General features: G+C 63.6%; 57 protein-coding genes, 1 tRNA gene, 1 pseudogene and 1 other annotated feature (2 of these 60 running past the window's edge). Of the genes and pseudogenes, 36 read left to right on the top strand and 23 right to left on the bottom strand.

What is annotated here, in order from left to right; genetic code table 11:
* The 4 genes in view from cobG to cobJ are tightly spaced (at most 29 nt apart) and all read left to right on the top strand, a layout consistent with a single transcriptional unit that may run on beyond the window.
* Positions 1–563 carry the 3' end of a precorrin-3B synthase gene (gene cobG, locus F8A10_RS01375; RefSeq protein ID WP_152366531.1) on the top strand. The gene continues 595 nt to the left of window position 1, outside the view, so only the last 563 of its 1,158 coding nucleotides appear in the window; its start codon lies off the left edge, out of view; it ends in the stop codon at positions 561–563.
* A gap of 29 nt (positions 564–592) precedes the next feature.
* Positions 593–1,222, top strand: a complete 630-nt coding sequence (locus F8A10_RS01370) for a precorrin-8X methylmutase (protein ID WP_152367316.1) — start codon at positions 593–595, stop codon at positions 1,220–1,222.
* A gap of 2 nt (positions 1,223–1,224) precedes the next feature.
* Positions 1,225–1,962, top strand: a complete 738-nt coding sequence (gene cobI / locus F8A10_RS01365) for a precorrin-2 C(20)-methyltransferase (RefSeq protein ID WP_010393429.1) — start codon at positions 1,225–1,227, stop codon at positions 1,960–1,962.
* Positions 1,959–2,687 (top strand): precorrin-3B C(17)-methyltransferase, encoded by a 729-nt coding sequence (gene cobJ, locus F8A10_RS01360; protein ID WP_152366530.1) that lies wholly within the window; start codon positions 1,959–1,961, stop codon positions 2,685–2,687. Before cobI ends, cobJ begins: the two co-directional genes overlap by 4 nt.
* On the opposite strand, the gene F8A10_RS01355 is transcribed toward cobJ, so the two are convergent.
* Positions 2,663–3,400 carry a cobalt-precorrin-6A reductase gene (locus F8A10_RS01355; RefSeq protein WP_010393438.1) on the bottom strand — a complete coding sequence of 246 codons (738 nt, stop codon included), beginning with the start codon at positions 3,398–3,400 and terminating at the stop codon, positions 2,663–2,665. The genes cobJ and F8A10_RS01355 overlap by 25 nt on opposite strands.
* Here F8A10_RS01355 and cbiE point away from each other — a divergent pair.
* From cbiE to F8A10_RS21020, 9 genes are all read left to right on the top strand, one after another.
* Entirely contained in the window at positions 3,399–4,571 is a 1,173-nt protein-coding gene (cbiE, locus tag F8A10_RS01350; RefSeq protein WP_152366529.1) for a precorrin-6y C5,15-methyltransferase (decarboxylating) subunit CbiE, read from the top strand. The two genes, F8A10_RS01355 and cbiE, sit on opposite strands and share 2 nt — an antisense overlap.
* Positions 4,568–4,918: a cobalamin biosynthesis protein gene (locus F8A10_RS01345; protein ID WP_029371487.1), complete on the top strand. Its 351-nt coding sequence runs from the start codon at positions 4,568–4,570 to the stop codon at positions 4,916–4,918. Before cbiE ends, F8A10_RS01345 begins: the two co-directional genes overlap by 4 nt.
* The gene (cobM, locus tag F8A10_RS01340; RefSeq protein WP_010393441.1) at positions 4,915–5,688 is read left to right on the top strand and encodes a precorrin-4 C(11)-methyltransferase; all 774 of its coding nucleotides are present in this window, start codon (positions 4,915–4,917) and stop codon (positions 5,686–5,688) included. Before F8A10_RS01345 ends, cobM begins: the two co-directional genes overlap by 4 nt.
* Entirely contained in the window at positions 5,685–6,974 is a 1,290-nt protein-coding gene (locus F8A10_RS01335; protein WP_152366528.1) for a cobyrinate a,c-diamide synthase, read from the top strand. Before cobM ends, F8A10_RS01335 begins: the two co-directional genes overlap by 4 nt.
* Positions 6,971–7,720, top strand: a complete 750-nt coding sequence (gene cobF / locus F8A10_RS01330; RefSeq protein ID WP_010393443.1) for a precorrin-6A synthase (deacetylating) — start codon at positions 6,971–6,973, stop codon at positions 7,718–7,720. The genes F8A10_RS01335 and cobF overlap by 4 nt, the downstream gene beginning before the upstream one ends.
* Positions 7,705–8,013 carry a DUF1636 family protein gene (locus tag F8A10_RS01325; RefSeq protein WP_152366527.1) on the top strand — a complete coding sequence of 103 codons (309 nt, stop codon included), beginning with the start codon at positions 7,705–7,707 and terminating at the stop codon, positions 8,011–8,013. The genes cobF and F8A10_RS01325 overlap by 16 nt, the downstream gene beginning before the upstream one ends.
* A gap of 383 nt (positions 8,014–8,396) precedes the next feature.
* Positions 8,397–8,852 carry a c-type cytochrome gene (locus tag F8A10_RS01320; protein ID WP_152366526.1) on the top strand — a complete coding sequence of 152 codons (456 nt, stop codon included), beginning with the start codon at positions 8,397–8,399 and terminating at the stop codon, positions 8,850–8,852.
* A complete protein-coding gene (locus F8A10_RS01315; protein WP_152366525.1) occupies positions 8,852–9,439 on the top strand; it encodes a cytochrome b/b6 domain-containing protein in 588 nt (195 codons plus the stop codon). Before F8A10_RS01320 ends, F8A10_RS01315 begins: the two co-directional genes overlap by 1 nt.
* Before the next feature lie 98 nt (positions 9,440–9,537).
* Complete coding sequence (locus tag F8A10_RS21020) at positions 9,538–9,687, top strand: hypothetical protein (RefSeq protein WP_010393451.1); 150 nt, start codon at positions 9,538–9,540, stop codon at positions 9,685–9,687.
* A gap of 32 nt (positions 9,688–9,719) precedes the next feature.
* Here F8A10_RS21020 and parC read toward each other — a convergent pair whose 3' ends face one another.
* The gene (parC, locus tag F8A10_RS01310; protein WP_010393453.1) at positions 9,720–11,948 is read right to left on the bottom strand and encodes a DNA topoisomerase IV subunit A; all 2,229 of its coding nucleotides are present in this window, start codon (positions 11,946–11,948) and stop codon (positions 9,720–9,722) included.
* Positions 11,949–12,049: 101 nt separating this feature from the next.
* Between parC and F8A10_RS01305 the strand changes: the two genes are divergently transcribed.
* From F8A10_RS01305 to F8A10_RS01275, 7 genes are all read left to right on the top strand, one after another.
* On the top strand, positions 12,050–12,868 hold the full coding sequence (locus F8A10_RS01305) for an SDR family NAD(P)-dependent oxidoreductase (RefSeq protein WP_152366524.1): 819 nt from the start codon (positions 12,050–12,052) through the stop codon (positions 12,866–12,868).
* 23 nt (positions 12,869–12,891) lie between these two features.
* Positions 12,892–13,092: a twin transmembrane helix small protein gene (locus F8A10_RS01300; protein WP_029371488.1), complete on the top strand. Its 201-nt coding sequence runs from the start codon at positions 12,892–12,894 to the stop codon at positions 13,090–13,092.
* Positions 13,092–13,664, top strand: a complete 573-nt coding sequence (locus F8A10_RS01295) for a cob(I)yrinic acid a,c-diamide adenosyltransferase (protein WP_085501403.1) — start codon at positions 13,092–13,094, stop codon at positions 13,662–13,664. The genes F8A10_RS01300 and F8A10_RS01295 overlap by 1 nt, the downstream gene beginning before the upstream one ends.
* 120 nt (positions 13,665–13,784) lie before the next feature.
* Positions 13,785–14,543, top strand: a complete 759-nt coding sequence (locus F8A10_RS01290; RefSeq protein WP_152366523.1) for an electron transfer flavoprotein subunit beta/FixA family protein — start codon at positions 13,785–13,787, stop codon at positions 14,541–14,543.
* On the top strand, positions 14,543–15,469 hold the full coding sequence (locus tag F8A10_RS01285; RefSeq protein WP_152366466.1) for an electron transfer flavoprotein subunit alpha/FixB family protein: 927 nt from the start codon (positions 14,543–14,545) through the stop codon (positions 15,467–15,469). Before F8A10_RS01290 ends, F8A10_RS01285 begins: the two co-directional genes overlap by 1 nt.
* Positions 15,470–15,612: 143 nt before the next feature.
* Complete coding sequence (locus F8A10_RS01280) at positions 15,613–16,488, top strand: 3-hydroxybutyryl-CoA dehydrogenase (RefSeq protein ID WP_010398714.1); 876 nt, start codon at positions 15,613–15,615, stop codon at positions 16,486–16,488.
* 225 nt (positions 16,489–16,713) lie between these two features.
* A complete protein-coding gene (locus F8A10_RS01275; protein WP_010398717.1) occupies positions 16,714–18,186 on the top strand; it encodes an NAD-dependent succinate-semialdehyde dehydrogenase in 1,473 nt (490 codons plus the stop codon).
* Between the two features lie 57 nt (positions 18,187–18,243).
* Here the strand turns inward: F8A10_RS01275 and F8A10_RS01270 are convergent, their stop codons facing one another.
* Complete coding sequence (locus F8A10_RS01270) at positions 18,244–18,993, bottom strand: DUF1013 domain-containing protein (protein WP_010398719.1); 750 nt, start codon at positions 18,991–18,993, stop codon at positions 18,244–18,246.
* Between the two features lie 160 nt (positions 18,994–19,153).
* On the opposite strand from F8A10_RS01270, the gene F8A10_RS01265 reads away from it, so the two are divergent.
* Complete coding sequence (locus F8A10_RS01265) at positions 19,154–19,783, top strand: ribonuclease T2 family protein (protein WP_010398721.1); 630 nt, start codon at positions 19,154–19,156, stop codon at positions 19,781–19,783.
* 231 nt (positions 19,784–20,014) lie between these two features.
* Here F8A10_RS01265 and F8A10_RS01260 read toward each other — a convergent pair whose 3' ends face one another.
* Positions 20,015–20,992, bottom strand: a complete 978-nt coding sequence (locus tag F8A10_RS01260) for an NAD(P)H-quinone oxidoreductase (protein ID WP_085502724.1) — start codon at positions 20,990–20,992, stop codon at positions 20,015–20,017.
* A gap of 11 nt (positions 20,993–21,003) precedes the next feature.
* Positions 21,004–21,690 carry a COQ9 family protein gene (locus F8A10_RS01255; RefSeq protein ID WP_085502709.1) on the bottom strand — a complete coding sequence of 229 codons (687 nt, stop codon included), beginning with the start codon at positions 21,688–21,690 and terminating at the stop codon, positions 21,004–21,006.
* Positions 21,691–21,813: 123 nt separating this feature from the next.
* On the opposite strand from F8A10_RS01255, the gene rpsU reads away from it, so the two are divergent.
* On the top strand, positions 21,814–22,020 hold the full coding sequence (gene rpsU, locus F8A10_RS01250) for a 30S ribosomal protein S21 (RefSeq protein ID WP_010398727.1): 207 nt from the start codon (positions 21,814–21,816) through the stop codon (positions 22,018–22,020).
* Positions 22,021–22,083: 63 nt separating this feature from the next.
* Here rpsU and F8A10_RS01245 read toward each other — a convergent pair whose 3' ends face one another.
* A complete protein-coding gene (locus tag F8A10_RS01245; RefSeq protein WP_029372484.1) occupies positions 22,084–22,542 on the bottom strand; it encodes an Lrp/AsnC family transcriptional regulator in 459 nt (152 codons plus the stop codon).
* 120 nt (positions 22,543–22,662) lie between these two features.
* On the bottom strand, positions 22,663–23,097 hold the full coding sequence (gene mscL, locus F8A10_RS01240; protein ID WP_085502725.1) for a large conductance mechanosensitive channel protein MscL: 435 nt from the start codon (positions 23,095–23,097) through the stop codon (positions 22,663–22,665).
* Between the two features lie 87 nt (positions 23,098–23,184).
* Here mscL and F8A10_RS01235 point away from each other — a divergent pair, with 87 nt between their 5' ends.
* Positions 23,185–23,886, top strand: coding sequence for a glutathione S-transferase C-terminal domain-containing protein (locus F8A10_RS01235; protein ID WP_010398734.1), 702 nt, complete (start codon positions 23,185–23,187; stop codon positions 23,884–23,886).
* Positions 23,887–23,944: 58 nt separating this feature from the next.
* Here F8A10_RS01235 and F8A10_RS01230 read toward each other — a convergent pair whose 3' ends face one another.
* Positions 23,945–24,685 carry an N-formylglutamate amidohydrolase gene (locus tag F8A10_RS01230; RefSeq protein WP_152366522.1) on the bottom strand — a complete coding sequence of 247 codons (741 nt, stop codon included), beginning with the start codon at positions 24,683–24,685 and terminating at the stop codon, positions 23,945–23,947.
* A 120-nt stretch (positions 24,686–24,805) separates the two neighbouring features.
* Here F8A10_RS01230 and pyk point away from each other — a divergent pair, with 120 nt between their 5' ends.
* The 8 genes from pyk to F8A10_RS01190 all read left to right on the top strand — a co-directional run bounded on the left by pyk (position 24,806) and on the right by F8A10_RS01190 (position 31,099).
* Entirely contained in the window at positions 24,806–26,251 is a 1,446-nt protein-coding gene (pyk, locus tag F8A10_RS01225) for a pyruvate kinase (RefSeq protein WP_085502711.1), read from the top strand.
* A 40-nt stretch (positions 26,252–26,291) separates the two neighbouring features.
* A complete protein-coding gene (locus F8A10_RS01220) occupies positions 26,292–26,783 on the top strand; it encodes a hypothetical protein (protein ID WP_152366521.1) in 492 nt (163 codons plus the stop codon).
* A 106-nt stretch (positions 26,784–26,889) separates the two neighbouring features.
* Positions 26,890–27,090 (top strand): 50S ribosomal protein L35, encoded by a 201-nt coding sequence (gene rpmI, locus F8A10_RS01215; RefSeq protein ID WP_010398741.1) that lies wholly within the window; start codon positions 26,890–26,892, stop codon positions 27,088–27,090.
* A gap of 12 nt (positions 27,091–27,102) precedes the next feature.
* Positions 27,103–27,462, top strand: coding sequence for a 50S ribosomal protein L20 (gene rplT / locus F8A10_RS01210; RefSeq protein ID WP_010398742.1), 360 nt, complete (start codon positions 27,103–27,105; stop codon positions 27,460–27,462).
* A gap of 120 nt (positions 27,463–27,582) precedes the next feature.
* Positions 27,583–28,944, top strand: a complete 1,362-nt coding sequence (locus tag F8A10_RS01205) for a cytochrome P450 (RefSeq protein WP_152366520.1) — start codon at positions 27,583–27,585, stop codon at positions 28,942–28,944.
* A 31-nt stretch (positions 28,945–28,975) separates the two neighbouring features.
* Positions 28,976–29,320, top strand: coding sequence for an arsenate reductase family protein (locus F8A10_RS01200; protein ID WP_010398744.1), 345 nt, complete (start codon positions 28,976–28,978; stop codon positions 29,318–29,320).
* Positions 29,321–29,381: 61 nt separating this feature from the next.
* Positions 29,382–30,464 carry a phenylalanine--tRNA ligase subunit alpha gene (pheS, locus tag F8A10_RS01195; RefSeq protein ID WP_010398746.1) on the top strand — a complete coding sequence of 361 codons (1,083 nt, stop codon included), beginning with the start codon at positions 29,382–29,384 and terminating at the stop codon, positions 30,462–30,464.
* A gap of 152 nt (positions 30,465–30,616) precedes the next feature.
* Entirely contained in the window at positions 30,617–31,099 is a 483-nt protein-coding gene (locus F8A10_RS01190) for a hypothetical protein (protein WP_010398748.1), read from the top strand.
* A 3-nt stretch (positions 31,100–31,102) separates the two neighbouring features.
* Here F8A10_RS01190 and F8A10_RS01185 read toward each other — a convergent pair whose 3' ends face one another.
* Positions 31,103–31,414, bottom strand: coding sequence for a TM2 domain-containing protein (locus F8A10_RS01185; RefSeq protein WP_010398751.1), 312 nt, complete (start codon positions 31,412–31,414; stop codon positions 31,103–31,105).
* 128 nt (positions 31,415–31,542) lie between these two features.
* Between F8A10_RS01185 and pheT the strand changes: the two genes are divergently transcribed.
* The gene (pheT, locus tag F8A10_RS01180) at positions 31,543–33,930 is read left to right on the top strand and encodes a phenylalanine--tRNA ligase subunit beta (RefSeq protein ID WP_152366519.1); all 2,388 of its coding nucleotides are present in this window, start codon (positions 31,543–31,545) and stop codon (positions 33,928–33,930) included.
* Between the two features lie 127 nt (positions 33,931–34,057).
* Here pheT and F8A10_RS01175 read toward each other — a convergent pair whose 3' ends face one another.
* A complete protein-coding gene (locus F8A10_RS01175; RefSeq protein ID WP_227493396.1) occupies positions 34,058–34,753 on the bottom strand; it encodes a spermidine synthase in 696 nt (231 codons plus the stop codon).
* A gap of 268 nt (positions 34,754–35,021) precedes the next feature.
* Here F8A10_RS01175 and F8A10_RS01170 point away from each other — a divergent pair, with 268 nt between their 5' ends.
* The gene (locus F8A10_RS01170) at positions 35,022–35,282 is read left to right on the top strand and encodes a hypothetical protein (protein WP_152366517.1); all 261 of its coding nucleotides are present in this window, start codon (positions 35,022–35,024) and stop codon (positions 35,280–35,282) included.
* Positions 35,283–35,424: 142 nt separating this feature from the next.
* On the opposite strand, the gene F8A10_RS01165 is transcribed toward F8A10_RS01170, so the two are convergent.
* The 5 genes from F8A10_RS01165 to F8A10_RS01145 are packed head-to-tail and all read right to left on the bottom strand — an operon-like array spanning position 35,425 to position 40,165.
* Positions 35,425–36,606 carry a M20 aminoacylase family protein gene (locus F8A10_RS01165; RefSeq protein ID WP_010398759.1) on the bottom strand — a complete coding sequence of 394 codons (1,182 nt, stop codon included), beginning with the start codon at positions 36,604–36,606 and terminating at the stop codon, positions 35,425–35,427.
* A 47-nt stretch (positions 36,607–36,653) separates the two neighbouring features.
* Positions 36,654–37,418 carry an amino acid ABC transporter ATP-binding protein gene (locus F8A10_RS01160; RefSeq protein WP_010398760.1) on the bottom strand — a complete coding sequence of 255 codons (765 nt, stop codon included), beginning with the start codon at positions 37,416–37,418 and terminating at the stop codon, positions 36,654–36,656.
* A complete protein-coding gene (locus F8A10_RS01155) occupies positions 37,418–38,332 on the bottom strand; it encodes an amino acid ABC transporter permease (protein WP_085502718.1) in 915 nt (304 codons plus the stop codon). Before F8A10_RS01155 ends, F8A10_RS01160 begins: the two co-directional genes overlap by 1 nt.
* Positions 38,329–39,207: an ABC transporter substrate-binding protein gene (locus F8A10_RS01150; protein WP_010398763.1), complete on the bottom strand. Its 879-nt coding sequence runs from the start codon at positions 39,205–39,207 to the stop codon at positions 38,329–38,331. Before F8A10_RS01150 ends, F8A10_RS01155 begins: the two co-directional genes overlap by 4 nt.
* A 13-nt stretch (positions 39,208–39,220) precedes the next feature.
* Entirely contained in the window at positions 39,221–40,165 is a 945-nt protein-coding gene (locus tag F8A10_RS01145) for a hypothetical protein (protein ID WP_010398765.1), read from the bottom strand.
* Between the two features lie 99 nt (positions 40,166–40,264).
* Between F8A10_RS01145 and F8A10_RS01140 the strand changes: the two genes are divergently transcribed.
* Complete coding sequence (locus F8A10_RS01140; RefSeq protein ID WP_152366516.1) at positions 40,265–41,596, top strand: aminotransferase-like domain-containing protein; 1,332 nt, start codon at positions 40,265–40,267, stop codon at positions 41,594–41,596.
* 111 nt (positions 41,597–41,707) lie between these two features.
* On the opposite strand, the pseudogene F8A10_RS01135 reads toward F8A10_RS01140, so the two are convergent.
* Positions 41,708–42,788, bottom strand: a pseudogene (locus F8A10_RS01135) (SulP family inorganic anion transporter).
* Between the two features lie 70 nt (positions 42,789–42,858).
* Positions 42,859–42,916 (bottom strand) — a sequence feature (sul1 is cis-regulatory element that is thought to sense ions involved in sulfur or methionine metabolism; They are found in Alphaproteobacteria).
* Between the two features lie 139 nt (positions 42,917–43,055).
* On the opposite strand from F8A10_RS01135, the gene F8A10_RS01130 reads away from it, so the two are divergent.
* The gene (locus tag F8A10_RS01130; protein WP_085502720.1) at positions 43,056–43,346 is read left to right on the top strand and encodes a hypothetical protein; all 291 of its coding nucleotides are present in this window, start codon (positions 43,056–43,058) and stop codon (positions 43,344–43,346) included.
* Positions 43,347–43,644: 298 nt separating this feature from the next.
* Here F8A10_RS01130 and F8A10_RS01125 read toward each other — a convergent pair whose 3' ends face one another.
* The 3 genes from F8A10_RS01125 to F8A10_RS01115 all read right to left on the bottom strand — a co-directional run bounded on the left by F8A10_RS01125 (position 43,645) and on the right by F8A10_RS01115 (position 48,046).
* Positions 43,645–45,039 (bottom strand): MFS transporter, encoded by a 1,395-nt coding sequence (locus F8A10_RS01125; RefSeq protein ID WP_085502726.1) that lies wholly within the window; start codon positions 45,037–45,039, stop codon positions 43,645–43,647.
* An 89-nt stretch (positions 45,040–45,128) separates the two neighbouring features.
* Complete coding sequence (locus tag F8A10_RS01120; protein ID WP_152366515.1) at positions 45,129–46,313, bottom strand: CaiB/BaiF CoA transferase family protein; 1,185 nt, start codon at positions 46,311–46,313, stop codon at positions 45,129–45,131.
* Complete coding sequence (locus F8A10_RS01115; RefSeq protein ID WP_085502722.1) at positions 46,310–48,046, bottom strand: acyl-CoA dehydrogenase family protein; 1,737 nt, start codon at positions 48,044–48,046, stop codon at positions 46,310–46,312. The genes F8A10_RS01120 and F8A10_RS01115 overlap by 4 nt, the downstream gene beginning before the upstream one ends.
* A 108-nt stretch (positions 48,047–48,154) precedes the next feature.
* Between F8A10_RS01115 and F8A10_RS01110 the strand changes: the two genes are divergently transcribed.
* Positions 48,155–49,042, top strand: a complete 888-nt coding sequence (locus F8A10_RS01110; RefSeq protein ID WP_085502723.1) for a LysR family transcriptional regulator — start codon at positions 48,155–48,157, stop codon at positions 49,040–49,042.
* Positions 49,043–49,542: 500 nt separating this feature from the next.
* Here F8A10_RS01110 and F8A10_RS01105 read toward each other — a convergent pair.
* The 4 genes from F8A10_RS01105 to gcvT form a co-directional block, all read right to left on the bottom strand.
* A tRNA-Ala gene (locus tag F8A10_RS01105) sits at positions 49,543–49,618 on the bottom strand.
* Positions 49,619–49,739: 121 nt separating this feature from the next.
* On the bottom strand, positions 49,740–52,568 hold the full coding sequence (gene gcvP / locus F8A10_RS01100; protein WP_152366514.1) for an aminomethyl-transferring glycine dehydrogenase: 2,829 nt from the start codon (positions 52,566–52,568) through the stop codon (positions 49,740–49,742).
* A 189-nt stretch (positions 52,569–52,757) separates the two neighbouring features.
* On the bottom strand, positions 52,758–53,114 hold the full coding sequence (gcvH, locus tag F8A10_RS01095) for a glycine cleavage system protein GcvH (protein ID WP_010397703.1): 357 nt from the start codon (positions 53,112–53,114) through the stop codon (positions 52,758–52,760).
* A gap of 10 nt (positions 53,115–53,124) precedes the next feature.
* A protein-coding gene (gcvT, locus tag F8A10_RS01090) for a glycine cleavage system aminomethyltransferase GcvT (protein ID WP_152366513.1) crosses the window boundary here: on the bottom strand, positions 53,125–54,121 show its 3' portion. It continues 116 nt past the right edge of the window; only the last 997 of its 1,113 coding nucleotides appear in the window; its start codon lies beyond the right edge, outside the window; it ends in the stop codon at positions 53,125–53,127.

Raw genomic sequence — 54,121 nt, 5'->3', positions numbered from 1 at the left:
GTGGGCGGATGCGCAACCATCTGCGCCGGGGGGCGCCAAAACCCGGGGGATCGGTCGCAGGGACCACCCGCCCCGGTGCCTCTGCCACGCCAGGTCCCGGACCGGCAACGAATGGCTGGATCGTCGGCTTTGCCTTTGGTCAGATCACGCCCGGCCAGCTTGAGGCAGCAGCAGCTTTGGGTCCGCTGCGCCTGACACCGTGGCGCGCCTTGCTGATCGAGGGTGCTACCTTGCCCCGTATCCCCGGTGCGATCCTTGATCCGTGCGACCCGCTTACGCGCGTCCATGCCTGCACGGGCGCGCCCGGCTGCCCGCAGGCGCAGGCCGATGTACGGACGCTGGCGCGGCATCTTGCGTCTCGCCTCGCGCCGGATCAGACGCTGCATGTCACCGGCTGCGCCAAGGCATGCGCCCATCAGGGACCGGCCTCGGCGACGCTGATTGCGACCGGGCGCGACCGCTTTGACCTGATCCGGGATGGCAGCGCGCGCGATCCTGTCACGCGGGCGGGGCTGGCCGTGCATGACCTGCCTGCCGCACTTGCCAAAGCGTGTCCCCAATGAAATCGCCTCAAACCCAGTGGAGCCGCCCGATGCTGCACCAATATGAAACCGACGGCGCCCGCATCTATGCGCAGTCCTTTGCCACCATCCGCGCCGAGGCCGACCTCGCCCGCTTTTCCCCCGAAGAAGAGCCGGTCGTCGTTCGCATGATCCACGCCGCCGGGCTGGTCGGGCTTGAACGCGACGTGGAATTCTCGCCCGGGATGGCCCTGGCCACGCGCAAAGCACTAGAGGACGGCGCACCAATCCTGTGCGACGCGCGCATGGTCAGCGAAGGGATCACCCGCGCCCGGCTGCCCGCAAAAAACCGTATCATCTGTACCCTGCAAGACCCCCGCGTACCGGAACTGGCGGCGCAGATGGGCAACACACGCAGCGCCGCCGCGCTTGAACTATGGCGCGAGGATCTGGCCGGGGCGGTGATCGCCATCGGCAATGCTCCGACCGCGCTGTTTCATCTGTTGAACATGCTGCGCGATCCGGCCTGCCCGCGTCCCGCCGCGATTATCGGCTGTCCGGTTGGCTTTGTCGGTGCCGCTGAATCCAAGGCGGCGCTGATCAAGGACCTGCCCGCTCCGGCACTGATCGTGCGCGGGCGGCTTGGCGGCTCGGCCATCACGGTTGCCGCCGTCAACGCACTTGCCAGCCGAAAGGAATAGCCATGGGCAAGATCATCTGCGCGGGTCTTGGCCCCGGCGATCCCGACCTGATCTCGGTCCGTGCCGACCGCGCCATCCGCGGGGCACGCCAGATCGCCTATTTCCGCAAAAAGGGCCGCGCCGGACAGGCCCGCCGGATCGTCTCGGACCTGCTGGCGCCGGATGTGATCGAACATGCGATGGAATATCCGGTCACGACCGAAATCCCCTTTGACAGCCCCGAATACAACCGGTTGCTTTCGGCCTTTTACGACGACTGGACGGGGCGGCTTGCAGGGCTGGCGGCTGACGGCGACGTGGTCGTGCTGTGCGAGGGCGATCCGCTGTTTTACGGCTCGTTCATGCATCTGCACGCCCGGCTGCAGGATCTGGCGCCGGTCGAGATCATCCCCGGCATCCCCGGCATGACCGGTTGCTGGAACGCCATCGGCCGTCCGATGACCTGGGGCGATGACGCGATGACCGTGCTGATGGGCACCCTGCCCGAGGCCGAGCTTGCCCGCCACATGCGCGCCGCTGATGCGGTGGTCGTGATGAAAACCGGCCGCAACCTGCCCAAGATCGCCCGCGCGCTGAACCTTGCCGGACGGATGACCGATGCCTGGCTGGTCGAGCGTGGAACGATGCCGAACCAGCGCGTGACCCCACTTGCGGACGCCGATCTGCAGAATTGCCCGTATTTCGCCACCGTTCTGGTGCATGGCAATGGCCGCCGTCCCCTGGCGGACGCAGCGGAATGAGCGGCTGGGTCGTGGTGGCGGGTCTTGGGCCCGGGGCCGATCACCTCGTCACCCCCGAGGTGCGCGCGGCACTGGACGAGGCCACCGATGTTGTCGGCTATATCCCCTATGTCGCCCGTGTCGCTCCGCGCAAAGGGCTGACGCTGCACCCTTCGGACAACCGGGTCGAGGTCGAGCGCGCGCGCCTGGCCCTTGATCTGGCCGAAAGCGGGCGGCGGGTCGTGGTGGTCTCATCGGGGGATCCGGGGGTCTTTGCGATGGCCTCGGCGCTGTTTGAGGCGCTTGAGGACCGCACCGTCATGCCCGAAATCCGCATCCTGCCCGGCATCACCGCCATGCTCGCCGCCGCAGCACGGATCGGCGCACCGCTTGGCCATGATTTCTGCGCGATCAACCTGTCGGACAATCTTAAACCATGGGCCCTGATCGAGCGGCGCTTGCGGCTGGCGGCCGAGGCCGATTTTGCCATGGCCTTTTATAACCCCCGCTCAAAGGCACGGCCCGAAGGCTTTGCCCGCGCGCTTAACATCCTGCGCGAATGCTGCGGGCCTGACCGGCTGATCTCATTCGCGCGGGCCGTCTCGACCCCGGATGAGGTGATCCAGACCACGACGCTGAGCAAGGCATTGCCCGAGATGGCGGACATGCGCACCGTCGTCATCCTTGGCAACAGCGCCACCCGCCGGGCTGGCAGCTGGGTCTATACGCCGCGATCCGTACCATGAAGCCAGACCATCACCTCGGCCGGGGTTGCGACGACGCGGCGGGGCGGCAGCTCAGGGCGGTCGATCATCACCACTGGCAGGCCCAGTTCGCGCGCAGCCGCGATCTTGGCCTCGGCCGCCTGACCTCCGGCATTCTTGGCAACGACATGGGCGATGTCATGGCGGCGCATCAGCGCCACATCACCTGCCACGGTGAAGGGGCCGCGCGAAACGATCAGCGTCGCATCCCGCAGGGGATGGGCCGCCACCTCGGCAAAGCGCAGCATCCAGATGTGATTGATCCCGACAAAGGGTTGCAGGTTCTGTCGCCCGATGGCCAGAAACACCCCCGAGCCATCCCCCGGCAGAACACGGGCGGCAGCCTCATAATCGCTGACCCTGACCCAACGGTCACCGGGCGCGGACACCCAGGGCGGGCGTTCCAGCGCGATCAGCGCCGTGCCCGTCGCCGCGCAGGCAGTAATGGCATTGCAGCTCATCCCCTTGGCAAAGGGGTGGGTGGCGTCGATGACATGGCTGATGCGTTCGGTGCGCAGATACCCGGCCAGCCCCTCGGGACCGCCAAAACCGCCGATCCGCGTCGGCAGGGGTTGTTTGACCGGGCGCGCGGTGCGGCCGGCGTAAGAATACACCGCCTGCAGCCCGGCAGCGGCCAGCGCGCTGGCCATGGCTCCGGCTTCGGTGGTGCCGCCCAGCAAAAGGATGCGCGTCATGGCTGATCCCTGGCTTTCCATCATCGGTATTCAGGAGGATGGCCCTGCCGGCCTGTCGCCTGCAAGCCGCGAAGCGCTGGATCGCGCCGAAATCGTCTTTGGTGCCCCCCGGCACCTGGAACTCGCAGGGCTTGCCGCGCCACGCGGCAAAACCTGGCCGGTCCCCTTTGATCTTGGCCCCCTGTTGGCCCTGCGCGGGCAAAAGGTCGCCGCGCTTGTCTCGGGCGATCCGTTCTGGCATGGCGCGGGGGGCAGTATTGCCGCTGTTCTGCCCCATAGCGAATGGCGCGCTTTTCCCGCGCCCGGCACCTTTTCGCTGGCCGCCGCAAGGCTGGGCTGGCGGCTGGAGGATGTGACCTGTCTTGGCCTGCACGCCGCACCCTTTGCCCGGCTGCGCCCGGTCATGGCACGGGGAACGCGGACGATCTGCCTGATGCGCGACGCCTCTGCCCCTGCCGCCCTGGCGGAATGGCTGGTGGCACAGGGGTTCGGGCAGATGCGCATGGTCGTGCTTGAGGCGCTTGGCGGCCCCCGCGAACGTATCCGCGAGGCGCGGGCGCAGGAGTTTGCGCTTGACTGTGTCGCCCCGGTGGCGGTCGCTCTGGACGGGGCGGATCTGCCACCGGGGGCGGGCCTGCCACGTGGTTTCGGCCTGCCGGACGAGGTCTTTGCCCATGACGGCCAGATCACCCGCCGGGCTGTCCGGGCGATGACTCTGGCGGCGCTTGCCCCCCGTTCGGGTGAAATGCTGTGGGACATCGGCGGCGGCTCGGGCTCGATCAGCGTCGAATGGTGCCTGAACGGCGGGCGGGCCGTGACCATTGAGCCGCGCGCCGACCGCATCGCCAATATCGCCGCAAACATCGACGCCTTTGGGCTTGCGGAACAGATGCGCACCATCCACGGCGCCGCGCCCACGGCACTGGCTGGCCTGCCCCCGCCTGACGCGATCTTTGTCGGCGGTGGGGCCAGTGCGGCATTGATCGACGCCCTGCCCCCTGCACGACTGGTCGTGAACGCGGTCACGCTTGAAACCGAGGCGCTGCTGATCGATTTGCATGCCGCGCGCGGCGGATATTTGACCCGGGTTGCCCTGCAAGAGGCCACCCCTCTTGGCCGGATGCGCGGCTGGACCCCGGCGCGCAACGTCACGCAATGGAGCTGGCCATGAGGGTGGCAGGCATCGGCTTTCGCAAAGCGGCCACGCTGGCTGCGCTGCGCGAGGCGCTGACCCGTGCAGGCCCGGCCGAGGCGCTGGCGACCACGCCCGCCAAGGCGCAGGCCGCCCCAATACGTGCGCTTGCTGCCGAAACCGGCCTGCCCCTGATCGCGGTCGAGGTCGCAGGCATCGCCACGCCCACCCAATCGCCACGCATCCTTGCCCGCCACGGCACCGGTTCGCTGGCCGAGGCAGCCGCCCTTGCCGCCCTTGGCCCCGGCGCGCGCATCATCGCCCCGCGCGTCATCTCGCAGGATGGCACCGCCACCGCCGCCATCGCAGAAGGAGACCCCGCATGACCGTCCATTTCATCGGCGCTGGCCCCGGCGCGGCCGATCTGATCACCCTGCGCGGCCGCGACCTGATCGCCTCTTGCCCGGTCTGCCTTTATGCCGGCTCACTGGTGCCGCAGGAACTGCTGAGCCATTGCCCGCCCGGTGCGCGTATCGTGAACACCGCGCCCATGAACCTTGACCAGATCATTGGCGAGATCCTGAACGCGCATCGTGACGGTCATGACGTCGCGCGACTTCATTCCGGCGATCTGTCAGTGTGGTCGGCCATGGGCGAACAATTGCGGCGGCTGCGCGAACTTGGCATTCCCTATGACGTGACGCCGGGCGTACCTTCGTTCGCCGCCGCCGCCGCCGCGCTTGGGGCTGAACTCACGCTGCCCGGTATTGCGCAATCGGTGGTCCTGACCCGCACCTCGGGCCGGGCCTCGGCCATGCCAAAGGGCGAGCAGCTGGCAAATTTCGCGGCCACTGGCGCGACGCTTGCCATTCACCTGTCGGTGCATGTGCTCGACCGGGTACAAGACGAACTGCTGCCCCATTACGGTGCCGATTGCCCGGTCGCGGTAGTGTTCCGCGCCAGCTGGCCTGACCAGCGCATCGTCAGGGCGACGCTCGGCACGCTTGACCCGGCGATCGGCGAGGGCGAGCGCACGGCGCTGATCCTTGTCGGTCGGGCTCTCGCAGCCAGGGATTTTCTGGAAAGCCGCCTTTACGCCGGCGATTACGACCGCCGGTTTCGGCCGGTCGGCACCACACCCCGGTTCCCCGAATGAAGGGCCTTGTCATCAGCGCCCCGGCCTCGGGCAGCGGCAAGACCACGGTGACGCTGGGACTGATCGGCGCGTTGCGGGCGCGCGGCCTGACCGTGCAGCCCTTTAAAAGCGGGCCTGATTATATCGACCCCGCCTTTCACCGCCGGGCGGCGGGGCGTGACTCGTTCAATCTGGACAGCTGGGCCATGGGACGGGCACAGATCGCACATCTGATTGCGCGCACATCGGACGCCGATCTTGCAATCGCCGAGGGCTCGATGGGGCTATTTGACGGCGTGGCCCAGCGCGGAGGCTGCGGCAATGGCGCCAGCGCCGATATCGCCGCGCTGACCGGCTGGCCGGTGGTTCTGGTCCTTGACTGCAAAGGTCAGGCGCAATCCGCCGGGGCCGTGGCACTGGGGTTCCGCGAGATGCGCCACGACGTGAAACTGGCCGGGGTGGTGCTGAACCGCGTCGCCTCGTCCCGGCACGAAATGCTGATGCGCCACGCGCTGGACCCGCTGGGCATCCCGGTGCTGGGCGTGCTGCCGCGCGAGGCCGGGATCGAACTGCCCGAACGTCACCTTGGCCTCGTGCAGGCGCAGGAGCTCGCCGCCCTTGACTCCTTGCTTGCCGCGGCTGCCGCAGCGGCAAGGCTGCATCTGGACCTTGGCGCCATCATCGCGGCGGCTGGGGGCGGCGTCGTGGCCGGGCCATTTTCGCCACTGCCTCCGCCCGCACAACGTATCGCGCTGGCACAGGATGAAGCGTTTTCCTTTGTCTATCCGCATCTTATTCAGGGCTGGAGGACAGCCGGGGCTGAGATCCTGCCCTTTTCTCCCCTTGCGGATCAGCCCCCCGACGACAGTGCCGGGGCCTGCTGGCTGCCCGGCGGCTATCCAGAATTGCACGCAGGCAGGCTTGCCATGGCCGAACGCTTTCGCGCCGGGTTGCAGCGTTTTTCCCAGACACGGCCGGTTCATGGCGAATGCGGTGGCTATATGGCCATGGGCGCGGGGCTGGTCGATGCTCAGGGGGTGCGGCACCAGATGGCGGGCCTGCTGGGGCTTGAAACCAGCTATGAAAAGCGCCGGATGCATCTGGGCTATCGCCGGGCTCAGCCTTTGGCCGGGCTATACCGCCAGCCGCTGGCCGGGCATGAGTTCCACTATGCGACGATTCTCGCGCAGCCGGACGAGCCTTTGGCGCAGGTCACCGACGCTAATGGCGACAGGGTGGCCGAGACCGGCTCACGCCGCGGCCATGCCACCGGCACCTTCTTTCACCTGATCGGAGAGGCGCCATGATCGAGCTTGCGTTGATCGGCATCGGCACTGGCAGCCCCGGCCATCTGACCCGCGAAGGCATTGCGGCAATGGCGAATGCTGACCTGATCCTTATCCCCGCCAAAGGTGAGGATAAGGCCGATCTGGCCGAGTTGCGCCTTGCGCTTTGCCGCGATGCGCTGGTGAGCCCGCCACCGCTGGCGATCTTTGACATGCCGCAGCGCGGCGCCGCAAACGGCTATCGTCAGGGCGTCGAGGAATGGCACGACGCCATCGCGGCCCGGTGGGAACAGGTGATCCGCGATCATGGCGCCATGCGTCCGGCGCTGCTGGTCTGGGGTGATCCTTCGCTTTACGACAGCACATTGCGCATCGCCGGGCGGGTCGCGCACCGCCTGCCCATGCGCGTGAAGGTCATCCCCGGCATCACCGCAATTCAGGCGCTTTGCGCGGCCCATACGATCCCGCTGAACGCGGTGGCCGCCCCGGTGCTTATCACCACCGGCCGCCAGATCCGTGACCATGGCTGGCCCGGGACCGCAGAGCGGCTGGTCGTCATGCTGGACGGCGAATGCTCGTTTCGCCATCTCGACCCGCAGGGCGTGCATATCTGGTGGGGCGCCTTTCTGGGCATGCCAAACCAGATCCTGATCAGCGGCCCCCTGTCCGAAGTCGCCGGCCGCATCCATGAGACCCGCGCCACGGCGAGGGCCGAGCACGGCTGGATCATGGATATCTATCTGCTTGACCGATGCCCGTCACCCTGACCCTGCCGCCCGGGGTCAAGGCCGATGCGCTGGCCCTGGCGCTTGGCACGCTTGACCCGACCGTCACCCTGCGCCGTACGGCCTTGCAGGCAAAAGACGCGCGGCCGGTCTTGATGGCTGTGCAATCGCCGGGGCGCGGCTCATATCTTTTTCACGACCTGCGCCCCGAGGATGCCGGTGACGTGGCCGCTACAATCCGCGCCTATCTTGCCGCCCCCGACGGCTGGATCAGCGACGCCCGACCCTGCGGACGGCTGCGGTATTGCCTCAAGCTGCGCATCCCGGCGGGATGAAAAACCCGCCGTTCATGTCCGCGCGGAGGGAGGAAACGCGGCATGAACGGCGGTCACTGCCATGAGAGCCCCGTGCGGCCCGGGGCGACGGGAGGTGCATGGACCCCGTCCCCTTCAGCCTGCGCTGCATCGCAGCATCGCGCAAGCACAGGCCGCGACAGCGCCACCCGAAAGCACGGATGTGCCCGTTTTATGGGTGATCTGGCCCGGACTGCGACGAAAAGCAGCAGTCCAAAACCCCCAAAAGCGCCGGAAAACCGCCCAAGACCAAGGGTTTTCACGAAAATGATATCGTCGGCGCGTTGGCAGTTTGGCCTGGTTGTGCAACCCTGCCCCTGCGCGAACCCCAGTGCAGCTAGACGCCACACAAAAAGGAAGATGACATGCGCCTGATTCTCATTGCCGCCGCCCTTGCCGCGGTTCCTCTGGCAAGCTTTGCCCAGGACGATCCGGCCAAGCAGGCCGTCAAGGCACGCCAGGGTTTCTATCAGATGCTCGCCATCAACATGGGCACCCTTGCCGGTATGGCCAAAGGTGATATCGCCTATGACGAAGCCGCCGCCAGCCGCGCCGCCGCCAATATCGAGGCGCTGACGCAATATGACATGCCCGCCCTCTTTATCGAAGGCAGCAGCTCGGCCGATACCGAAGGCACCGCTGCCAAGCCTGATATCTGGACGAACTCCGAGGACTTCCAGGCCAAGTTCGCCGGTCTGGGCGAGGCCGCCTCAGGCGCGTCCGAGGCCGTCAAAGGCGGTCAGGGTAATATCGGCCCGGTGGTCGGGAAACTGGGCGCTGCCTGCAAGGCCTGCCACGACAGCTATCGCGAAAAAAGCTGATGTCGCGGCGCGGCCCCATCCGTGAGGTCCGGCTATGGGACCCGCTTTTGCGCGGGTTCCATTGGCTTTTGGCGTTTTTCGTGATTGCGGCCTGGTGCCTTGGCCAGTTCGGCCCGGCAAAGATGACCCTGCATTTCTGGTGCGGCTATGTCGTGGCGGGGCTGCTGATCTTTCGCCTGGTCTGGGGCTTTGTCGGCCCGCCCCCGGCACGGTTTGCGCATTTCGTCCGGGGACCGGGGGCCGTGGCCCGGTACATGCGCAGCATGTTCCTGCCCGAGCCCAGCCACTGGCCCGGCCATAACCCCTTGGGGGCACTGTCGGTCATCGTCATGCTGGCGGTGCTGGCAGCGCAGGTGACGACCGGGCTGATCTCGGACCCCGACGACTATATCAACGTCGGCCCACTGGCATCTTATGTCAGCAGCGCCACCCGCTCAAAAGCGGTGGGCTGGCATAATCTGGGTGCCAGCATCATCCTGATCCTGGTGCTGCTGCATGTCGCGGCGGTGCTGTTCTATCGCTTCTGGAAGCGTGAGGATCTGGTCAGCCCGATGATCAACGGCCGCAAGGCGATCCGCGAGGAATAAGCGGCGCATTTGATCGAATCGCCCCTTCGTGCGAGGCTGGTTCATGCCGGGCCTCGCCTATTGACAGCCTGGCATGGCTGACCCGCATGAAGGAGCCGATGATGATCAGCAGGACCTTCGCCCTTGCGCTGGCCTTCTCGATGGCGGCGATCCCCGCATTCGCGGATTGCAACGGCCACAAGAAAGTCCCCAGCGACCAGACCACACAGATCGAGCGCCCGGCCCCAGCGCCGAGCACGAACAGCTAAAGGAAAAGGGCGGGATCAACCCCGCCCTTTTTTCAGTTGAACTTGTTATCGCGGGGAAAGCCCCGTGGCGCCATACGTCCCGCTGTTGCCCGTTTGCCCAGCCATTCGGTCAGATCGGGCTCGGTCCGGGTACGGCCACCGCTTTCCTGCCAGCGCAGACCTTCGGCCAGGGTGATGCAGATCGCGTCCGACAGGCCGCCGTCCTTGAACTTTTGCAACCGGACGCCCTTGCCCCGCGCCATTTCGGGCAGCTCGTCCAGCGGAAAGACCAGCATCTTGCGGTTCTGACCGACCACGGCAACATGGTCACCGGCGACGCGGCGGCAAAGCGCCGGCTCGCCATTCAGTACCTGTTTGCCGGCACGGGTCTGCGCAAGGATATCCGCCGCACCAACGATGAACCCGTCCCCGGCCTTTGAGGCAACAAGGTAACGCTCGCCATCGCGCCAGGGGAACATGTCGATCACCGCCGCATCATTCGGCAGGTCGATCATCAGCCGCAGCGGCTCACCCATGCCGCGCCCGCCGGGCAGGTTATTGGCGGGCAGTGTGTAAAAGCGGCCATTGGCGGCAAAGATCATCAGCTTGTCGGTGGTTTCGGCATGCAGCGCCATGAAGGGGCCGTCGCCGTCCTTGAACTTGACCTCGGCATCCAGCGGCTGATGACCCTTAAGCGCGCGAATCCAGCCCATCCTGGACAGAATCACGGTGATCGGCTCGCGCTCGATCATCGCCTCCATGTCGATTTCGGCCACCTCGCTGGCTTCGCCGATCTCGGTGCGGCGCTGGCCTCCGGGCGCGGACTTGCCGAACTTCGAACGCGTTTCGCGCAGCTCTTCGGCAATCCTGGCCCATTGCGCGCCCTCGTCAGCCAGCATGGCCATCAGGCCCTCGCGCTCATGGGTCAGCTTCTCATGCTCGGTGCGCAGCTCCATCTCTTCGAGACGGCGCAGGGCACGCAGGCGCATGTTCAGGATCGCCTCGACCTGAACCTCGGTCAGCCTGAACTCGGCGATCATCACAGCTTTCGGATCATCCTCATTACGGATGATCTCGATCACGCGGTCGAGGTTGAGGAAGGCGATCATGTAGCCTTCCAGCACTTCCAGCCGGGCCGCGATCTTGTCCAGCCGGTGGTTCGAGCGCCGCACCAGAACCTCGCGCCGGTGGTCAAGGAATGCGCGCAGCACCTCTTTCAGCGAACAGACCTTGGGCACGCGCCCGTCGATCAGCACGTTCATGTTCAGGCCAAAGCGCACCTCAAGGTCGCTGACCCGGAACAGCGCGGCCATCAGCTGTTCGGCATCGACGGCGCGGGTGCGCGGTTCCAGCACGATGCGGATATCTTCGGCCGATTCATCGCGCACATCGGCAAGGATCGGCACCTTCTTGGTCTGGATGATCTCGGCCAGCCGCTCGATCAGCTTGGATTTCTGGACCTGATAGGGGATCTCGGTCACGACGATCTGCCACTGGCCGCGGCCCATATCCTCGACCACCCAACGCGCCCGCAGCCGCAGGCTGCCGCGGCCGGTGCGATAGGCCTCGGCAATCGTCTCGCGCGATTCGACCAGCACGCCCCCGGTCGGGAAATCCGGCCCCGGCATGATCGAGATCAGCGTGTCGTCGCGGGCATCGGGTGCCTTGATCAGATGCAGACAGGCGTCGATGACCTCATGCAGGTTATGCGGAGGCACGTTCGTCGCCATCCCCACCGCGATCCCGCTGGCACCATTGCAAAGCAGGTTCGGGAATGCAGCAGGCAGCACCACCGGCTCTTGCAGCGTGCCATCATAGTTGGGGCGGAAATCGACCGCATCCTCGGCCAGCCCCTCCATCAGCGCCTCGGCTGCTGCGGTCAGGCGGGCCTCGGTATAGCGGCTGGCGGCAGGGTTGTCGCCGTCGATGTTGCCAAAGTTGCCCTGCCCGTCCACCAGCGGATAGCGCATGGCGAACGGCTGGGCCAGACGCGCCATCGCGTCATAGATCGCGGCATCGCCGTGGGGGTGATAGTTGCCCATCACATCGCCGCTGATCTTGGCCGATTTACGGAAAGCTCCGGTCGGGCTCAGCCGCAATTCGCGCATCGCGAACAGGATACGGCGGTGCACCGGCTTTAACCCGTCACGCGCATCCGGCAGCGCACGGTTCATGATCGTGGACAGCGCATAGGTCAGATACCGCTCGCCAATGGCGCGCGACAGCGGTTCGGACGTGGTCTGATCCGCGTTGGGATCGGGGGTATTCGGATCGTCGGACATGGTCGATTGAATAGGCCCGCGAACCGCATCGGTCCAGCCGGAAATGCGCGGCTTGCGCATGAGCTGGCCCTGGCGCAGAACCGGGTAGCAAGGAGGCGCGCATGAAAACCGTTCTGATCACCGGCTGTTCTTCGGGCATCGGGCTGGACGCAGCGCGCCACATGCGCGAACGCGGCTGGCGCGTCATCGCCACCTGTCGCAAGCCCGGGGATATCGAGGCCCGCCGTGCCGAGGGCTTTGATACCCTGCCGCTTGAGCTTGGCGACGAAGACAGCGTCGCCCGCTGCGCCGAGGCCGCTCTGGCGCTTGGCCGCATCGACGCGCTGGTCAACAACGCCGCCTTCGCCATCCCCGGCGCGGCCGAGGACCTGCCGCGCGGCGCGCTGCGTGCGATATTCGAGGCGAATCTGTTCGGCACCCATGACCTGACCCGCCGGCTGCTGCCGCATTTCCGCGCCCATGGCGGACGGGTGGTCAATATCAGTTCGGTCCTTGGCCTTGTCGGCATCCCCTGGCGCGGCGCCTATGTGGCGACGAAATTCGCGCTTGAGGGACTGACCGATGTGCTGCGCGTAGAAATGGCAGATACCGGCGTCCGCTTTGTTCTGATCGAGCCCGGCCCCATCGGCACGCTGATCCGCCAGAACTCGATTCCGCATTTCGAACGCTGGATCAACTGGCAGGCAAGCCCGCGCGCCGACCAATACCGCCGCACGCTGCTAAAGCGGCTTTATGAGCCTGCCGCGAAAAAGGACCGGTTCGAGCTGCCGCCCTCGGCGGTCAGCGCCCGCATCGCCGAAGCACTGGAAAGCACAAACCCGCACCCACGCTATTACGTCACCACGCCGACCCGCATCGCAGGCTTTGGGCGCAGGCTCTTGTCCACACGCGCACTGGACTGGTTCGCGCGCCGCAGCTAGGTTGCATGCCGAAAGGGCTTTTCATGCACGACAAACCGCTCTTCTATCTCCTCGTGATCTGCTGCCTTGTGGTCCTGGTGATCCTTGCCACCGGCATCGGCGGCTTTGCCCGCGGGGGCGAGTTCAACCGCAAACACGGCAATCGCCTGATGCGCTGGCGCATCATCGCCCAGGCGGTCGCTATCGCGGTCTTTCTGCTGTATCTCTGGATCAGGAGCGGCTGATGGTCGTGTTGAACAAAATCTACACCCGCACCGGCGACAGGGGCGAAACCGCGCTGTCGAATGGCGAGCGTGTGCCCAAACATTCGCTGCGGGTCGAAGCCTATGGCACCGTAGATGAATTGAACGCGACGCTTGGCCTCGCCCGGCTGCATGCCGGGGGCGAGATCGCGACCCGTATCGCGGTGATCCAGAACGATCTTTTCGATCTTGGCGCGGATCTGTCGCGGCCGCGCATGGAAGAGGACGCCGATGCCCCCTATACTGTCCTGCGCATGATCGACGCGCAGGTCGAGCGTCTTGAGACCGAAATCGACGCAATGAACGCGGCGCTTTCACCCTTGCGCAGTTTTATCCTGCCGGGCGGTTCGGCGCTGGCGGCGCATCTGCACCTGTCGCGCACTGTCGCCCGCCGGGCCGAACGTGCTGCCGTTGCGCTGATGGCCGCCGAAGGGGCCAATCCGGCCGCTGTGAAATATCTCAACCGCCTGTCGGACTGGCTGTTCGTGGCGGGGCGCGTGGCCAATGATAACGGCGCGCAGGATATCCTGTGGGTGCCAGGAGCCAGTCGTTAGCGCGAACACGACAGGATGGAAATGTTACGACGCGTTACGGTCGTTTTTTCCCTGTTATTGCCGCTGATGGCCAGCTAACAAACCTTCCGAACAGGTGACACAACCAAAGGGGAGCGGCCGATGAAGGTTCTCGTGCCATTGAAGCGTGTGATTGACTACAACGTTAAGGCCCGTGTTAGGTCTGACGGCACTGGTGTTGATCTTGCGAACGTCAAGATGTCGATGAACCCGTTCGACGAGATTGCGGTTGAGGAGGCGATCCGCCTGAAGGAGTCCGGGAAGGCCTCTGAGGTGATCGCGGTTTCGATCGGTGTGAAGCAGGCAGCCGAGACGCTGCGGACGGCGCTTGCGACGGGCGCGGACCGTGCGATCCTGGTGGTTGCGGCCGATGATGTGCATCAGGACATCGAGCCCCTGGCGGTGGCCAGGATCCTGGCGAAAGTGGCGCAGGAAGAGGGCGCGGGCCTGATCATCGCCGGCAAACAGGCGATCGACAACGACATGAACGCGACCGGCCAGATGCTGGCGGCGCTGCTGGGCTGGGCGCAGGCGACCTTTGCCAGCAAGCTCGAGGTTGATGGCGGCAAGGCCCGGGTCACGCGTGAGGTTGACGGCGGGCTGCAGACGATCGAGGTCAGCCTGCCTGCGGTGGTGACCGCCGACCTGCGTCTGAACGAGCCGCGCTATGCGAGCCTGCCCAATATCATGAAGGCCAAGAAAAAGCCGCTCGATGAAAAGACCGCCGGTGATTACGGCGTGGATGTTTCGCCGCGGCTTGAGGTTCTCAAGACCCGCGAGCCCGAGGGGCGCAAGGCCGGCATCAGGGTCGGCTCGGTCGATGAGCTGGTTGGCAAGCTGAAAGAAGCGGGGGTGATCTGATGGCTGTTCTGCTGCTTGGAGAAGTGACGGGTGGTGTTCTGAACCGCGATGCGACCGCCAAGGCGGTCAGCGCGGTCAGGGGCCTGGGCGATGTGACGGTGCTCTGCGCCGGCGCCTCGGCGAAAGCGGCCGCCGCGGAGGCCGCGACGATCGCCGGCGTGTCGAAAGTGCTGGTGGCGGAAAGCCCGGTCTATGGCCACCGGCTGGCCGAGCCGACGGCGGCGCTGATCGTGTCTTTGGCGGGTGACTACGACCATATCGCCGCGCCTGCGACGACGGATGCCAAGAACGTCATGCCGCGGGTTGCGGCGCTTCTGGACGTGATGGTGCTGTCGGATGTCTCGGCGGTGATCGGCGCGGATACGTTCGAGCGGCCGATCTATGCCGGCAACGCGATCCAGACGGTCAGGTCGAAGGACGCAAAGAAGGTCTTCACCATCCGCACGGCCAGCTTTGATGCGGCGGGCGAGGGTGGCTCGGCCGCGGTCTCGGATGTGGCTGCTGCTGCGGATCCCGGCCTGTCGTCCTGGGTCGGCGACGAGGTGGCGCAATCGGACCGCCCCGAGCTGACCTCGGCGAAACGTGTGGTCTCGGGCGGTCGCGGCCTTGGCTCGAAAGAGAGCTTCGGGATCATCGAGGCGCTTGCCGACAAGCTGGGCGCCGCGGTCGGCGCCTCGCGCGCGGCGGTGGACTCGGGCTACGCGCCGAACGACTGGCAGGTTGGCCAGACCGGCAAGGTTGTCGCGCCCGAGCTTTACGTTGCGGTCGGCATCTCGGGTGCGATCCAGCACCTCGCGGGGATGAAGGACAGCAAGGTCATCGTCGCCATCAACAAGGACGAAGAGGCCCCCATCTTCCAGATCGCAGACTACGGCCTCGTCGGGGACCTCTTCTCCACCGTACCAGAACTCACGCAGAAGTTGTAAGTCTCTCTCGTCGCCCGGGGGGATCCCTCTCTCCGGTTAAAAGGACCTGAAAACCGCCCGGCAGCAAACCGGGCGGTTTTTGCATTGAACCTGCGCCCCGCTTAAGCCTATCGTCCCGCCTGACCGACGAAAGGATGAGATTCATGGCGATTCAATCGGTGGGCGTGATCGGCGCAGGCCAGATGGGCAATGGTATCGCCCATGTCTTTGCATTGGCCGGATATGACGTGTTGATGACCGACATCTCGCGCGAGGCGCTGGACAAGGCGCTGGCGCTGATCGATCGCAACCTTGAACGTCAGGTCAGCCGCGGCAAGATCTCGGCCGAGGACAAGGCGGCCGCGCTGAAACGCATCACCACGACGATGACGCTGGCCGATCTGGGCCAGACTGATCTGGTCATCGAGGCCGCCACCGAACGCGAAACTGTCAAGCAGGCCATCTTTGAGGATCTGCTGCCGCATCTGAAGCCCGAGACGATCCTGACCTCGAACACTTCGTCGATCTCGATCACCCGGCTGGCCAGCCGCACCGACCGGCCCGAGCGTTTCATGGGTTTCCACTTTATGAACCCGGTTCCGGTCATGCAGCTGGTCGAGCTGATCCGCGGCATCGCTACCAACGAAGAGACCTACAAGGCTTTGGTCGAGGTGGTCGAAAAGATCGGCAAGACTTCTGCCAGTGCCGAGGACTTTCCGGCCTTTATCGTGAACCGCATCCTGATGCCGATGATCAACGAGGCGGTTTATACGCTTTATGAGGGCGTTGGTTCGGTCAACTCGATTGATCAGGCGATGAAACTGGGCGCGAACCACCCCATGGGCCCGCTGGAGCTGGCGGATTTCATCGGCCTGGACACCTGCCTCGCCATTATGAATGTGCTGCACGAGGGGCTGGCGGATACGAAGTACCGCCCCTGCCCGCTGCTGGTGAAATATGTCGAGGCGGGCTGGCTGGGCCGCAAGACCGGGCGCGGCTTCTATGACTATTCCGGCGAAACGCCGGTCCCCACGCGCTAAGGCGCTGGCGCAGGCAAACTCGTACAACAACAGGAAGGGGCGACGCAGAGATACCGCGCCGCCCCACAAGAAAGCGCCAAGAGGGAAAGCCTGGCGATGCTAAGGCAACGCCGGGACCTCGGCTGGGGTTCATCACAAATCCTCGATCCCTGCAATATTGCGGCGGCTTGCGTTGCGCACGCAAACGCGCAAGCCTGCATCCGGCCGAATTGGAGGACTTTTTTCATGACGAACCATCCGACGGATCTGCGGCTTTTGCTCCGGGACCCCACGCTTTTTGAAACGCGGGCCTATGTTGCTGGCGAGTGGATCGCGGCCGCTGACGGCAAGACCTTCCCGGTGGTGAACCCGGCGCGCGGCGATGTGATCGCCGAGGTGGCCGACCTGTCGCGCGCCGAGGTCGCCCGCGCCATCGAGGCCTCGGCTCAGGCGATGAAGGGCTGGGCCGCCCGCACCGCCAAAGAACGCGCACAGGTGATGCGCAAATGGTTCGACCTGATGATCGAAAACCAGGACGATCTGGGAAAGATCCTGACCGCCGAACAGGGAAAACCGCTGCCCGAGGCCAGGGGCGAGATCGCCTATGGCGCCAGCTTTATCGAGTGGTTCGGCGAAGAGGCCAAGCGCATCTATGGCGAGACCATTCCCGGTCATATGCCCGACAAGCGCCTGACCGTGATCCGCCAACCGATCGGAGTGGTCGGCTCGATCACGCCGTGGAACTTTCCCAACGCGATGATCACCCGCAAATGCGGCCCGGCCATCGCCGCCGGCTGCGGATTTGTTGGCCGCCCCGCCGCCGAGACACCGCTTTCGGCGCTGGCGCTGGCCGTGCTTGCCGAACGCGCGGGCGTGCCCAAGGGGTTGTTCAGCATCGTGACCTCATCGCGATCGTCCGACATCGGCAAAGAATTCTGCGAGAACCCGCTGATCCGGAAACTGACCTTTACCGGCTCGACCGAGGTGGGGCGCATCCTGCTGCGTCAGGCCGCCGGTCAGGTGCTGAAATGCTCGATGGAGCTTGGCGGCAACGCCCCCTTCATCGTCTTTGACGATGCGGATCTGGATGCCGCGGTCGAAGGCGCCATGGCCTCGAAGTTCCGCAACAACGGCCAGACCTGCGTCTGTGCCAACCGCATCTATGTACAGGCTGGCGTCTATGACGAATTTGCCCGGCGTCTGGCGGCGGCGGCGGACAAGCTGCGCGTCGGCGACGGGCTTGAAGACGGCGTCACCACCGGCCCGCTGATCAATCAGGCTGCGGTCGAAAAGGTGCAGGAGCACATTCAGGACGCCCTTGAAGGCGGCGGACAGGTGCTCACCGGCGGCAAACCGCGCGAGGGGCTGTTCTTTGAGCCGACCGTCATAACCGGGATCACCGACAAGATGAAGGTCGCGCAGGAAGAGACCTTTGGCCCGCTTGCCCCCCTGTTCCGCTTTGACACCGAGACAGAGGTGATCGAGCGCGCCAATGCGACGATCTTTGGCCTTGCGGCCTATTTCTACGCCCGGGACATCGGCCGTATTACCCGGGTTCAGGAGGCGCTGGAATACGGTATCGTCGGCGTGAACACCGGGATCATCTCGACCGAAGTCGCGCCCTTTGGCGGTGTCAAGCAATCGGGCCTTGGCCGCGAAGGCTCGCGCCACGGCATCGAGGACTATCTTGAAATGAAATACATCTGCCTCTCTGTCTGAATCCGTCAGAGCCAGAGAAGCGGAAAACCCCGGAGCATCGCTCCGGGGTTGCCGGGATCAGCGATCCTCGTCTTCGTCGTCGCCATCCGCATCGGGCAGGTTGAAAAAGCTGTCCGCATCCAGATCTTCTGCGGGCTTTTCGTCCTCATCGTCCCGGGTAAGGGTGAAATTCTCAAGCCCCGCGATGGACGAGGGCAAGCGCGGCTCATCCGACATCGCAAGCGAAGTCTCGGTCGACAGCAGTTTGCGACGTTCATCATCGGTCATCATGCCGCCCTCAGCAGCCTTGCGCTTGGCTGCCTTTTGCACGGCAGCATCAAGCTCGGACTGGCGGCAAAGCCCCAAAGCAACAGGGTCGATGGGCTGGATGTTCTGGATGTTCCAATGCGTCCGGTCGCGGATCGACGCGATGGTCGGCTTGGTGGTGCCAACCAGCTTGGCGATCTGCGAATCGGCCAGTTCGGGATGGAACTTGACCAGCCACAGGATCGCCGCCGGACGGTCCTGACGCTTGGACAGCGGCGTATAGCGGGGGCCGCGGCGCTTTTCCTCGCCCTCGGCGGCGGGGTTATGCTTGAGCTTCAGCTTGTAGGCAGGGTTCTTTTCACCCTTCTCAATCTCAGTGGCGTCCAGCTGGTTCGAGGCAATCGGATCGAATCCCTTGACGCCAGCCGCCACGTCGCCATCGGCGATGCCCTGAACCTCAAGCTCATGCATACCGCAGAAATCGGCGATCTGCTTGAAGCTCAGCGTCGTATTGTCGACCAGCCAGACGGCAGTGGCCTTGGCCATCAGCGGCTTGTTCATGACCTTCTCCTTAACAATATCTCTTCCGGCCGGAGAAAACGGCTTTCGGCGGGTGCCATTCCATTTTCGGGGGATTGACAGGTTATATAGGGCCAGAAAGGGCCAAAATAAAGTCTGAATTTCGTAGCGTGACACCAGGCGCAACGCTAGGTTCGCGACCATGAAGCTTATCTCCGTGATCGCCACCCTGCTGCTCACCCCCGCTGCCCTGGCCCAGGACATCCCGGGACGTTTCGATTATTATGTCCTGTCGCTCAGTTGGTCGCCAAGCTGGTGCCGTGCCGAGGGCGAAGAAAGCGATGCCGAACAATGTGACACCGGTCGACGCCTCGGCTTCGTAGTCCACGGCCTGTGGCCGCAATATGAACGTGGGTGGCCATCTGATTGCCGGACCGACACCCGCGATCCCTCGCGCCGCGAAACTCGCGCCATGGCAGATATCATGGGGTCGGGCGGGCTGGCTTGGTACCAGTGGAAAAAGCACGGTCGCTGCTCAAGCCTATCAGCGCAGGATTATTTTTCCCTTACGCGCAAGGCGGCCGACAGTATCATCGTACCCGAAGCCCTGCGCCACCTCGGCAGGGACATCGCCCTGCCCGCCCGCGTGGTAGAAGATGCTTTCATCGAGGCGAACCCCACCCTCACCCGTGACGGTATCACAGTCACCTGCCGCAACAATGCCCTCCAAGAAGTCCGCATCTGCCTGACCCGTGAGCTGCAACCCCGCGCTTGTGCTCCCGACGCGCAGCGCGATTGTCGTGGGGACTTCCTGCTGCCAGCGCCCCGCTGATGGGACTGTTGTGATGCCTCCGGCGGGGATATTTAAGCACGCAAGAAAAGCACACACCCCGCCTGCCGGAGCTGAGGCCAGGGTGTGGCTTCTTCCGTGACGGTCATCGGCGTCCCCACCTGTACCGTGATTCCAGATTGCCCTAAAATCCTTGCGATTCGGTTAACGGCTTCTTTCGTGTTCAAATATCCCCGCCGGAGGCACCGGGCCGGGCAACAAGGATTGAAGCGTTCATTCCTTAGATGAGACCTGCAACAGGATCTTTCCGATATGGCTGCTGCCTTCCATGCGGCGATGCGCCTCGGCGGCCTCTCGCAGAGGATAGGTGCTGTCGATCAGCGGGCGTACCGCCCCCGCCTCGATCAGCGGCCAGAGCCTCGCTTGCAGTTCATCCGCGATACGCGCCTTGGCAAGGTCAGATTGTGGGCGCAGGGTCGAACCGGTTACCGTCAGCCGTCGGGCCATGATCTGGGCAAAGTTGATCCCGGCCTTGGGCCCGGCAAGAAAAGCGATCATTACCAGCCGGCCATCATCCGCAAGGCATCTGATATTGCGGGCAATGTAGTCACCGCCGACCATATCAAGGATCAGGTCAGCTCCCCCAGCCTCGCGCAGCAAGGTGACGAAATCCTCTTCGCGATAGTTGATCGCGGTTGCGCCCAGTTTTGCACAAGCTGCGCATTTCTCGGCCGAACCTGCGGTCGTCCAGACCCGCGCTCCCAATGCCCGTGCGATCTGGATCGCCATGGTGCCGATGCCGGAAGAGCCGCCATGGACCAAAAACCGCTCACCCGGTTGCAGCCCACCGCGCATGACCACATTGGACCAGACGGTAAAGGCGGTCTCGGGCAGAGCTGCGGCCTCTTGCAAAGACAGCCCCTTGGGAATGGGGAGTGCGTGTTCAGCGGGACAGCTGGCATATTCCGCATAGCCACCCCCCGGCAACAGGGCGCAAACCCGGTCGCCCGGCTTCCAGCGCGTCACGCCTGGGCCCACCGCCGCGACCTCTCCGGCGCATTCCAGCCCCGGCAGGTCTGATGCCCCCGGCGGTGGCGCGTAAGAGCCGGCGCGTTGCAATACATCGGGGCGGTTCACCCCGGCCCATATGATCCGGATCAGGATCTGACCATGTCCTGCCACCGGGACCGGACGGTTTGCCGGGCGCAGCACCTCTGCCCCACCCGGTGAGGATATTTCAATCGCCTGCATCATATCGGGAATCACCCATCGCCTCCCTTGGCCCCGGCATGCCGGGTCGTGAACAGCTTTCCGGGCAGATTGCGGCTTTCCGGCCGCCGGATCCAGCCCGTCGCAAGCCGCGTGAGCGTCGGGACACCTGGCAAGGCCGAGGCGCGCCCCTTAAAGGTTTCGAACCGCATCACCCCCTCGATACGCCGATCAAGAAAATGGCGCGTCTCTTCAATCTCGGGCGATTCGTCGCCGAGCCAGTAAAGCGCCGTCGCACCATAAACCGCCGAGAGGGTCGCGCGCTTGGAATACCAGTTGACGTCCCCGGAGCGGTCGCCAAGCCCTTCCCAGATCGCATCCGCTGTCTCCCAGATCAGCCGGGCCCCAAGGGGGGCGTTCTGGGGCAGCGCCAGAACCGACGCCGCCGAGCGCGCCAATTCACGGTTGCTGAGTGACAGCCGGTGCAGCACTGCGGCGCAGATACGGTCGCGGAACCGGCCTTCTGGCGGGTGTTCGGCCAACCAGGCACGCAGTCCGGCATCCCCCCTGCGATGATAGGCCGCGGCCAGATCGGCCCCGCCACGCGGCAGATAAACCCGTGCCAGTGCCGGCGCCATGCCGATGTCGCGCGCGCCCTCGGCAATCGCCCGCTCACCCATGCCTTCGAAGACGACATGAGGCAGGGCCGCCTCGATCAGCCTTTCCCGTTCATCCGTCATGGCAGTCTCCTTTCCTCACGAGGGCTCTGGCCCGGAAAATCTGGACAAAGCCGATTCGCCTTGCTAGAAGGTCGCGTCCTGCAAATCAGATCAACTCTAACTTAGGAAGGTGGTGACAACCACATGCAGGTAAGTGTTCGCGACAACAACGTCGAACAGGCGCTTCGTGCTCTGAAGAAGAAGCTTCAGCGCGAGGGGGTGTTCCGTGAAATGAAGCTCAAGCAGCATTTCGAGAAGCCCTCGGTCAAGAAGGCCCGTGAAAAAGCCGAGGCCATCCGCCGCGCCCGCAAGCTGGCGCGCAAGAAAGCGCAGCGTGAAGGCGCGCTGTAAGGCGAGCGATCACATTGTTTATGAAAACCCCCGCCTTGCCGGGGGTTTTCTATTTTCAGGGCATCAGACCGGCAGCGCCGTCGTAAAGGCCACCGTGCGCAGCGAAAATGACGAATGCATCTGCTGCACCCCGGGCAGTTTCGCCAGCCGTTGACGGTGGATACGGGCAAAGTCGTCGGTATCCTGGGCAACGACTTTCAACAGATAGTCAGCCGAGCCCGCCATCAGATGACATTCAAGCACATCGGGAATGGTGCGCACCGCACGCTCGAATGCTTCAAGCAGCTCATCCGCCTGACCTGAAAGCGTGATCTCGACGAAAACCGTGGTCGGCCGCTCAAGCTTGCGGGCGTCGAGCAGGGCGACATAACCACGGATCACCCCCGCCTCTTCCAGACGCTGGACGCGGCGGTGACAGGCGCTGGGGGACAAGCCGACCTCAACCGCCAGTTCGGCGTTGGTCATGCGCCCATCGCGCTGCAAGACGGACAGAATACGACGATCCGTTGCGTCAAGCTCGATCATCCAGGCGATCCTTATGTCGCAAGCGCGTTACAGCGCCGGTTTCTGCGACGATACCGCCCCCGGGCCCCGGCGATAAGCAAAACCTTGAGCTCGGGAAAAAACAGCCTGCAGCGCGGGTCAAACGCGGCGCGCGCGCAGTTCGTCCCGGATCTCGGTCAGAAGCTCTTCTTGCGTCGGACCGGCAGGTGCGGGCTCCTCCTCTTTCTTGCGGTTGGTGGTGCTTTGCACTTTGTTCACTGCCTTGACGATCAGGAAAACCGCCCAGGCGACGATCAGGAAGTTGATGACCGCCGACAGGAAAGCGCCCCAGGCAAAGATCGAGGCACCGGAATCGCGCGCGACCTGCAGGCTGGCACCCGGGGGAACTTCGCCTTTGAGCACCAGATAGTGGCTGCTGAAATCCGTGCCACCGGTCAGCAGACCGATCAGCGGGTTGATAAGATCCGTCACCAGCGAACTCACGATTGCCGTGAACGCCGCCCCGATGATGATGCCGACAGCAAGGTCAATGACATTGCCCCGGGCGATGAATTCCTTGAACTCCTTGATCATGGGCTTACCTTTCAGACCCTGTTGCGCGTGTTCCGGCAAAGGCTGCCACATCACGCTCGCTCCTTGCAATATGAGACAGGAAACGACATGGGAACACTATCCGACTTTCCGATCACACGGCGCTGGCCGCCGCGGCGCGACGATGTGCTGCAGCTTTACACGCTGAACACGCCAAACGGCATCAAGGTTTCGGTGATGCTGGAGGAATGCGGCCTTGAATATGACGCGCATCGCATCTCGATCGGTGACCCTGAAGACCAGTTTACGCCAGAGTTTTTGTCGCTGAACCCCAATAACAAGATCCCGGCGATCGTTGATCCGGACGGCCCTGAGGGCCAACCGATGGGTCTGTTCGAAACCGGCGCGATCCTGATCTATCTGGGCGACAAGACCGGCAAGTTTCTGCCGAAATCCGGCGCGGCGCGCTATCACACCATCCAGTGGCTGATGTGGCAGATGGGCGGCGTCGGGCCGATGTTCGGCCAGGTCGGCTTTTTCCACCGCTACAAGGGGCGTGAGATCGAGGACCCGCGCCCGCGCACCCGCTATTACAACGAGGCGCGGCGGCTTTTGGGCGTGCTGGATCGCCAGCTTGAAGGGCGCGACTGGATCACTGGCGAATATTCCATTGCCGATATGTCGGTCGGCCCGTGGCTGCGTACCGTGCGCGTGAACTATGAGGCCGAAAAGGAAACCGGGATGGATACGTTCCGCAACGTACAGGCCTATCTGGACCGCTTCCTTGCCCGCCCCGCCGTTCAGCGCGGGATCGAGGTCGGTGCAGCCTGACCAGCCACAGCCCCGCCGCGACCGCAGTTGCGGCGGGCAGCATCATCAGCGCCCGGCGTCAGACCTCGTGCCGCTCAAGAAACCCGCTAAGCACCGCCGCCAGACGATCAGCCCACAGCTGCTGGCCAGCTGCGTCGGCGATCAGGTCGTTTCTGACCTCGATCAACACATTCGGGCGGCCGTAAGCAAGCGCGTGGCGGTCGATGGAATCACCCTCCAGATGGCCGGAATAGGGCTCATTCTCGCCGGTGATCCAGCCCTGATCGCGGCATTCGCGCACCAGCGCCGGCCCCAGCCTTTGATCGCGGTGCGAAAACAGCACCCCCACCGCCCATGGCCGACGCGGTCGCCCGCGCAGCTGGCAGGTAAAACTGTGGATCGCGCAGATCGCACGGCGCGGATGTGCGGCCGCCAGCCGCGCGTAAGCGTCGTGATAGGGGCGGTAAAGCAGCGCCAACCTCCGCTCTCGCTCGGCGGCGTCGATACGGCGGTTCGCTGGAATAACCGTGCCGTCATAGATGCGCATGATCAGCGTCGGGTCATCCTCGCCCCGGTTCGGGTCGATCACCAGACGCGAGAAATCGGACAGGATCGCCGGGGCCTCCAGCCGCTCGGCCAGCGCCCGCGCCAGGGCGGCCGCGCCGATGTCATAGGCGATGTGGCGCTGCATATCCTCGGCCGCGATGCCCAGATCGCCGCCACCGATCCAGTCCGGCACCCGGTTGGTCGCATGATCGCAGGTGATCAGCCAGCGCGAAGGCCGATCCTCTCCTATGATTGAATAGGGCTGTCCCGTCATTCGTCCGTCGCCTTTCCGCTGCAAGCTTTAGGCAATAGCAAGACCAAGCGCCAGTTGCCGCAGGCCAGCCAATAGGCCATAAATGCAGAGACGATAGCGCAAACATGCACGGAGAGACGGATGAGACGGCATCGCAAGGTCAAGATCGTGGCAACTTTGGGTCCCGCCTCTAGCGATTTCGCCACTATTCGCTCCCTTTTCGAGGCCGGCGCTGACGTCTTTCGCCTGAACATGAGTCATGGCACCCACGAAGAGCAGCGCGCCCGCTATGAGATCATCCGCCGGGTCGAGGCCGAATCAGGCCGCCCGATCGCCGTGCTGGCCGACCTTCAGGGTCCGAAACTGCGCGTGGGCACCTTTGCCAACGGGCCCCACGACCTGACCGAGGGGCAAAGCTTCCGCTTTGACCTTGACCCTGCCCAGGGCGACGCAAATCGCGTGCAGCTGCCCCACCCCGAAATCTTTGCCGCGCTGGAACCGGGGGCCGAACTGCTGGTCAACGACGGCAAGATCCGCCTGCAGGTGACCGATTGCGGTCCGGACTTTGCCGATTGCATGGTGACGGCGGGTGGCGCGATCTCGAACCGCAAGGGTGTGAACGTTCCCGATGTGGTGCTGCCGCTGGCGGCCCTGTCTGAAAAGGACCGCGAGGATCTGGAATTCGCCTGCGAATTGGGCGTGGACTGGCTGGCGCTGTCCTTTGTCCAGCGTCCCGAGGACGTGATCGAGGCGCGCGAACTGGCCCGCGGCCGCGCCGCCATCCTGTCGAAAATCGAAAAGCCCGCCGCTGTCCGGGCGTTCAGCGAAATCCTCAAGGTCTCGGACGGGATCATGGTGGCGCGCGGCGATCTGGGGGTCGAACTGCCGGTCCATTCTGTTCCGCCGATCCAGAAACGTCTGGTACGCGCCTGCCGCGCCGCCGCCAAGCCGGTGATCGTCGCCACCCAGATGCTGGAATCGATGATCGAAAGCTCGATGCCGACCCGGGCCGAGGTCTCGGACGTCGCGACCGCTATTTATGAAGGTGCCGATGCCGTGATGCTGTCGGCAGAAAGCGCCGCCGGTGCCTATCCGGTCGAGGCGGTCGCCACCATGGATAACGTCGCCCGCTCGGTCGAAAGCGATCCGACCTATCGCGATATCATCGAAAGCTCGCGCAGCGCCAAGCGTCAGACGGTTGCCGATGCCATCGTCGCCGCCGCGCGCGAGATTGCCGAGAATACCGATATCTCCTGCATCTGCGCCTTTACCCAATCCGGCACCACCGCCAGCCTGACCGCGCGGGAACGGCCCCGGGTGCCGATCGTCGCCATGTCGTCCGAACAGGGTACGCTGCGCCGGCTGTGCCTGACCTGGGGGACGCATTGCGTCAAGACCCCCTCGCTTGAGCGGTTCAAGCAGGCCGTGGTCAACGCAGCCAAGGCAGCGCGGGATTTCGGCTTTGCCGATGAGACGAACCAGATCGTCGTCATGGCCGGGGTGCCCTTCAATGTGCCCGGCACCACCAACATTCTGCGCATCGCCCCCTGCGACGAGCGCTTGATCTATCGCACCGATCCGGAATAAGCAGCACGATCAAACAGATCCGAAACGGAAAGGTGATCCGATGATCGACATCCTGCTGCTGGCCGGCGTGGCGCTGTGCGCCCTCTCGGTCCTTTTGGCCATCATTTCGGTGGCTCGCACGCAGGCTCCGCGGGGCGCTGCCGTCCTGCTGGTGCTGGGTATCGTGCTGCTGCTTGTCGGCGGCTGGCGCGATGACCGTCCCTTTGGTTTGGAAACGCTGAAGGAAAGCTGGCAGCGACTGGTGAAGGGCGAAGTGAGCCTCAGCACTGATCCGGTCACCGCTCCTGCGCCGGCAGAACCTGCAGCGACCGAAGCCGTGCAAGAGCCTGCCGAACAACCCGCCGCGACCGAGGCGACGCAACCCGCTGCCGAAGAGCCTGCGGCTGAACAACCCGCCGCGACCGAACCGCCTGCCGCGCCTGCGGCTGAGGAACCCGCTGCCGAGCAACCCGCCACAGAGGAAACTGCGACGGAAACCCCGGCCGGGGCTGCGCCCGAGGGTGAGGCCCAGACCGATGGGCAAAGCCAATAAGCCTTGCCAATTCGCGCACGCCCGCTTATAGGGCGTGCTTCCACCCGCGCGGCCGGCCAGAGGCATTGCCGAGTCGTGCGTTCACTCTGACCGCAAGGAGAGTAAAATGCCGAAGATGAAGACCAAATCGGCCGCAAAAAAGCGGTTCTCGATGACGGCCACGGGCAAGGTCAAGGCCGGCCCGGCTGGCAAGCGCCATGGCATGATCAAACGCTCGACGAAATTCATCCGCGACGTGACCGGGACCATGATCCTGTCCGATGCGGACGCGAAGATCGTCAAGAAATACATGCCTTATAACCGCTAAGGAGAACCGGACATGGCACGAGTCAAATCGGGCAAAGTCACCCACGCCCGCCACAAGAAGGTTCTGGACGCGGCGAAAGGCTATTACGGCAACCGCTCGCGTAACTTCCGTACCGCGACCCAGGCCGTCGACAAGGCCAATCAATACGCGACCCGCGACCGCAAGACCCGCAAGCGTAATTTCCGCGCCCTGTGGATCCAGCGTATCAACGCTGCGGTCCGCGCTGTCGACGCCGAGATGACCTATTCGCGCTTCATCGCCGCTCTGGCGAAAGCGGGCATCGAGGTGGACCGCAAGGTTCTGGCCGATCTGGCCATCCACGAACCCGAGGCGTTTGCCGCCGTGGTCGCCCAGGCGAAAGCTGCTGCCTGATCCTAGGCGACAGGCCGAAACGGATAAAACCCGCGCTATCTGGCGCGGGTTTTTTCTTGCGTTCTCCGGATAGGCCAGCGGGCAAGACGGAACCCCGACCACGTCTTGCGGGTTTTGCCTATGATGCCTTTTGACCGTCAGCCCCTTTACCCTGCCCGCGTCGCCCTGCATCGCAAGCCGATGGGCGTGATTGCCAGTGCGATGACCGCACGACGCAATGTGCTGGAGCTGATCCCCGAAATCGCCACCCGGCAACCCATGGTTTCCGGCAAGACTGGCAAGCGCTGGCATATGGTCATGGACCCCGATGCCCTGCGCCGTGTGCTCAAGGACCGGGTCGAGGACTATCCGAAATCCATCGTCACCCGGCTGATTCTCGAACCTGCGATCGGCAATTCGATGTTCGTCGCCGAGGGGGCGCATTGGCGCTGGCAGCGCCTTGCCGCAGCCCCGGCCTTTGCCCAGCGTCATGTCGAGGCGCTGGGGCCGGTGATGACCGCCGCTGCAGAGGCCTCGGCCCGCCGGCTGGCCAACGCGCCGGGGCCGGTCGATGTCTTTGCCGAAACCGTGGCCGCAACCTTTGAGGTCATCTCGGAGGTGACGTTTTCGGGTGACGAGGGCTTTGACCGCAGGGCGGTACACCATGCCATCGACGCCTATATCGCCGGAACCGCGCGGCTTTCGGTCATGGATATCCTTGGCCTGCCGGGCTGGATTCCGCGCCCCGGCAGGCTGTTTTCCGGCAGCGACCTGCGGCGGATGAAGCGCGTCGCGGATGAGGCGATCACCGCACGCGCCCGCTCGGGGCCGCGTCAGGTACCGGACCTTCTGGACCTGCTGCGCGCGGGCGAAGACCCCGAGACCCACCGCCGCATGACGCCCGCCGAGCTGCGCGACAACCTGCTGACCTTTATCGTCGCCGGGCATGAAACCACGGCGCTGACGCTTGCATGGGCGCTTTACCTGCTGGCCTTTGACCCGCAGGTGCAGGCGCGCGCGGCGGATGAGGCTCAGGCGACGCTTGACGGTCGCGCCGCCGCCGCCGCGGATCTGCCCCGCCTGCCCTATATCCGGCAGGTCATCGAAGAGACGCTGCGCCTTTATCCCCCCGCCGCCTTCCTGTCGCGTACCGCCCGTGCACATGACATGCTGGGCGGACGCGAGGTACTGCCGGGCGACACGATCATGTTGCCGATCTATGCGCTGCACCGCCACCACCTGCTGTGGGATGACCCCGACCGTTTCGATCCCGAACGCTTTGCCCCCGGCACGACCCGCGACCGCTTTGCTTTCCTGCCCTTTGGCGCCGGACCCCGGATCTGCATCGGCGCAAGCTTTGCCCTGCAAGAGGCGGTGATCATCCTTGCCACGCTGGTATCGCGCTTTCGCTTTGACCTGTCCGCACGCCAGCCGCAGCCGCGCATGATCCTGACGCTGCGCCCGCATGGCGGAGTGTGGCTAGCGGTCTCGGATCGCTCTTGAAAGCGCGGACAGGCCGGGCCAAAGTCGCGCCATGATTACCATTTATCACAAGCCGACCTGCTCGACCTCGCGCAAGGTCTTGCAGATGATCCGCGATGCGGGGCATGAGCCCGAGATCATTGATTACGCCCGCGAAGGCTGGACCCGGGCCCAGCTTATGGGGCTTTTCGCCGCTGCCGACGTGACCCCGCGGCAGGCATTGCGGGTCAAGGGCACCGATGCCGCCGAACGTGGGCTGACCACGGCCAGCGATGATCAGATCCTTGCCGCCATGGTTGAAAACCCGCTGCTGGTCGAACGGCCGATCGTCTGCGGTCCCGGCGGCGTACGCCTGTGCCGCCCGGCCGAGCTGGTGGCCGAGACTTACAGCCGCTAAGGCTTTTCCCTGCGCCGCCCGCGTGCTAATCGGCGCGGGCAAACCGCAAGGAAAGCCCGCCATGTCCGACCTGAACGCCCTTCGCCAGTCCTATCTCGACCGTATCTCGACCGCCGCCGACGCCGAGGCGCTTGAGCAGGTGCGGCTGGCCGCCCTTGGCAAAAAGGGCGAGATCAGCGGCATGATGAAGGAACTGGGCCGGATGACGCCGGAAGAGCGTCAGACCCGCGGTGCCGAGCTGAACCGCCTCAAGGACGAAATCGACGCCGCCTTGCGCGCCCGCAAACAAGGGCTTGAGGATGCGGCGCTGGACGCCCGGTTGAAAGAGGAATGGCTGGATGTCACCCTGCCCGGCCGCCCGCGCACGCAAGGCACGATCCACCCCATCAGCCAGGTCACCGAAGAGGTCACCGCGATCTTTGCCGATATGGGCTTTCGCGTCGCCGAAGGTCCGCAGATCGAAAGCGACTGGTTCAACTTTGACGCGCTGAACATCCCGCCCGAGCATCCCGCACGACAGGAACACGACACGTTCTTCATGGCCCGGGCCGGGGGCGACAGCCGCCCGCCGCATGTGCTGCGCACCCATACCTCGCCCGTACAGATCCGCGCCATGCAGGCCAGCGGCGCGCCGATCCGCGTGATCTGCCCGGGCCGCGTCTATCGCATGGACATGGACCAGACCCATACGCCGATGTTCCATCAGGTCGAGGGGCTGGCACTTGGCAAGGGCATCTCGATGGCGAACCTGAAATGGACGCTCGAAGAGTTCTGCCGCGCCTTTTTTGAGGTGGACGAGGTCGAGCTGCGTTTCCGCGCCAGCCACTTCCCCTTTACCGAGCCCTCGGCCGAGGTCGATATCCGCTGCTCATGGGAAGGCGGCAAGCTGACCATCGGCCAGGGCGAATCCTGGCTTGAAATCCTTGGCTCGGGCATGGTCCACCCCAAGGTTCTGGCGGCGGGCGGCATCGACCCCGAGGAATGGCAGGGCTTTGCCTTTGGCATGGGTATCGACCGTATCGCCATGCTGAAATACGGCATCCCCGACCTGCGCGCATTCTTTGAAAGCGATCTGCGCTGGCTGCGGCATTACGGCTTTGCCGCAGGCGATGCTCCCAGCATCTCGGGCGGGCTCAGCAGGTAACCTGCCCGCTGCACAGTATCTGAAAACGCCCGTCAGCAGGCCCGCTGGCGGGCGTTCGCAGTTCACCCGCCGCGCACGGTCCTGTCAGATGACAGCCCGTGCGCGCGTGGCTATCCTGCGCCCCAAACCACGCCAGCAGCTAAAGGGCCAGCATGTCGCAACCGACCACGCTAACCACCTATGCCACGGCCTTCATGGCCTCGATCAGCCTTTTCGGCCTTGTCGATGCCGCACAGGTGAACAGCGGGGCGGCCGTCGCCCCGGCCATCACCCGGGCCTATCTGCTGCCGGTGCTGGGCATCGCCTCGGCAACCTTTCTTGCCGCGACCATCATCACCCTGTCGCGCAGCTATCTTGCCCGTCCGCAGATATGGAACGACGAAAAGACCGAGCGCCGCGTGCTTGAGGTCGGCCTTGCCGCCACCTGCTATTTCGGCCTGCTCGCGCTTATCAGCTTTCTGCTGGCGGTGCTGGCACCGGACTGGGCGACAGGCATTGCGGTGGGACTTGCGCGCCACTGGCCGTGGCTGCTTGCCCTGCCCTGTCTTGCCCTTGGGGCCTTTGCCGCGCGGAACAAGCCCGCGTGGCTGGTCGCGGGGGCGATCTTTGTCACCATCGGGCTGTTTACCGGCTAGGCCCTAGCCCAGCAAAGAGCCAAGGCGGCGGCGCAGATCGTCCTTGTCATCCTGAACCATGCCGGGGATCAGGAACAGGTCGATCAGCGCCCACAGGCAGACAAAGCCAACGATGGGCCAGCCGATCAGCACCGGCACCAGCAGCCAGCCAAGACCCCAGAGCATCAGCATGAAGATCCCGCTAAGCCAGCGTCCCAGATACATGCGATGCGCGCCAAATCCCCACAGCAGGATCGCCAGCAGATAGGCGACCAGCGGCGATTTGGCGTCATTCGCGACCCTTTGCTCGATCAGCAGTTCCCTTTGTGTGTCCATCCGATGCGATGCCTATGTTAATCTGATTAACATATAGGGCGCGCCAGAACGGCAACAAGGGGCGCACCACCCTACCAATTCGCCGCGCCATGCGCTAAGGGACGCGCAAACGTGACGGAGCCGTCCCCATGAAGTTCACCCTCTCCTGGCTCAAAGAGCATCTCGACACCCAGGCCTCGCTGGCAGAAATCGCCGAGGCGCTGACCGACCTCGGGCTTGAGGTCGAGGGCGTCACCGACCCCGCCTCAAAACTGGGCACCTTTACCATCGCCAAGGTGCTGCATGCAGAGCAGCACCCCGATGCCGACCGGTTGCGGGTTTGCCGCGTGCTGACCGATGAGGGCGAAAAGCAGATCGTCTGCGGCGCCCCGAACGCCCGCGCCGGTATCACAGTGGTCCTGGCCAAGCCCGGCGACTATGTCCCCGGTCTGGACGTGACGCTGGGTGTGGGCAAAATTCGTGGCATCGAAAGCCATGGCATGATGGCCTCGGAACGCGAGCTTGAGCTTTCCGATGAACATGACGGCATCATCGAGCTGCCCTCGGGCGAGGTTGGCGACAAGTTCGTCGACTGGCTGGCCGCGAACCGCCCCGAGGCGATCGATCCGGTGATCGAGATCAAGATCACCCCGAACCGGCCCGACGCGCTTGGCGTCCACGGCATCGCCCGCGACCTTGCCGCGCGCGGTCTGGGCGTGCTGAAGCCGGTGCAAGAGGCGACGGTCCCCGGCACCTTCGCATCGCCCATCAATGTCACCATCGCGGCAGAGGTGGCGCAGAAAGCGCCCTTCTTCTCGGGCCGGCTGATCCGGGGTGTGAAAAACGGACCCTCGCCCGAATGGCTGCAGAAACGGCTGGTCTCGATCGGGCTGCGGCCGATCAATGCGCTGGTCGATGTCACGAACTTCTTCACCTTCGATCTGAACCGGCCGCTGCACGTCTTTGACGCCGACAAGATCCGGGGCAATCTGACCGTCCGCCCCTCGACCGAGGGAGAGGAGCTGCTGGCGCTTGACGGCAAGACCTATGCCTTTCCCCCCGGTACCATGATCATCGCCGACGAGGCAGGCCCCGAAAGCATTGCCGGCATCATGGGCGGCGAACATAGCGGCTGCTCGGAAGAAACGGTGAACGTTTTTCTGGAAAGCGCCTATTGGGACCCGATCGCCATTGCGACCGCTGGCCGGGCGCTAAAGATCAACTCGGACGCGCGCTACCGCTTTGAACGGGGCGTCGACCCGGCCTTTACCCGGCCGGGGCTGGAGCTGGCGACGCGGATGATCCTTGATCTGTGCGGCGGCGAACCCTCTGAGGTCGTGACCGCCGGGGCGGTGCCCGACACCACCCGCAGCTATCGCCTTGATCCTGCCCGGGTCAGCAGCCTCGTGGGCATGGACATCCCCGAGGCAGAGCAGCGCGCCACGCTGACCGCGCTTGGCTTCCGGCTGGACGGCGATCAGGCATTCGTCCCAGGCTGGCGCCCCGACGTTCAGGGCAGCGCCGATCTGGTCGAAGAGGTCGCGCGTATCGCCTCGCTGACCAAGCTGCAAGGCCAGCCCCTGCCCCGCACACAGGCGGGTGTGCCCCAGCCGGTGCTGACGCCGCTGCAACGCCGTGAACAGGCGGCGCGGCGCATGGCGGCAAGCCTTGGTTACAACGAATGCGTGACCTACAGCTTTATCGACCAAAAGGCGGCGGCACTTTTCGGCGGCGGCTCCGAGGCTGTGCGGATCGAGAACCCGATCAGCAGCGAGATGACGCATATGCGCCCCGATCTGCTGCCGGGTCTGCTGTCGGCAGCGGCGCGCAATCAGGCGCGCGGCTTTGCCGATCTGGCGCTGTTTGAATGCGGACCGGTATTCAACGGCGGCGAGCCGGGCGAGCAGGACCTGTATCTTTCGGGTCTGCTGGTCGGCTCGAACGCACCGCGTGACCCCTATGGTTCGCGCCGCAAGGTGGATATCTATGACGCCAAGGCCGATGCCGAGGCGATCCTTCAGATCATCGGTGCCCCGGCCAGGGCCCAGATCAACCGTAAGCTGGACGAATGGTGGCATCCGGGTCGTGCGGGAAATATCGCGCTTGGGCCGAATACGCTGGCGACCTTTGGCGAGATCCACCCCCGTGTGCTGCGCCATTTCGGCATCAAGGGCGCGGCTGTCGGCTTTACGGTCCGTATCGCGGCCGTCCCGCTGCCCAAGGTCAAGACGCCCTCTCGTCCGGCGCTGGTCCTGTCCGATCTGCCGGCGGTCGAGCGCGACTTTGCCTTTGTGGTTGACGCTCAGATCGAGGCGCTGACGCTGGTGAACGCCGCTGCGGGTGCCGACAAGGCGCTGATCGAACGGGTGACGGTCTTTGACCAGTTCACCGGGCTTGAAGGCGGCAAAAAGTCGATCGCCATCACCGCGCGCCTGCAACCGCGCGAAAAGACCCTGACCGATGCCGAGATCGAGGCCGTCAGCGCCAAGATCGTCGAAAAGGTCAGCAAGGCGACCGGCGGCGTCCTGCGCAGCTAAACCACGGGACGACCGGGGCCGCGCCTTCGGCCATATCCGCCCGGCAGGCGGTTGGCGTCGGGCCTTGCAGTCAAATAACGTCATGCGGCCTTGCAAATGACAGGCCGCATGACAAGCGGATTGGCGATCACGCCGCGCGCTCGTAGCGGGCTTTCTGAGCAGGCCGGCAGATATAGATGTAATGCATCGCATCGACGCGCCCCGGGATCAGGGCGATGTCGTCCCGTTCCCATTCCCAGCCAAAGGTATCCAGCGCCTCTTCAAAGCCGGGGCTGACGGTGGCCGACCAAAAGGCGACAACGCCTTTCGCCATGGTGGCCGCGTGAACCGCCTGCATACCGTTTTCGCCGTATATCTCGGTATTTTCGGGGCGGATCACGATGTCGGGGCCGTTGTCGGTATCAAGCAGGACAAGGTCATATTGATCCGAGACCCGCTCCAGATGGTCGCGGATATCGCTGACCACCACCTTTACGCGCGGATCATCCAGCGGATGACCGGCCAGATGCGCAAGGGGCCCCCTGTTCCACTCGACAATCTCGGGAATAAGCTCGCAAACGGTGATCTCGGCATCCTGCCGCGCCACGTCCAGCACAGCGCGCAGCGTATAGCCAAGGCCCAGACCCGCGATAAGGATCTTTCTGGCACCAAAGTTCATCCGGCGCAAAAGACGCAGGGCCAGCTGATCCTCTGAATGATGGTTGATATTCGACATCAGCTCGATGCCGTTATAGCGGATCTCGAAAATCTCGCCACGCTGTCGCAGATGGATATCGTCGCCGGTCGCGGTGTTCACCCGCGAGATCGTCTGCCAGAGGTTCATGAATTTCATCCCGAATAGATCATCCACCCCGCTCAAGGCAGGGTAATCAAAGCGTCACATGTCATTCAGGGTTGCCGGCCTTAGTGGCGCAGCAACCCCAGGACATTGTTCGCCCTGGTCCCGATAAGGATGGGATGAAGAGCCGTTATGTTGAACAGAAGCTGCGACAACTTGATATCCGGGGTTACGGCTCACGAGCGGGCCATTATGCACCACAGGAATATTTTGACAACCTTGGGGGGCGGGACCGTACCCCCGGGGGCAAGCAATGCGGTCCGCGCTGGTAATCTGTAATGGGCAAGGCCTGATCATCAATGCACATGCCGTGGGCGACGTGATCCATCCCGGCGAACCGGTGCGGAAACATGTCGGGCCTGACGATGGCAAGGCCAAAGCCCCCGTCGGGCACGCGGGCAGGCTGCAAATCAAACCCCTGCAAGACGGGACACGGCTGATCGCCCGTGTCCCGATGGGCCCTCACGATGGCGAAACAGTGGCAGAGGCAGACAGTGTACCGGAGAGCGTCTGACGGATCGGCAATAGCCTGCTGGCCCGCGGGTTCTCGGATCATACCCCGGCCGAGCGGACAGGCGTTCTTCACCGGGTCCGACCCGGCGCAAAGGGGACGATCAGATCCGCCGCCCGATCTGCCCCCATGCCGCTTAAAACGCTCAGGCGTCCAGCCAGCGCTCGACCAGCCGCGCCCATAGCGCCGCACCTGTCGTCAGGCTTGCATCGTTGAAGTCATAGTTCGGGCTGTGCAGGATGGCCGAATCCTCGCCGTTGCCAAGACGCAAGAACGCGCCCGGCTTGTGCTCAAGGAAATGCGCGAAATCCTCACTGCCCGGGATCAGCGGGCACAGGCGGACATTTTCGGCCCCGATCAGTTCCCGCGCGACCTCTGTGGCGAATTCGTTCTCGGCCTCGCTGTTGCATACGACCGGGTGCCCTTCGTCATAGTCAATCGTCGCAACCGCGTCGAAGCCCTGGGCCACGGCCTCGACGATCGCGGTGATCCGCCGTTTCAGGGTCGCCCTGACCTCGGGTTCAAAGCTGCGGATCGAGATGGCGAATTCGGCGGTTTCAGGGATCACATTGACCGCCTCACCCGCATGGATGGTGCCGACGGTGACGACCGCCGCCTTGGTGGGATCGACGCTGCGCGACACCACGGTTTGCAGGGCGACAACGATCTGACAGGCGACGACGATCGGATCGACCGTCAGGTGCGGTCGCGAGGCATGGCCGCCCTTGCCCTTGATCCGGATCACCGCTGCATCGCTTGCTGCCATCAGCGGGCCGCTGCGGGTCAGTATCGTCCCCGCTGGCGCGCCCGGGTGATTGTGCAGACCAAAGATCGCATCGAACGGAAATCTTTCAAACAACCCGTCGGCGATCATGCGCTTTGCGCCGCAATCGTCGCCAGCCTCTTCCGCAGGCTGAAAGATCAGCGTGACGGTGCCGTTGAACCGGCGGGTGCGCGCCAGATACTCGGCCGCCCCCAGCAATACGGTGGTGTGACCGTCATGCCCGCAGGCATGCATGACGCCGGGCACGCGCGATGCATGGCCTGCCCCTGTCGCCTCGGTGATTGGCAGCGCGTCCATATCTGCCCGCACCGCGATCGAGCGCGTACCTGAACCCGCCGTCATCCGCGCCACAACCCCATGGCCGCCAACGCCCCGTGTCACCTCGTAGCCCCAGCTTTCCAGCTTGCCGGCGACAAAGCGGGCGGTTTCAGCCTCTTGATGCGAAAGCTCGGGGTTCTGATGCAGATGATGGCGAATTGCCGTCAGTTCGTCTTTCTTGTCCTCGAAATCCGAGAGCCGCGCATAGGCGTTGTCTTTGAGCATTTGGGTTCCAGTCAGATTGGCGCCGCGCCATACCGCACGGCATTTCGTCAGATAAAGCGCGACAGAAAGGCCTGCGTCCGCGGATGGCGCGGATTGACCAGCACATCCCCGGGGCGGCCCTGCTCGACCACAACCCCGCCGTCCATAAAGACAACGCGGTCGGCGGCCTCGCGTGCAAAGCCGATCTCATGGGTGACCACGATCATGGTCAGGCCCTGCGCGGCCAGATCGCGCATAGTGGCCAGAACCTCACCCACCAGTTCGGGATCCAGCGCCGAGGTCGGTTCATCAAACAGCATAAGCTTGGGCCGGATGGCCAGAGCACGCGCGATGGCGACCCGCTGTTGCTGCCCACCGGAAAGCTGTCGCGGATAGGCCGGGGCCTTATCGGCCAGCCCGACACGGTTCAGCAGCTGCATGGCATGGGCTGTGGCATCCGCCCGGCTTTCCCCGTGAATGCCAACCGGTGCCTCAATGATGTTCTGCAGCACCGTCATATGCGGGTATAGGTTAAAGCTTTGGAACACCATGCCGATTTTACGCCGCTGGCGCGCAATCGCGTTCTCAGAAAGCTTTAGCAGCTTGTCGCCCTGCAGCCGGTAGCCCATCTGCTCTCCATCAACCAAAATCGCGCCTTGCTGGATCGATTCCAGATGGTTGATGCAGCGCAGAAAGGTGGACTTGCCCGAGCCGGACGGCCCCAGCATGACGACCACCTCTCCGGGTGCGACATCAAGGTCGATGCCTTTCAGGACCTCTAGCTGATCATAGGCTTTGTGCACATTGCGGGCCTGTACGATAGGTTGTGTCATCACACCTCTCCTGTCGGCTGCATGGCCGCAGCCGCGCTGTTGCGGCGGTCGCTGCGGCCATAATAGCGTTCGATATAGCCCTGCCCGATGTTCAGCACCGAGGTGATGATCAGGTACCAGAACACCGCAACCAGCAGCATCGGCACGATGTCAAAGGTGCGGTTATAGATAGACTGCACAGCATATAGCAGGTCCGACATGGCAATCACGCTGACCAGCGAGGTCGCCTTGACCATCGAAATCAGCTGATTCCCGGTCGGCGGAACGATGGCGCGCATGGCCTGCGGGATCACGATACGGCGCAGCGCGCGCCCCCGGGTCATGCCGAATGCCGATGCGGTTTCCGCCTGCCCCTTGTCGACCGACAACAGCCCGCCCCGGATGATCTCGGCCATATAAGCGGCCTCGTTCAGCGCAAGACCAAGGATTGCGGCCGTCAGCGGGGTAATGACGCTGTTGGTGTCCCATCCGCCAAGGCCGAGACCAAAGAGGTTGATCCCCAGCGTCGGGAAAAGCGTCGAAAGGTTATACCAGAAAATCAGCTGCACCAGCAGCGGCGTTCCCCGGAAAAACCAGATGTAGATCCCCGCCAGACCATTTGCCAGACTATCGTCGGACAGCCGCATGACCGCAAGGATCAGTCCAAGGATCGTCCCCAGGATCATGGCAACGACCGTCAGGCCCAGCGAAACCCACAGACCGGCGACGACCTCGGGGTGAAAGAAATACTCGCGTATCGTGGCCCAGCCGAAATTCTCATTATTGGCGATGGCCCAGAGGAAATCAGCCGCCAGCAGCACGACAATCAGCCACAGAGCCGTCTTGCCCCACCTGAATTGCTGGTGCGCCGTAGACACGTCGCGAAAGGTGACGTCCCCGGCTTTGGCAGAGTTTACCCTGTCTTTGCCGATCATCGCGGAATATCTCCGCCCAGGTTCATACCGGGGGTTTCGATCATGTTATTCTCAAGACCCCATTTGCGCATGATCGCCTCATAGGTGCCGTTTTTCATCAGTTCGGCCATGGCATCGGTCAGGACCGGACCCAGCTCTGACCCTTTTGGAACGACCGCGCCCTGAAAAATGTCGTCAAAGCCGTTCGATTGGCCAACGCCCGTCAGCTCAAGATCTCCGCCAGCCTGCTGGACGAAATAGGTCAGCGGCGCTTGCGAGGAAAAGAAGGCGTCGGCACGGTTCGACCGCACTGCCAGAACCGACTGGGGCTGGTCGGTATAGGACTGGACCTTGATCGCGTCCTTGCCCTCTTCGGCACAGCGGGCGCTTTGGGCTTGGATCACCCGTTCAGCCGAGCCGCCCGCCATGACCGAGATACGCTTGCCACAGGCGGTATCCAGCGAAACGATGCCATGCGGATTGCCTTTTTTCACCGCAAAGACCACGAACTCCTGAACCCAGTCCACGAAATCGTTGTTCTCTTGACGGGGTTTGTAATCCCCCACCGGGCCGAAAGCGAACTGGTATCGGCCCGAGTTCACCCCGGTCAGCAGCGCGGGCAGGCCGCCCACCGTTTCATGGCGGATCTCGACCCCCAGCAATTTGCCCAGAGCATCGGTCATGTCGGCGCTGGCCCCGGTCATTTTCGTTCCCTCGACGATTTCATAGGGAGGGAAAGAGCCGTTGTTCACCGAAATCATCGAACCGGCGTCGCGGATTTTCTGCGGCAACCGGTCATGAAGCGACTGATCCATGGTGACTTCAGGCAGATCCTGAGCAGCGGCAGCAGATGCCAGTACAGCACCCGAAATCAGGGCAGCGGCGAAGGTTTTCATTGTTTCTCTCCTGTCAGACAAAACGGGGAAATAGTTCAGCGGCGCTCAGCACGCGGGGCATGATGCCCTGCTGATGCAGCTCTTGCGCAAAATCGTTGATCATCCGCATATTCTCATTCACGCCGCTGGCGTTCCAACCCGCGGGAAGGTCGGCTTTACAGCGGCGCAGCTCGTCAAAAAGCCACGGGGTCGTATCCGCGTATTTCTGGCGCTTTTCATCCCAGATACGCTGCGAGGTATCGAGCATGTCCGAGATTTCCTGCGCAACCCAGGGATGGGCATCGGCGATCCCGGATTTGATGCTGATCAGATGCATGCCGGGGACATATCCGACATCATCCAGATAAGCCTTTTCCGCAGCGCGAAAATCGGTCTGGACCTGACGCAATCCGCTGTCGGGCGCAAAAAACCCCGCGGGCATGAAGGGGGTGAAAATCGCGTCCAGAAACCCCTCTCTCAGCAGGTCGGCCATAGGCCGCTCATCGGGGCAAGCCTCGATACGCCCGGGGCGGCCAAAGCCGTCCAGACGATCGGTGATCGGATGTGTTTCGGTCAGCCGCCCCGCATACCAGAACGCATCCTCGACCCCCACGCCATCACGGCGCAGCACGGCCCGCGTCCAGGTATTGCCACTGTCGCGCCAGCCGGTGACGCCGATACGGCCCCCCTTCAACTGGGCAAATGAGGTCGGGCCGTCATTGCGGGTAATGACGCAGCGATTACGGAAACCGCGCATGATGAAATTGGGAATGCCGGTGATGCTGTCGTCGCCGTCGTGGCACAGCTGCGCGTAGCGGCTGAACGAAGTCTCGGCCACGTCATAATCGCTGCGCCCGACATGGGGCACCAATGTGCCGACACGATCTACGATCAGTTTCAGCTTTTCAGAAGCAACCTCACCAAGAACCAGAGGCGTAATGTAATCCCAATCGCGAAGGGCGATGCGCAGTGTCAGCAAGATGTGGCCTTTCTTAATTCCTCCATGAGTATTTTTTGTTTGACTGCTACTGATCAATAGATTTTATGTTACTGAACATTTAAAGACAGAGTTTGGCTTGTGGAAGAACCGGTTACGGTCGAGAAAATTGCCCAAAATCTGGGCGATCCGTCAGCTCGTGGCATTGCCATGCATGTTCGCGCCCTGATTCGAGCGGGCGTTATTCCGCATGGCGCGCGCCTGCCCCCGGTCCGCGACATCGCCTTTGTGCTGGGGATCAGCCCGGCGACCGTCTCTGCTGCATGGAGCGATTTGCGTAAGCGTTCGGTGCTGGAGGGGCGCGGTCGGAATGGCATCCGCGTCGCCGATCGGCCGGTAGTGACCCAGCCCACCCGCTTTGCCTCGGCCGGGCGCTATGGCTCCGGGGTGCTGGACCTGTCTTTCGCCGTTCCCGACACAGCCCTGTTGCCGCCGCTTGAGGCCGCGTTGGCTTATGGGGCCCGGGCGCAGGGTCTGAACAGCTACAGCCGGGTTCAGGTGCAGCCCGAACTGGAAGAGGTTCTGCGAAACCAATGGCCCTATCAGCCAGAGGCGATGCTGGCTGTGAACGGCGGCTATAGCGCGGTTCACATGGTTCTGGGTGCCCTGAGCCTGTCGGATGCAGTTGTCGCGGTCGAGGACCCGACACCGATGCGCCATCTGGACATTCTTGAACATCTGGGCGCGATCATCGTGCCCGTTGCCAATGATGGCCAGGGACCCCGGCCCGACATGCTGGCCCGCGTGATGGAAAAGCGCCCTGCAGCTTTCCTGTTCCAGCCCAGGCTCAACTCTGTCACGGGATATGAACTGACGCCCCAGCGGCTGCGACAGCTGGGCGACGTTCTGGCGAATGCGGACACCGCGATCATCGAGGATGACGGCCTTGGGGGGCTGTCCACCAACCCGCCACAGTCGTTGGGCAGCCGCTTTCCGGACCGCACCACCCATATTCTATCCTTTTCCAAACCATATGGTCCCGACCTGAGGCTTGCCGTGCTTTCGGCCAATGCCGACCTGGTGGCGCGACTGCGCGCCTATCGCAGCTTCAATTCGGGCTGGACCAGCCGCATCCTGCAATCAGCCACCGCCTGGCTGCTGCGGGACTCCCAAACCGCCGAGGTAATCGCGCACGCCAAACAGACCTATGCCGAACGCAACCGCACCCTTTCCCACGCCCTGCAAACGCGGGGGATAACACATCGGCTTGGCGCAGGGCTTGCCACTTGGATGCGCGTGTCAGAAGAATCCTTTGCAATGATCACGCTGGCCGCGCATGGAATTGCGGTCATGCCGGGCAGCCGCATGTCTTTGCGCAACGAACCTCATATCCGCGTGGCGACCGGGATCATCTCAAAGGACTATGACCGGATCGCGGACGCGCTTGCGCTGGCCTGCGGTCCTGCCGGCTGATCGAGCAGAAAGGGCAGGTCTGCGCCTTACCAGCGTATCTGCCAGAATATCAGCGGTAATAGAACTGGCCAAAGACCCCGAAAGCAGGCCCCCCGGCCATCGCACCCTTGGTCAATGCGCCATCAGACTGTCCATCGCGCCGGGCTTGTCGTGAATGGCAAGCTTATCCACGATGGTCTCAGAGGCCTGGTTCATGCCGACAACCTCGACCTCTGCCGCGTTACGGCAGAACTTCAGGATCGCCGTATCCAGCGCCTGCACCGAGGAAGTGTCCCGGATATGGGCGCGGCTGATGTCGATGATCACCTTTTTTGCCGCTGGACCAAGGGCAAGGCATTCATGAACGCCTCGACCGAACGGTAAAGCAACCGGCCCTCGATCACATAGCCGCGCACCCGGCTATCCGGGTTGAGTGGTGACCCGGAACAGATGGGCGATCCTGGCAGCGAAAAATATCCCAGACAGCAGCACTCCGATGGCAAGGTTATAGGTCCGGACCACCGCCGCCATCATCGCCAGCATCACCACAGAAGAGGACCGCGGATGGGTTCTGAGGTTCCCAAGCGACGACCACGAGAATGTGCGGGCCGACACCACGATCACCACGGCCACCAATGCGGGCATCGGGATCTGCGCCACCCATTCCCCCAGAAAGACCACAAGAATCAGCAGCACAAACCGGCGACAAAGGGCAATAGCCTGCCTCGCCCGCCGGATTTCACATTGATCATGCTTTGCCCGATCATCGCACAACCTGCCATGCCACCGATAAAGCCGGTAGCGGCATTGGCGATACCCTGCCCGATACATTCCTGATTGCGGTCGGATCTCGTATCGGATCAGGCTCTGCGTCATCAGGCTTTCCGGCAGCCCACCACGGCGATGGCTGCCGAATAGGGCGGGATGATCAGCAGCATCTGCAGCGTCAGCACCCGTGATCGCGTACGAGTGTGACCATCAAAACCGCCGTCGCAGCAATCGCGGCCGAGATCATGCCCGACCGGCCACCGGCAGGGGCGATCAGCACCGCGATGGAAAAGCTGGCGTAAACCCCCATCTTGGGGTCGACGCCGGCTATGGTGGAAAAGGCGATGGCCTTGGGGATCGGCGCCAGTGCGACGACCGGCCCGGACAGCAGATCGCCCCGGACATTGCCGGACCATTCAGCCCGGTAAGTGCCAAAAGCAAGCATGTCATCCGTTCCTGACCGATCAGAGCCCCGGAACGGGCCATGTCGATATCCAGTCCTTGGTATAGGTTCGGGTTGTCCGGCGGACAGGCGGCCGGAAAACCCAGCCGGAAATTTCACCCTGCTCCATGTTAAATGGCGCACCGCATAAAGAATGCCGGCCAGAATGCCAGGACGCGAAGGCAGCACCAAAGTCCGGGTCAGCGATGGCGCGCACCGACCATCCGGCTTAAAGAGCTTGTCGCGAAACCAACTGCCGGAGCCAAAGCTTTGCCATTTACCGCCATCATAAACAGCGTCAGCTCACTGCTGTTCATCCTGCTGGTCGCGCATACAACCGCCTATCAAGAGGCAAACTGGCCCGCGGGCCGCGTCGTCCATGTCCGTGAATGGGTTGTCTATGCCGCCTATGCGCTGGGGGCGGTGTTGCTGTGGCTGACGGTCTTTCCGTTGAAAGATCAGCAACGCCGGGCAGCCCTTGCCGCATGGTACCCATGGGCATGCTGGGCGCTGCTGATCGTCGGTGTCGTCATCATGCCGATGTTTTTTCCCACCCGATAACGAGCTGCACACCGATCTGCAGCAGGTGCTTACCCCGTTACGCGGCAGGCTCATACCTTACAGGTCCGCGCTTGCCGGCCCGTTATGGTTCACGGAATACCCCCGGTGCCCGATCGGGGAAAATGGCCGACGCCGATTCGGACAGAGCGCCGCGTGCCCGGTCTCACCCCCTGTCCGTAAGGTGATATTGGCAATCACTGGCCCGGGCAAAAACCGGGCAAGACAGGCCGCGCTGTCCTGACGCCGCCATGAAAGGCCACTGCCGGTACGGGCATCGAACCGGCAGCAGCGCCTTGGCTTACGAAGCGGTCCGGACCACGCCCGCCGGCTCTGCCGTCAGGGCAGAGAGGCCCGCCAGATCTTCGGCATCCTCACGCTCGGCATTCGAAAGCTCACGCGCATCCGTTCCGGTCATCCGCAGCACGATCAGCACGCAAATCAGCGACACCAGCGCATAGCCGCCCGAAACAATGGCGACCGGGATGATGCTGCCGGTCTTGTTCAGCAGGAACTGCAGCAACACGGGGGTACCACCGCCGACCGTCACCGCGCCCAGCTGGTTTGCAAGCGACAGGCCCGAATAGCGCACCCGGGCAGGAAAGGCGCGCGCCAGCACGCCGGCAATCGCGCCATAGTACATGCCGTGCGGAATGGTCGCGAGCGCCATGGTGATCATCGCGAACCAATAGTTCATGCTGTAGATGCCGTAAAACATCAGCGGCACCAGAAAGAACTCGGGCACAGTGAACATCAGCACCGCCTTGCGCATATCCATGCGGTTCATCAGGATCGCGCCAAAGGGCTGAGTGATGCACTGCACAATCACCGCGACCGAAATCAGGCTTAGGAACGTACCTGAATCATAGCCCAGCGTCTTGGTCGCCCAAGACAGCGCAAAGCTGGTCTTGATATATGTCACATAGATGATCGGCAGCGTGCCCGCGCCAAGCAGGATCAGCGGCCAATGACCCCGGATCGCCTCGCGTACCGGCTGAACATTCTGCTCGCGGTTCTCTTTCAGCAGCTTGCGCACATCCTGCGCATCCTCGATGCTCAGCCGGATGATCAGGCCGATCGCGATCAGGACCGAAGACAGCAGGAACGGAACGCGCCACCCGCCGTTCAGCAGGAAATCGGGCGTATCAGCCATGCTGAGCAGGAAGAAAACGCCAATCGCCAACAGGTTCCCTGCCGGAGCACCCTGCTGGGCAAAGGCGGAATAAAGCACGCTTTTACCCTTGGGCGCGTTCTCGCTGGCGATCAGAACCGCACCGCCCCATTCACCGCCAACCGCAACGCCCTGGATAAAGCGCAAGAGCACCAGCAGCACGGGCGCCATGACCCCGATCGAGCCATAGGTCGGCAACAACCCGATACAGGTGGTCGCCAGCCCCATCATCAACAATGTGATGACCAGCGTCGTCTTGCGCCCGATCCGGTCGCCCAGATGACCAAAGATCACCCCGCCGACCGGACGCGCCAGAAAGCCGACCCAAAAGGTCACAAAGGACATCAAGGTCGCAACGCCCCGGTCCATATCGGGCGAAAAGAACAGATCGCCAAAGACCAGCGAGGCCGCCAGACCATAGATGTAAAAATCATACCACTCGATCGTCGTTCCGACGAAAGATGCGATGCCAGCACGCCTGGCCTTGATGGCCTGGGTCTGGGTCTGGGTCGGGTTACTGGTCATGGGCGCATCCTCCTCAAGCGCGATGGGCGGGTCGGCCTGCGGCTTCCAGTGCCGCAAGCTGAGAACATTCCTGTGGTGGTGAACAGCGTTTATCTGCGGCGGGTCGGGGCCACGCCGCTGTCCCGCAGCTCTGTGATCTGCTGATCAGAAAAGCCGTGTTCGCGCAGGATCTCGTCTGAATGCTGCGCAAATTCCGGAGGCGCGGCGCGGTAATCCGGCCCTGTCCGGGTCAGCTTTACCGGGGCGCCAAGGCCGCGATAGCCGTCCTTGCGCACCACCATGCCGCGATGTTCGGTATGGGGCAGCGCCAGCGCCTCGGCCACGTCCAGAACCGGCCCTGCAGGTACGCCCGAAGCGATGAGATGAGGGGCAAGTTCCTCGGCCTTGAACCCGGCCAGTGCTGCCTCCAGTTCATGGCGCAGGGCGTCCCGATTGATGAGCCGGTCAGCGTTGGTCGCAAAACGCGCGTCCCCGGGCAGTCCGGGCACACCGATCAGTTGGCAAAGCTTGCGGAACTGTCCGTCATTCCCGACAGCCAGATAAAGCGGCCGCGTCCCCGTCGCATAGGTCGAATAGGGGGCGATGTTGGGATGGCTGTTGCCACTGCGCTGTGGCACCTTGCCCGAAAGGAAATAATTGGCCGCATGGGGATGCAGCAGCGACAGTGAGGTATCAAACAGCGCAGCCTCGACATACTGGCCCTTGCCGCTGTGGTTGCGTTCATGCAGCGCCATCATGATGCCGATAACCGCGTTGAGCCCGGTCACCATATCGACAACCGGCAGCCCGACCCGTGTCGGCTCTCCGTCAGCCTCGCCGTTCACGCTCATCACCCCGCCCATGGCTTGCAGGATGGCGTCATAGCCCGGCAGCCCGCCAAAGGGGCCGTCGGCACCAAAACCCGTCACACAGCAATGGATCAGGCGCGGGAACCTCTCGGCCAGCACATCGTGGCCGATGCCCCATGCCTCAAGCGTGCCGGTCTTGTAGTTTTCCAGCAGCACATCGGCATCTTCGAGCAGGCGCAGCAACACCTCGCGCCCCTCGGGCTTGCGCAGGTCCAGCGCGATCGCGCGTTTGTTCCGGTTCAGCCCAAGGAAATAGGACGCGGTATCCCCCTGAAACGGAGGGCCCCAGGTCCGGGTATCATCGCCTGCCGGCGGCTCGATCTTGATAACATCAGCGCCGTGATCCCCAAGCACCTGTCCCGCATAAGGCCCGCCGAGGATCCGGCTGACGTCGATCACGCGGATCCCGTGCAGCGCACCGGTCATTCTGCGGCCTCTGCGATTTCGGCATCCCCAAGCGTCGTGTACACCAGCGAGATCAGCTCGTCATCCGCGGCGCCCTGCACCGTATCCAGCGGATCGCGGCTGCTCAGCTTGTGGCGCAGCACACCATGGGCCAGGGTCAGCCGGTCTGTGCTGCGCTCATTTGTCATTTCCGACTGGCGGGCGCTTTCCCAGGCCATGACCACAGACGAGGTGGCGTTATAAACCGCGCTGGCGGCCTGTCGCGTTTCGATCTCGCGCGCGGGATCATGGGCAACGGCATGCAGCAGGTCGGCCGAGCGTTTAAACGCATCGGTGATGGCCGGTTGCGGACCAAGGATGGACTGCGTTTCTTCGTTCAGGCCGGTGAGATAGCTTTCAAGCGCGGTCAGGGCGTCCTCGCGCCGCACCGCCCGGGCCACATCCAGCGCGACGATGTTGCTGGTCCCTTCCCAGATCGAGCCAAGATGCGCGTCGCGCAGGACGCGGGCATCCGACCATTCCTCAATATAACCACAGCCGCCGCGCACCTCCATTCCGTCGCCCGTCACCTTGCGGGCATCGCGGCAGGTGCGGAACTTGACCAGCGGCGTCATGATCCGCAGCACCTTGGCCATGTTCTCGGCCCCACGGTCGGCTGCATCCAGAACGCGCGCAGTGTGGAACACCATCGAACGGCCCTGCTCTGCCGTCAGCAGCATCTTGCTGAGCTGGCGGCGCATCAGCGGCAGGTCGATCAGCCGCTTGCCGAATGCAGTACGGTTGGTTGCGATGAACACCGCCTCATTCACCGCACGGCGCATCAGCCCGGCCGAGCGGACACCATTCGCCAGCCGTGAGTTGTTGATCATGTCGGTCATGTGCTTAAAGCCACGGCCGGGATCACCAACGATATAGGCGGTTGCCCCCTCAAGCGCAATTTCGCCGCTGGCCATCGAGCGGGTGCCCATCTTGTCCTTCAGCCGCAGGATCCGATAGTCGTTCTTGCGCCCGTCCGGCAAAATGCGCGGCAGCAGGAACAGGGTCAGACCACGCGTGCCGCCCTCGCCGCCCTCGGGACGCGCCAGAACCATCGCCAGCGCGGCATCAGGGTTCGAGCAGAACCACTTGTCGCCGTAAAGCTTCCACTCACCATTCTCTTGCCGGGCAATGGTGTCGATCGCTCCGACATCCGACCCCGCGATCTGCTCGGTCATGAACATGGCGCCCTGAAACAGCTCGTCCATGTCCTGACTGGTCAGCTGGTCGAAATAGCGGTCGATCAGGTCCTGAGAGCCGAACTTGACCAGCGTGCGGGTCAGGGAATCGGTCATCGACAGCGGACAGCAAAGCCCGAATTCGGCCTGCACGAACAGATAGACCAGCGCATATTTGACCAGCGGCGGCAGTTTGGTGTCGAGCCCGAAAACACCCGGGCGATGCGACATCGCAGCCAGCCCGAATTCGCCAAAGGCGACATCCTCAAGCGCCTCATAGGCGGGGTGCTTTTCGATCCGCTCGACCGGGGCACCGTTGCGGGCGCGGATATGCAGCACCGGCGGGTTCTTGTCGGCAACCAAAGCCAGCTCTTCCAGCCAGCCACCGACCAGATGGCCCATGCGGTCGGCCTCACGCAGGACGGTGGGCAGGATGTCCGACGGCAGATAGATGCGCAGCAGGTCCGCCATGGCCGGATCGGCGGAAAAGACGTTCATGCCAACACTGTCAGGAATATTGCGGTAGATTTCGGCGGACATCACAGCCTCCCCCCATCGAATTCAACAAAGAAGAGCCATAGCCGGGTATATCTTTTCTAATACTATTTACCTAATATACGATACGTAAAACCATATCACGGATCAGGCATGACCGTTACCCTGCGACAATTGCGTTACTTTCTGGTTCTGGCCGAAGAGCTGCACTTTGGCCGGGCGGCCGAAAGATTGCACATTTCTCAGCCACCGCTCAGCGCGAGCCTCAAGCAGCTGGAGCAAAAGCTGGGCTTTGAACTGCTGCAACGGAATCAGCGCGGCGTGCGGCTGACACCGGCGGGACGGCTTTATGCCCAGAATGTGCGACAGATCCTTGCCCAGCTAGAAGCGGCTGAGGTCGAGGCCGCGCAAACCGCGCAGACGATCTCGGGCCGGCTGACGGTGGCCTTTGTGCCCTCGATGCTGTTTCGCAACCTCGACACGACGCTGAAAGAGTTTCACGAGGCCTACGTCGATGTCGAGCTGCAACTGCGCGAGATGAACACGATCAAGCAGATCGAGGGGCTGATGAACCGCAGCATTGATCTGGGCTTTGTCCATTCGGTCAGCCTGCCCGATCAGATCGCGGAACATGTGCTTGAGACCGAGCGCCTGATGTGCTGCGTTCCCCGCGACCATCGCCTTGCGAGACGCGGGCGGGTCCGGCTTGCTGATCTTGAGGGGGAGCGGGTCTTGCTGTTTTCCCGCGAATTCGCGCCGCAATTCTATGATAAGATCGTCAGCCTGCTGGCCGGTTGCGGCAACCAGCCCTATTCCAGCTACCATATCCAGCACTGGTTTACGGTGGTGGCGCTGGTCGGTCGGGGCATGGGTGTCTCACTGGTGCCGCAATCGCTAAGCCGGTCCAGATTCAGCAATGTCCGCTATATCGAAGTTGAAGAGGCCGAGGCCGAGCACCGTGTCTCGATGCTATGGCACCGCGACAATCGCAACGAGCTTGTGACGCTGTTCAGCAGATTTGCGGCCGAGCGGGTGAGTTAAATGGCGCGTTTTTCCAACCCGGCATGCGGGGTGGGCTATTACGCCAGAAAGAATATTCCATTGCGCTTGGATCATCTGGCGGAGCCATTTTCCAGATCGCCTGGGCAAACCTCTGCATTCAGCCAAACGATTTTTCCTCCTTATTGCCGTGTCACTGAAGCCGCTTCAGACTGAGTGACCGTTCAGGGTCTTTCGTGGCACTGTCCTTCAAGAGAGGCCTTACCCGATACCAGCTTCGCGGGCAGCTTCGGTTCGCAACGGGGGGTGCCCGCCTCTCGTTTACCGTCACGGCACCCTGTCCCGGCCCGATCTGCTTGAGCAGTTTACCAGCCCCCCCATCCTGTAAGATGTGATGGAATTGGCATTTTGGGAAAATGGCACTGCGAAATCCGGCAACATGCGATCCGCCACCTTCCGTAAGCTATTGGAGAAAAATCGGGGAAAGAGAGAACACCAGATCTGCCTACGTAACGGCAAATATTCATCTTTTCAGATTGAATTGGTGGAGCCGAGGGGAATCGAACCCCTGGCCTCATCATTGCGAACGATGCGCTCTACCAACTGAGCTACGGCCCCATTGACGCGCTATCTCGCCTACCTTCCCGGGCTTGTCAAGTGGCCGAGGAAAGGGAAACACAAGCCTTTCGCACCGCCAAAAAAGCCCCGCCAGCAGTGCCGGCAGGGCCTCGGGGCCGGGTCATTCGGCCGCTTCTGCATAGTCTTCGACCGGAGGACAGGTGCAGACAAGGTTGCGGTCGCCATAGGCGTTGTCCACCCGCCCGACCGGGGGCCAGTACTTGTCCACCCGGAAAGCCCCGGGCGGGAAGCAGCCCTGCTCACGCGAATAGGGACGATCCCAATCCGCCACCAGATCCTCAACCGTATGCGGGGCATGACGCAGAGGGCTGGATTCGGCGCTTATCCGACCCCCAGCGATATCACCGATCTCTTCCCGGATAGCGAGAAAGGCTGTGATCAACCGGTCGATCTCGGCCTTGGTCTCTGACTCGGTCGGCTCGACCATCAACGTGCCGGCGACAGGCCAGCTCATCGTCGGGGCGTGGAAGCCGTTGTCGATCAGCCGCTTGGCGATATCGTCCACCGTCACCCCATGCTCCTGAAAAGGCCGCATATCAAGGATGCACTCATGCGCCACCCGCCCACGGTTACCCATGAACAGAACCGGATAGGCCCCTGAAAGGCGGCTGGCGATATAGTTCGCATTCAGGATCGCAACGCGCGTTGCCTGCGTCAGCCCTGCACCACCCATCATCAGGATATACGCCCATGAGATCAGCAGGATCGAGGCCGACCCCCATGGCGCGGCCGACACCGCCCCCGCACCGTTGCGCGGATCGGCGGGCAAGAAGGGCGCCAGATGCGCCTTGACCCCGATCGGCCCCATGCCGGGTCCGCCGCCGCCATGCGGGATGGCAAAGGTCTTGTGCAGGTTCAGGTGGCTGACGTCGCCGCCAATCTCGCCCGGGCGGACCAACCCGACCAAGGCGTTCATATTGGCGCCGTCGATATAGACCTGCCCGCCATGATCATGGGTGATACGGCAGACCTCGCGCAGGGTGTCCTCGAACACGCCATGGGTCGACGGATAGGTGATCATCACCGCCGCCAGCCGATCACCGGCCTTGGCCGCCTTGTCGGCAAAATCCTCAAGGTCGATGTCGCCGTTCGGGGCAGACTTCACCACCACGACTTTCATCCCCGCCATCTGGGCCGAGGCAGGGTTGGTGCCATGGGCCGAAACCGGGATCAGGCAGATGTCACGCTCTTCCCCGCGGGACTTGTGATAGGCGGCGATGGTCAGCAGCCCGGCATATTCCCCCTGCGCACCGCTGTTGGGCTGCAACGAAAAGGCGTCATAGCCGGTAATCGCGCACAGCTTTTCGGTCAGATCGGCAAAGACCTCATGATAGCCGGCGGCCTGATCCTCGGGCGCAAAGGGATGCAGCGCGCCGAACTCGGGCCAGGTGATCGGCATCATCTCGGCCGCCGCGTTCAGCTTCATCGTGCAGCTGCCCAGAGGGATCATCGCCCGGTCCAGCGCCAGATCGCGGTCCGAAAGGCGGCGCATATAGCGCATCATCTCGGATTCGGCGCGGTTCATATGAAAGACCGGATGGGTCAGGTAGTCGGTTTCGCGGATCAGCGCCTCGGGGACCGCAGGGCTTGAGGCCGACTCTGCGGGGGCCGGGATGCCAAAGGCGTCCAGCACACGGCCCAGAACATCCGCATCCGTCGTCTCGTCAACCGAGATGCCGACCCGGTCATTGCCAACCTTGCGCAGGTTGATGCCGCGATGGCGGGCGGCGGCAAGGATGCCTGCTTGCCCCACGCCGACCCGCACGGTGATGGTGTCAAAGAACGCCTGCGGCTCAACCTCGGCCCCGGCGGCGCGCAGGGCATCGGCCAGCGTGACAGCATTCAGATGCACCCGCTGGGCAATGGCGCGCAGCCCGACCGGCCCGTGGAACACGGCATAGAACGAGGCCATCACCGCCAGCAGCGCCTGCGCGGTGCAGACGTTCGAGGTCGCCTTTTCGCGGCGGATATGCTGCTCGCGGGTTTGCAGAGCAAGGCGATAGGCGCGGTTGCCCTTGGCATCGATCGAAACACCGACGATCCGCCCCGGCATGGCACGCTTCATCTCGTCGCGGCAGGCCATAAAGCCAGCATGCGGCCCACCATAGCCCATGGGCACGCCAAAGCGCTGCGCCGAGCCGATGGCAATATCAGCGCCCATCGCGCCCGGTTCTTTAAGCAGACACAGCGCCAGAAGGTCGGTCGCCATGATCGCGACCCCGCCTGCCTCGTGCAGGGCCGCAATCTCGGCGGTATAATCGCGGATCTCACCAAAGGTGCCTGGATACTGGAAAATCGCGCCAAAGACCTGTGAAGGGTCGCATTCCGTGCCCCGGATGATCTCGATACCCAAAGGCGCAGCCCGGGTCTCGATCACGGCAATGGTCTGAGGATGCAGGTTCTCGCTGACAAAAAAGGCGCGGGCCCTGGACTTGGCAACGCGCTGCGCCATGGCCATCGCCTCGGCCGCGGCGGTGGCTTCGTCCAGCAGGCTGGCATTCGCCACCGGCAGACCGGTCAGATCGGCAACCATGGTCTGAAAGTTCAGCAGCGCCTCCAGCCGGCCCTGGGCGATCTCGGGCTGGTAAGGGGTATAGGCGGTGTACCACGCCGGGTTTTCAAGGATATTGCGCTGGACTGCCGGGGGCGTCACGGTCCCGTAATAGCCCTGCCCGATCAGGCTGGTCATGACCTTGTTCCTGGCTGCAACCTCGCGCATGCGCTGCAGCAATCCCGCCTCGGACAAGGCCGGCCAGTCCAAAGGCTGGTCCTGCCGGATGCTCGCCGGCACGGCCTGAGAGATCAGGTCGTCCAGCGTCGCTGCGCCCACAACCTTCAGCATTGCCTCCATCTCGGCCGGCGAAGGTCCGATGTGGCGGCGATTGGCAAAATCGTCGGGATTATAATCGGTCGGGGTCCACTTACCCATCACAGGCCTCGATGCATCTAATGTTCACAGAGATTTTCGAAAGGCTGCGCCGCATTCCCGGCGCAAGGCTCGCGCTCATTCGACAGGCCGGCCACCGGGCGCCCCGCCGGGCTTCTTTCGTGTTCAAATATCCACCGCCTGCCGGGGCGGTCAGCCCCGGCAGGCACCGGGCCGCAAGGCCCGGCCAGTTCAACCGATCAGCGCCTGATAGGCCGCCTCGTCCATGAAACCGGACAGATCGACCGAGGCCGGTTTGATGCGAAAGAACCACGTTCCCGCAGGATCGGCGTTCACGGCACCGGGGTTATCGGGCAGCCCCTCGTTCACCGCCGTGATCACCCCCGCAACCGGAGCAACGATATCCGAGGCCGCCTTGACTGATTCGATCACCACGATCTCTTCGCCCTCTGCGACTTCGCGGCCGACCTCGGGCAGTTCGATAAAGACGACATCCCCCAGCTGGTCGCTGGCATGGGCGGTGATGCCGACGATGATCTCATCGCCGTCCTGTTTCAGCCATTCGTGGTCTTCGGTGTATTTCAACATGCCTGGCCTCTCAGCGCCTGTAGCTTGGTTGATGGAAAGGAAGCGGGGTGATGGCCACCGGAATGCGCTTGCCGCGCAACTCGGCCCAAAGCGTCGTGCCATCGGCCAGAACGGCCGGCAGGATCGCCATGGCAATCGGTCCTCCGGTCGAGGGACCAAAGCCGCCAGACGAGACCCGGCCCAGCAATTCGCCGCCCTCGGGCGCGTCAAAGATCTCGACCCCTTCGCGGATCGGCGCACGCCCTTCCGGACGCAGACCGCGGCGCAAACGCGACGGACCATCGGCCAGTTCGGTCAGAATTTCTTCATCGCCAGGGAAACCGCCCGAACGTGCACCGCCCGCGCGGCGCAGCTTCGGAATGGACCAGCCCAGACCAGCCTTGCCGGGCGTGGTGGTGGCGTCCATGTCATGGCCGTAAAGCGGCATCCCGGCCTCCAGCCTCAGGCTGTCGCGGGCACCAAGCCCGATCGGCGCCACCTCGGGTTCGGCAAGCAGCGCCTCGGCAAAGGCGACGGCGTGATCGGCGGGGACCGAGATCTCGAACCCGTCCTCACCGGTATAGCCCGAGCGGCTGACCCATAGTGTCGCGCCCTGCCAGTCGAACTCGGCCACATCCATAAAGCGCATCGCCGCCACGCCGGGGACAAGGCGGGTCAGAACCGCCTCCGCCTCGGGGCCCTGCAGGGCAAGCAGGCCGCGATCCGTCACTGGCTCGACCGAGATGCCCTGCGCCTCAAGCTGACGCAGATGCCCGACATCCTGTTCCACGCAGGCAGCGTTCACCACCAGGAGCAGGTGATCGCCCTTATTGGCGATCATCAGATCGTCAAGGATGCCACCCACAGCATTGGTGAAAAGACCATAGCGCTGCCGTCCCTCTGCCAGCCCCAGAACATCGGTCGGCACCAGCGTCTCCAGCGCCTCGGCCACGCCCGGGCCGCGCAGGATCACCTGGCCCATGTGGCTGACGTCGAACAGACCGGCATGGGCGCGGGTGTGCAGATGC

Source organism: Paracoccus kondratievae, assembly GCF_009301415.1.
GTDB classification, from domain to species: Bacteria; Pseudomonadota; Alphaproteobacteria; order Rhodobacterales; family Rhodobacteraceae; genus Paracoccus; species Paracoccus kondratievae.
This window is presented reverse-complemented; position numbering and strand designations above follow the sequence as displayed.

Excerpts from the sequence above, each read along its gene's own strand:
- F8A10_RS01175 (WP_227493396.1), bottom strand. The coding sequence starts at position 34,753 with ATGAACCTCTGGCAGACGATCTCGCGGGTGAACACCGCGACCGGCGAC.
- F8A10_RS01115 (WP_085502722.1), bottom strand. The coding sequence starts at position 48,046 with ATGTCCGCCGAAATCTACCGCAATATTCCTGACAGTGTTGGCATGAAC.
- pheS (WP_010398746.1), top strand. The coding sequence starts at position 29,382 with ATGTCCGACCTGAACGCCCTTCGCCAGTCCTATCTCGACCGTATCTCG.
- rpmI (WP_010398741.1), top strand. The coding sequence starts at position 26,890 with ATGCCGAAGATGAAGACCAAATCGGCCGCAAAAAAGCGGTTCTCGATG.
- F8A10_RS01325 (WP_152366527.1), top strand. The coding sequence starts at position 7,705 with ATGCCCGTCACCCTGACCCTGCCGCCCGGGGTCAAGGCCGATGCGCTG.
- F8A10_RS01120 (WP_152366515.1), bottom strand. The coding sequence starts at position 46,313 with ATGACCGGTGCGCTGCACGGGATCCGCGTGATCGACGTCAGCCGGATC.
- pheT (WP_152366519.1), top strand. The coding sequence starts at position 31,543 with ATGAAGTTCACCCTCTCCTGGCTCAAAGAGCATCTCGACACCCAGGCC.
- F8A10_RS01335 (WP_152366528.1), top strand. The coding sequence starts at position 5,685 with ATGAAGGGCCTTGTCATCAGCGCCCCGGCCTCGGGCAGCGGCAAGACC.
- F8A10_RS01320 (WP_152366526.1), top strand. The coding sequence starts at position 8,397 with ATGCGCCTGATTCTCATTGCCGCCGCCCTTGCCGCGGTTCCTCTGGCA.
- F8A10_RS01190 (WP_010398748.1), top strand. The coding sequence starts at position 30,617 with ATGTCGCAACCGACCACGCTAACCACCTATGCCACGGCCTTCATGGCC.
- F8A10_RS01260 (WP_085502724.1), bottom strand. The coding sequence starts at position 20,992 with ATGCAGGCGATTGAAATATCCTCACCGGGTGGGGCAGAGGTGCTGCGC.
- F8A10_RS01305 (WP_152366524.1), top strand. The coding sequence starts at position 12,050 with ATGAAAACCGTTCTGATCACCGGCTGTTCTTCGGGCATCGGGCTGGAC.
- cobJ (WP_152366530.1), top strand. The coding sequence starts at position 1,959 with ATGAGCGGCTGGGTCGTGGTGGCGGGTCTTGGGCCCGGGGCCGATCAC.
- F8A10_RS01150 (WP_010398763.1), bottom strand. The coding sequence starts at position 39,207 with ATGAAAACCTTCGCCGCTGCCCTGATTTCGGGTGCTGTACTGGCATCT.
- cobM (WP_010393441.1), top strand. The coding sequence starts at position 4,915 with ATGACCGTCCATTTCATCGGCGCTGGCCCCGGCGCGGCCGATCTGATC.
- F8A10_RS01345 (WP_029371487.1), top strand. The coding sequence starts at position 4,568 with ATGAGGGTGGCAGGCATCGGCTTTCGCAAAGCGGCCACGCTGGCTGCG.
- F8A10_RS01110 (WP_085502723.1), top strand. The coding sequence starts at position 48,155 with ATGACCGTTACCCTGCGACAATTGCGTTACTTTCTGGTTCTGGCCGAA.
- cobI (WP_010393429.1), top strand. The coding sequence starts at position 1,225 with ATGGGCAAGATCATCTGCGCGGGTCTTGGCCCCGGCGATCCCGACCTG.
- F8A10_RS01185 (WP_010398751.1), bottom strand. The coding sequence starts at position 31,414 with ATGGACACACAAAGGGAACTGCTGATCGAGCAAAGGGTCGCGAATGAC.
- F8A10_RS21020 (WP_010393451.1), top strand. The coding sequence starts at position 9,538 with ATGATGATCAGCAGGACCTTCGCCCTTGCGCTGGCCTTCTCGATGGCG.
- F8A10_RS01285 (WP_152366466.1), top strand. The coding sequence starts at position 14,543 with ATGGCTGTTCTGCTGCTTGGAGAAGTGACGGGTGGTGTTCTGAACCGC.
- F8A10_RS01265 (WP_010398721.1), top strand. The coding sequence starts at position 19,154 with ATGAAGCTTATCTCCGTGATCGCCACCCTGCTGCTCACCCCCGCTGCC.
- F8A10_RS01315 (WP_152366525.1), top strand. The coding sequence starts at position 8,852 with ATGTCGCGGCGCGGCCCCATCCGTGAGGTCCGGCTATGGGACCCGCTT.
- F8A10_RS01230 (WP_152366522.1), bottom strand. The coding sequence starts at position 24,685 with ATGACGGGACAGCCCTATTCAATCATAGGAGAGGATCGGCCTTCGCGC.
- F8A10_RS01270 (WP_010398719.1), bottom strand. The coding sequence starts at position 18,993 with ATGAACAAGCCGCTGATGGCCAAGGCCACTGCCGTCTGGCTGGTCGAC.
- F8A10_RS01300 (WP_029371488.1), top strand. The coding sequence starts at position 12,892 with ATGCACGACAAACCGCTCTTCTATCTCCTCGTGATCTGCTGCCTTGTG.
- F8A10_RS01165 (WP_010398759.1), bottom strand. The coding sequence starts at position 36,606 with ATGCTCAAAGACAACGCCTATGCGCGGCTCTCGGATTTCGAGGACAAG.
- cbiE (WP_152366529.1), top strand. The coding sequence starts at position 3,399 with ATGGCTGATCCCTGGCTTTCCATCATCGGTATTCAGGAGGATGGCCCT.
- F8A10_RS01370 (WP_152367316.1), top strand. The coding sequence starts at position 593 with ATGCTGCACCAATATGAAACCGACGGCGCCCGCATCTATGCGCAGTCC.
- F8A10_RS01295 (WP_085501403.1), top strand. The coding sequence starts at position 13,092 with ATGGTCGTGTTGAACAAAATCTACACCCGCACCGGCGACAGGGGCGAA.
- F8A10_RS01290 (WP_152366523.1), top strand. The coding sequence starts at position 13,785 with ATGAAGGTTCTCGTGCCATTGAAGCGTGTGATTGACTACAACGTTAAG.
- F8A10_RS01155 (WP_085502718.1), bottom strand. The coding sequence starts at position 38,332 with ATGATCGGCAAAGACAGGGTAAACTCTGCCAAAGCCGGGGACGTCACC.
- F8A10_RS01200 (WP_010398744.1), top strand. The coding sequence starts at position 28,976 with ATGATTACCATTTATCACAAGCCGACCTGCTCGACCTCGCGCAAGGTC.
- F8A10_RS01255 (WP_085502709.1), bottom strand. The coding sequence starts at position 21,690 with ATGACGGATGAACGGGAAAGGCTGATCGAGGCGGCCCTGCCTCATGTC.
- F8A10_RS01205 (WP_152366520.1), top strand. The coding sequence starts at position 27,583 with ATGATGCCTTTTGACCGTCAGCCCCTTTACCCTGCCCGCGTCGCCCTG.
- F8A10_RS01125 (WP_085502726.1), bottom strand. The coding sequence starts at position 45,039 with ATGACCAGTAACCCGACCCAGACCCAGACCCAGGCCATCAAGGCCAGG.
- gcvP (WP_152366514.1), bottom strand. The coding sequence starts at position 52,568 with ATGGGTAAGTGGACCCCGACCGATTATAATCCCGACGATTTTGCCAAT.
- F8A10_RS01170 (WP_152366517.1), top strand. The coding sequence starts at position 35,022 with ATGCGGTCCGCGCTGGTAATCTGTAATGGGCAAGGCCTGATCATCAAT.
- rplT (WP_010398742.1), top strand. The coding sequence starts at position 27,103 with ATGGCACGAGTCAAATCGGGCAAAGTCACCCACGCCCGCCACAAGAAG.
- pyk (WP_085502711.1), top strand. The coding sequence starts at position 24,806 with ATGAGACGGCATCGCAAGGTCAAGATCGTGGCAACTTTGGGTCCCGCC.
- F8A10_RS01220 (WP_152366521.1), top strand. The coding sequence starts at position 26,292 with ATGATCGACATCCTGCTGCTGGCCGGCGTGGCGCTGTGCGCCCTCTCG.
- parC (WP_010393453.1), bottom strand. The coding sequence starts at position 11,948 with ATGTCCGACGATCCGAATACCCCCGATCCCAACGCGGATCAGACCACG.
- F8A10_RS01275 (WP_010398717.1), top strand. The coding sequence starts at position 16,714 with ATGACGAACCATCCGACGGATCTGCGGCTTTTGCTCCGGGACCCCACG.
- rpsU (WP_010398727.1), top strand. The coding sequence starts at position 21,814 with ATGCAGGTAAGTGTTCGCGACAACAACGTCGAACAGGCGCTTCGTGCT.
- F8A10_RS01280 (WP_010398714.1), top strand. The coding sequence starts at position 15,613 with ATGGCGATTCAATCGGTGGGCGTGATCGGCGCAGGCCAGATGGGCAAT.
- F8A10_RS01160 (WP_010398760.1), bottom strand. The coding sequence starts at position 37,418 with ATGACACAACCTATCGTACAGGCCCGCAATGTGCACAAAGCCTATGAT.
- mscL (WP_085502725.1), bottom strand. The coding sequence starts at position 23,097 with ATGATCAAGGAGTTCAAGGAATTCATCGCCCGGGGCAATGTCATTGAC.
- F8A10_RS01355 (WP_010393438.1), bottom strand. The coding sequence starts at position 3,400 with ATGACGCGCATCCTTTTGCTGGGCGGCACCACCGAAGCCGGAGCCATG.
- gcvH (WP_010397703.1), bottom strand. The coding sequence starts at position 53,114 with ATGTTGAAATACACCGAAGACCACGAATGGCTGAAACAGGACGGCGAT.
- F8A10_RS01235 (WP_010398734.1), top strand. The coding sequence starts at position 23,185 with ATGGGAACACTATCCGACTTTCCGATCACACGGCGCTGGCCGCCGCGG.
- cobF (WP_010393443.1), top strand. The coding sequence starts at position 6,971 with ATGATCGAGCTTGCGTTGATCGGCATCGGCACTGGCAGCCCCGGCCAT.